Source organism: Pseudomonas putida, from assembly GCF_028682455.1.
Lineage (GTDB): Bacteria > Pseudomonadota > Gammaproteobacteria > Pseudomonadales > Pseudomonadaceae > Aquipseudomonas > Aquipseudomonas putida_AA.
The window spans coordinates 1-55,513 of sequence record NZ_JANHLD010000005.1; the positions used below are offsets into that span (position 1 = coordinate 1).

62 protein-coding genes and 1 tRNA gene (1 of these 63 cut by a window edge) are annotated in these 55,513 nt (G+C 60.2%); 33 read left to right on the top strand and 30 right to left on the bottom strand.

Annotated features, from left to right (window positions below):
• Positions 1-157 precede the first annotated feature (157 nt).
• From NPS58_RS26910 to NPS58_RS26965, 12 genes are read right to left on the bottom strand one after another with little or no spacing between them, the layout of a single operon-like run.
• The gene (locus NPS58_RS26910; protein ID WP_274118264.1) at positions 158-739 is read right to left on the bottom strand and encodes a phage baseplate assembly protein V; all 582 of its coding nucleotides are present in this window, start codon (positions 737-739) and stop codon (positions 158-160) included.
• On the bottom strand, positions 736-1,266 hold the full coding sequence (locus NPS58_RS26915; RefSeq protein WP_274118265.1) for a hypothetical protein: 531 nt from the start codon (positions 1,264-1,266) through the stop codon (positions 736-738). Before NPS58_RS26915 ends, NPS58_RS26910 begins: the two co-directional genes overlap by 4 nt.
• Positions 1,259-1,921 (bottom strand): hypothetical protein, encoded by a 663-nt coding sequence (locus NPS58_RS26920; protein ID WP_274118266.1) that lies wholly within the window; start codon positions 1,919-1,921, stop codon positions 1,259-1,261. Before NPS58_RS26920 ends, NPS58_RS26915 begins: the two co-directional genes overlap by 8 nt.
• On the bottom strand, positions 1,918-2,238 hold the full coding sequence (locus NPS58_RS26925; RefSeq protein WP_274118267.1) for a head-tail joining protein: 321 nt from the start codon (positions 2,236-2,238) through the stop codon (positions 1,918-1,920). The genes NPS58_RS26920 and NPS58_RS26925 overlap by 4 nt, the downstream gene beginning before the upstream one ends.
• Before the next feature lie 2 nt (positions 2,239-2,240).
• Positions 2,241-2,423 carry a hypothetical protein gene (locus NPS58_RS26930; protein WP_274113217.1) on the bottom strand — a complete coding sequence of 61 codons (183 nt, stop codon included), beginning with the start codon at positions 2,421-2,423 and terminating at the stop codon, positions 2,241-2,243.
• Position 2,424: 1 nt separating this feature from the next.
• On the bottom strand, positions 2,425-3,456 hold the full coding sequence (locus NPS58_RS26935) for a major capsid protein (RefSeq protein WP_274118268.1): 1,032 nt from the start codon (positions 3,454-3,456) through the stop codon (positions 2,425-2,427).
• A gap of 11 nt (positions 3,457-3,467) precedes the next feature.
• On the bottom strand, positions 3,468-3,818 hold the full coding sequence (locus tag NPS58_RS26940; RefSeq protein ID WP_274118269.1) for a head decoration protein: 351 nt from the start codon (positions 3,816-3,818) through the stop codon (positions 3,468-3,470).
• Positions 3,819-3,830: 12 nt separating this feature from the next.
• Entirely contained in the window at positions 3,831-5,048 is a 1,218-nt protein-coding gene (locus NPS58_RS26945; RefSeq protein ID WP_274118270.1) for a S49 family peptidase, read from the bottom strand.
• Between the two features lie 2 nt (positions 5,049-5,050).
• Positions 5,051-6,655, bottom strand: a complete 1,605-nt coding sequence (locus NPS58_RS26950) for a phage portal protein (RefSeq protein ID WP_274118271.1) — start codon at positions 6,653-6,655, stop codon at positions 5,051-5,053.
• A 2-nt stretch (positions 6,656-6,657) separates the two neighbouring features.
• Positions 6,658-6,873, bottom strand: coding sequence for a hypothetical protein (locus NPS58_RS26955; protein ID WP_274113206.1), 216 nt, complete (start codon positions 6,871-6,873; stop codon positions 6,658-6,660).
• A 12-nt stretch (positions 6,874-6,885) separates the two neighbouring features.
• Positions 6,886-8,772 carry a phage terminase large subunit family protein gene (locus tag NPS58_RS26960; protein ID WP_274118272.1) on the bottom strand — a complete coding sequence of 629 codons (1,887 nt, stop codon included), beginning with the start codon at positions 8,770-8,772 and terminating at the stop codon, positions 6,886-6,888.
• A gap of 43 nt (positions 8,773-8,815) precedes the next feature.
• The gene (locus tag NPS58_RS26965; RefSeq protein WP_274118273.1) at positions 8,816-9,340 is read right to left on the bottom strand and encodes a terminase small subunit; all 525 of its coding nucleotides are present in this window, start codon (positions 9,338-9,340) and stop codon (positions 8,816-8,818) included.
• 399 nt (positions 9,341-9,739) lie between these two features.
• Here NPS58_RS26965 and NPS58_RS26970 point away from each other — a divergent pair, with 399 nt between their 5' ends.
• Complete coding sequence (locus tag NPS58_RS26970) at positions 9,740-10,186, top strand: hypothetical protein (RefSeq protein WP_274113200.1); 447 nt, start codon at positions 9,740-9,742, stop codon at positions 10,184-10,186.
• Positions 10,187-10,228: 42 nt separating this feature from the next.
• Here the strand turns inward: NPS58_RS26970 and NPS58_RS26975 are convergent, their stop codons facing one another.
• The 6 genes from NPS58_RS26975 to NPS58_RS29745 form a co-directional block, all read right to left on the bottom strand.
• The gene (locus NPS58_RS26975; protein WP_274118274.1) at positions 10,229-10,576 is read right to left on the bottom strand and encodes a phage holin family protein; all 348 of its coding nucleotides are present in this window, start codon (positions 10,574-10,576) and stop codon (positions 10,229-10,231) included.
• A gap of 204 nt (positions 10,577-10,780) precedes the next feature.
• A complete protein-coding gene (locus tag NPS58_RS26980) occupies positions 10,781-11,278 on the bottom strand; it encodes a hypothetical protein (RefSeq protein ID WP_274113198.1) in 498 nt (165 codons plus the stop codon).
• 328 nt (positions 11,279-11,606) lie between these two features.
• Positions 11,607-14,381: a bifunctional DNA primase/polymerase gene (locus NPS58_RS26985; RefSeq protein WP_274118275.1), complete on the bottom strand. Its 2,775-nt coding sequence runs from the start codon at positions 14,379-14,381 to the stop codon at positions 11,607-11,609.
• Positions 14,378-14,581 carry a TraR/DksA C4-type zinc finger protein gene (locus tag NPS58_RS26990; RefSeq protein WP_274113196.1) on the bottom strand — a complete coding sequence of 68 codons (204 nt, stop codon included), beginning with the start codon at positions 14,579-14,581 and terminating at the stop codon, positions 14,378-14,380. The genes NPS58_RS26985 and NPS58_RS26990 overlap by 4 nt, the downstream gene beginning before the upstream one ends.
• Positions 14,574-15,062 carry a phage regulatory CII family protein gene (locus tag NPS58_RS26995; RefSeq protein ID WP_274113194.1) on the bottom strand — a complete coding sequence of 163 codons (489 nt, stop codon included), beginning with the start codon at positions 15,060-15,062 and terminating at the stop codon, positions 14,574-14,576. The genes NPS58_RS26990 and NPS58_RS26995 overlap by 8 nt, the downstream gene beginning before the upstream one ends.
• 218 nt (positions 15,063-15,280) lie before the next feature.
• Positions 15,281-15,499, bottom strand: a complete 219-nt coding sequence (locus NPS58_RS29745) for a Cro/CI family transcriptional regulator (RefSeq protein WP_425313149.1) — start codon at positions 15,497-15,499, stop codon at positions 15,281-15,283.
• 114 nt (positions 15,500-15,613) lie between these two features.
• On the opposite strand from NPS58_RS29745, the gene NPS58_RS27000 reads away from it, so the two are divergent.
• The 7 genes from NPS58_RS27000 (at position 15,614) to NPS58_RS27030 (ending at position 19,654) form a co-directional block, all read left to right on the top strand.
• Positions 15,614-16,453: a LexA family transcriptional regulator gene (locus tag NPS58_RS27000; RefSeq protein WP_274118276.1), complete on the top strand. Its 840-nt coding sequence runs from the start codon at positions 15,614-15,616 to the stop codon at positions 16,451-16,453.
• Between the two features lie 288 nt (positions 16,454-16,741).
• Complete coding sequence (locus NPS58_RS27005) at positions 16,742-17,251, top strand: hypothetical protein (RefSeq protein ID WP_274118277.1); 510 nt, start codon at positions 16,742-16,744, stop codon at positions 17,249-17,251.
• Entirely contained in the window at positions 17,248-17,487 is a 240-nt protein-coding gene (locus NPS58_RS27010) for a pyocin activator PrtN family protein (protein WP_274118278.1), read from the top strand. The genes NPS58_RS27005 and NPS58_RS27010 overlap by 4 nt, the downstream gene beginning before the upstream one ends.
• Positions 17,488-17,580: 93 nt before the next feature.
• Entirely contained in the window at positions 17,581-18,087 is a 507-nt protein-coding gene (locus NPS58_RS27015) for a hypothetical protein (protein WP_274118279.1), read from the top strand.
• Positions 18,084-18,341: a hypothetical protein gene (locus NPS58_RS27020; protein ID WP_274118280.1), complete on the top strand. Its 258-nt coding sequence runs from the start codon at positions 18,084-18,086 to the stop codon at positions 18,339-18,341. The genes NPS58_RS27015 and NPS58_RS27020 overlap by 4 nt, the downstream gene beginning before the upstream one ends.
• Complete coding sequence (locus tag NPS58_RS27025) at positions 18,341-18,583, top strand: DUF4224 domain-containing protein (RefSeq protein ID WP_274118281.1); 243 nt, start codon at positions 18,341-18,343, stop codon at positions 18,581-18,583. Before NPS58_RS27020 ends, NPS58_RS27025 begins: the two co-directional genes overlap by 1 nt.
• A 3-nt stretch (positions 18,584-18,586) precedes the next feature.
• Positions 18,587-19,654, top strand: coding sequence for a tyrosine-type recombinase/integrase (locus NPS58_RS27030; protein ID WP_274118282.1), 1,068 nt, complete (start codon positions 18,587-18,589; stop codon positions 19,652-19,654).
• Between the two features lie 41 nt (positions 19,655-19,695).
• Here NPS58_RS27030 and NPS58_RS27035 read toward each other — a convergent pair whose 3' ends face one another.
• The 3 genes from NPS58_RS27035 to NPS58_RS27045 all read right to left on the bottom strand — a co-directional run bounded on the left by NPS58_RS27035 (position 19,696) and on the right by NPS58_RS27045 (position 21,531).
• Positions 19,696-20,184, bottom strand: a complete 489-nt coding sequence (locus NPS58_RS27035) for a hypothetical protein (RefSeq protein WP_274118283.1) — start codon at positions 20,182-20,184, stop codon at positions 19,696-19,698.
• On the bottom strand, positions 20,185-21,261 hold the full coding sequence (locus NPS58_RS27040; protein WP_274118284.1) for a hypothetical protein: 1,077 nt from the start codon (positions 21,259-21,261) through the stop codon (positions 20,185-20,187).
• Between the two features lie 182 nt (positions 21,262-21,443).
• A tRNA-Ser gene (locus tag NPS58_RS27045) sits at positions 21,444-21,531 on the bottom strand.
• Positions 21,532-21,652: 121 nt separating this feature from the next.
• Between NPS58_RS27045 and NPS58_RS27050 the strand changes: the two genes are divergently transcribed.
• The 8 genes from NPS58_RS27050 (at position 21,653) to NPS58_RS27085 (ending at position 27,452) form a co-directional block, all read left to right on the top strand.
• Positions 21,653-22,324, top strand: coding sequence for a Bax inhibitor-1/YccA family protein (locus tag NPS58_RS27050; protein ID WP_028944268.1), 672 nt, complete (start codon positions 21,653-21,655; stop codon positions 22,322-22,324).
• A 188-nt stretch (positions 22,325-22,512) separates the two neighbouring features.
• Positions 22,513-23,892, top strand: coding sequence for a nucleobase:cation symporter-2 family protein (locus NPS58_RS27055; protein ID WP_274118285.1), 1,380 nt, complete (start codon positions 22,513-22,515; stop codon positions 23,890-23,892).
• Between the two features lie 114 nt (positions 23,893-24,006).
• Positions 24,007-24,399 carry a sulfurtransferase complex subunit TusD gene (tusD, locus tag NPS58_RS27060; protein WP_274118286.1) on the top strand — a complete coding sequence of 131 codons (393 nt, stop codon included), beginning with the start codon at positions 24,007-24,009 and terminating at the stop codon, positions 24,397-24,399.
• 1 nt (position 24,400) lies between these two features.
• Positions 24,401-24,760 (top strand): sulfurtransferase complex subunit TusC, encoded by a 360-nt coding sequence (tusC, locus tag NPS58_RS27065; protein ID WP_274118287.1) that lies wholly within the window; start codon positions 24,401-24,403, stop codon positions 24,758-24,760.
• A complete protein-coding gene (gene tusB, locus NPS58_RS27070) occupies positions 24,760-25,059 on the top strand; it encodes a sulfurtransferase complex subunit TusB (RefSeq protein ID WP_274118288.1) in 300 nt (99 codons plus the stop codon). The genes tusC and tusB overlap by 1 nt, the downstream gene beginning before the upstream one ends.
• Positions 25,056-25,391, top strand: a complete 336-nt coding sequence (locus tag NPS58_RS27075) for a TusE/DsrC/DsvC family sulfur relay protein (protein ID WP_274118289.1) — start codon at positions 25,056-25,058, stop codon at positions 25,389-25,391. Before tusB ends, NPS58_RS27075 begins: the two co-directional genes overlap by 4 nt.
• A complete protein-coding gene (locus tag NPS58_RS27080; protein WP_425313150.1) occupies positions 25,388-26,383 on the top strand; it encodes a glycosyl transferase family protein in 996 nt (331 codons plus the stop codon). The genes NPS58_RS27075 and NPS58_RS27080 overlap by 4 nt, the downstream gene beginning before the upstream one ends.
• 109 nt (positions 26,384-26,492) lie before the next feature.
• A complete protein-coding gene (locus NPS58_RS27085; protein WP_274118290.1) occupies positions 26,493-27,452 on the top strand; it encodes a glutathione S-transferase family protein in 960 nt (319 codons plus the stop codon).
• Between the two features lie 77 nt (positions 27,453-27,529).
• On the opposite strand, the gene cysG is transcribed toward NPS58_RS27085, so the two are convergent.
• From cysG to ftsK, 6 genes are all read right to left on the bottom strand, one after another.
• Positions 27,530-28,918, bottom strand: coding sequence for a siroheme synthase CysG (cysG, locus tag NPS58_RS27090; RefSeq protein WP_274118291.1), 1,389 nt, complete (start codon positions 28,916-28,918; stop codon positions 27,530-27,532).
• On the bottom strand, positions 28,919-30,199 hold the full coding sequence (gene serS / locus NPS58_RS27095; RefSeq protein WP_274118292.1) for a serine--tRNA ligase: 1,281 nt from the start codon (positions 30,197-30,199) through the stop codon (positions 28,919-28,921).
• Between the two features lie 17 nt (positions 30,200-30,216).
• The gene (gene crcB / locus NPS58_RS27100; protein WP_274118293.1) at positions 30,217-30,591 is read right to left on the bottom strand and encodes a fluoride efflux transporter CrcB; all 375 of its coding nucleotides are present in this window, start codon (positions 30,589-30,591) and stop codon (positions 30,217-30,219) included.
• Positions 30,588-31,913 (bottom strand): replication-associated recombination protein A, encoded by a 1,326-nt coding sequence (locus tag NPS58_RS27105; protein WP_274118294.1) that lies wholly within the window; start codon positions 31,911-31,913, stop codon positions 30,588-30,590. Before NPS58_RS27105 ends, crcB begins: the two co-directional genes overlap by 4 nt.
• A gap of 18 nt (positions 31,914-31,931) precedes the next feature.
• Positions 31,932-32,555 carry an outer membrane lipoprotein chaperone LolA gene (gene lolA, locus NPS58_RS27110; RefSeq protein WP_274118295.1) on the bottom strand — a complete coding sequence of 208 codons (624 nt, stop codon included), beginning with the start codon at positions 32,553-32,555 and terminating at the stop codon, positions 31,932-31,934.
• A 63-nt stretch (positions 32,556-32,618) separates the two neighbouring features.
• The gene (gene ftsK, locus NPS58_RS27115) at positions 32,619-35,054 is read right to left on the bottom strand and encodes a DNA translocase FtsK (RefSeq protein ID WP_274118566.1); all 2,436 of its coding nucleotides are present in this window, start codon (positions 35,052-35,054) and stop codon (positions 32,619-32,621) included.
• A 347-nt stretch (positions 35,055-35,401) separates the two neighbouring features.
• On the opposite strand from ftsK, the gene aat reads away from it, so the two are divergent.
• The 3 genes from aat (at position 35,402) to infA (ending at position 37,170) form a co-directional block, all read left to right on the top strand.
• A complete protein-coding gene (gene aat, locus NPS58_RS27120; protein ID WP_274118296.1) occupies positions 35,402-36,082 on the top strand; it encodes a leucyl/phenylalanyl-tRNA--protein transferase in 681 nt (226 codons plus the stop codon).
• Positions 36,083-36,139: 57 nt separating this feature from the next.
• Positions 36,140-36,847, top strand: a complete 708-nt coding sequence (locus NPS58_RS27125) for an arginyltransferase (protein WP_028944253.1) — start codon at positions 36,140-36,142, stop codon at positions 36,845-36,847.
• Between the two features lie 104 nt (positions 36,848-36,951).
• Positions 36,952-37,170 (top strand): translation initiation factor IF-1, encoded by a 219-nt coding sequence (gene infA, locus NPS58_RS27130; RefSeq protein WP_002553999.1) that lies wholly within the window; start codon positions 36,952-36,954, stop codon positions 37,168-37,170.
• Between the two features lie 114 nt (positions 37,171-37,284).
• Here infA and clpA read toward each other — a convergent pair whose 3' ends face one another.
• Positions 37,285-39,555: an ATP-dependent Clp protease ATP-binding subunit ClpA gene (gene clpA / locus NPS58_RS27135; protein WP_274118297.1), complete on the bottom strand. Its 2,271-nt coding sequence runs from the start codon at positions 39,553-39,555 to the stop codon at positions 37,285-37,287.
• 30 nt (positions 39,556-39,585) lie between these two features.
• On the bottom strand, positions 39,586-39,948 hold the full coding sequence (gene clpS, locus NPS58_RS27140) for an ATP-dependent Clp protease adapter ClpS (RefSeq protein ID WP_028944251.1): 363 nt from the start codon (positions 39,946-39,948) through the stop codon (positions 39,586-39,588).
• Between the two features lie 227 nt (positions 39,949-40,175).
• Here clpS and cspD point away from each other — a divergent pair, with 227 nt between their 5' ends.
• A complete protein-coding gene (cspD, locus tag NPS58_RS27145; protein ID WP_274118298.1) occupies positions 40,176-40,439 on the top strand; it encodes a cold shock domain-containing protein CspD in 264 nt (87 codons plus the stop codon).
• A gap of 67 nt (positions 40,440-40,506) precedes the next feature.
• Here the strand turns inward: cspD and icd are convergent, their stop codons facing one another.
• Positions 40,507-41,763: an NADP-dependent isocitrate dehydrogenase gene (icd, locus tag NPS58_RS27150; RefSeq protein ID WP_274118299.1), complete on the bottom strand. Its 1,257-nt coding sequence runs from the start codon at positions 41,761-41,763 to the stop codon at positions 40,507-40,509.
• A gap of 414 nt (positions 41,764-42,177) precedes the next feature.
• On the opposite strand from icd, the gene NPS58_RS27155 reads away from it, so the two are divergent.
• From NPS58_RS27155 to nuoC, 13 genes are all read left to right on the top strand, one after another.
• Positions 42,178-44,403 (top strand): NADP-dependent isocitrate dehydrogenase, encoded by a 2,226-nt coding sequence (locus tag NPS58_RS27155; protein WP_274118300.1) that lies wholly within the window; start codon positions 42,178-42,180, stop codon positions 44,401-44,403.
• Between the two features lie 150 nt (positions 44,404-44,553).
• Positions 44,554-44,988 (top strand): NUDIX hydrolase, encoded by a 435-nt coding sequence (locus tag NPS58_RS27160; RefSeq protein WP_274118301.1) that lies wholly within the window; start codon positions 44,554-44,556, stop codon positions 44,986-44,988.
• Between the two features lie 70 nt (positions 44,989-45,058).
• A complete protein-coding gene (gene mnmA, locus NPS58_RS27165; protein WP_274118302.1) occupies positions 45,059-46,180 on the top strand; it encodes a tRNA 2-thiouridine(34) synthase MnmA in 1,122 nt (373 codons plus the stop codon).
• On the top strand, positions 46,180-46,800 hold the full coding sequence (gene hflD / locus NPS58_RS27170) for a high frequency lysogenization protein HflD (RefSeq protein ID WP_274118303.1): 621 nt from the start codon (positions 46,180-46,182) through the stop codon (positions 46,798-46,800). The genes mnmA and hflD overlap by 1 nt, the downstream gene beginning before the upstream one ends.
• Positions 46,801-46,949: 149 nt before the next feature.
• On the top strand, positions 46,950-48,320 hold the full coding sequence (gene purB, locus NPS58_RS27175) for an adenylosuccinate lyase (protein ID WP_028944244.1): 1,371 nt from the start codon (positions 46,950-46,952) through the stop codon (positions 48,318-48,320).
• Between the two features lie 82 nt (positions 48,321-48,402).
• Positions 48,403-49,569 (top strand): cupin domain-containing protein, encoded by a 1,167-nt coding sequence (locus NPS58_RS27180; RefSeq protein ID WP_274118304.1) that lies wholly within the window; start codon positions 48,403-48,405, stop codon positions 49,567-49,569.
• Positions 49,562-49,996, top strand: a complete 435-nt coding sequence (locus NPS58_RS27185; RefSeq protein WP_028944242.1) for a GNAT family N-acetyltransferase — start codon at positions 49,562-49,564, stop codon at positions 49,994-49,996. Before NPS58_RS27180 ends, NPS58_RS27185 begins: the two co-directional genes overlap by 8 nt.
• 108 nt (positions 49,997-50,104) lie before the next feature.
• Complete coding sequence (locus NPS58_RS27190) at positions 50,105-50,839, top strand: secretin N-terminal domain-containing protein (RefSeq protein ID WP_274118305.1); 735 nt, start codon at positions 50,105-50,107, stop codon at positions 50,837-50,839.
• A 491-nt stretch (positions 50,840-51,330) separates the two neighbouring features.
• The gene (gene aceA / locus NPS58_RS27195) at positions 51,331-52,656 is read left to right on the top strand and encodes an isocitrate lyase (protein WP_274118306.1); all 1,326 of its coding nucleotides are present in this window, start codon (positions 51,331-51,333) and stop codon (positions 52,654-52,656) included.
• Positions 52,657-52,839: 183 nt separating this feature from the next.
• Complete coding sequence (locus NPS58_RS27200) at positions 52,840-53,502, top strand: lysoplasmalogenase (protein WP_274118307.1); 663 nt, start codon at positions 52,840-52,842, stop codon at positions 53,500-53,502.
• A gap of 359 nt (positions 53,503-53,861) precedes the next feature.
• The gene (locus NPS58_RS27205; RefSeq protein WP_028944238.1) at positions 53,862-54,275 is read left to right on the top strand and encodes an NADH-quinone oxidoreductase subunit A; all 414 of its coding nucleotides are present in this window, start codon (positions 53,862-53,864) and stop codon (positions 54,273-54,275) included.
• A gap of 10 nt (positions 54,276-54,285) precedes the next feature.
• Entirely contained in the window at positions 54,286-54,963 is a 678-nt protein-coding gene (locus NPS58_RS27210; protein WP_010220398.1) for an NADH-quinone oxidoreductase subunit B, read from the top strand.
• Between the two features lie 78 nt (positions 54,964-55,041).
• A protein-coding gene (nuoC, locus tag NPS58_RS27215) for an NADH-quinone oxidoreductase subunit C/D (protein ID WP_274118308.1) crosses the window boundary here: on the top strand, positions 55,042-55,513 show its 5' end (the start). The gene runs 1,310 nt beyond the window's last position; 472 of the gene's 1,782 nt are visible here — the first part of the coding sequence; its start codon is at positions 55,042-55,044; its stop codon lies beyond the right edge, outside the window.

Genomic DNA, 55,513 nt, shown 5'->3' on the forward strand with positions numbered 1-55,513 from the left:
CTCTGGCTCATTGTCACCCGCCATCAGCCGCTTCCAGAAAGAAAGCATACGGTGATAGTCGAACTCCCGACTGATCTGCCTATCGACCATCTTGGAAATTTGGAAGCGATCATACCCACTGATCGGGCCTAACGTTATGGTTTCGATCATTCTTTCCTCAGTGCTTGTGGTTTGCCGTGTTACCGGCGGTGTCGATGATTCTGGCGCCACCGAAAATATCGCCCGTTACGAGTAACGATCCGTTGATCTGCACCTGGCCTGTCAGGGTGATGCTGGCCGCCTCAACGGTGGCCGTCCCCGACTTGGCCGTGATCGCGTCATCCGTCAACACCGCCTCGGTGCTGCCGACCTTGATGCTGACGGTGCCGCCGGGCAGCTCGATGGTGTAGGTGTTGGCCTGCCAGTCGTAGACCAGCGAGCCGCCATCATCGAAACGCCATACCTCGACGTGATCGCGGTTATCCGGCTGGGCCCCGGCGTTGCCGTAGAGCCCCGGTACAAACGTGCCCTGCGCTGGCTCCCCGCTCGGACTGATCAACGCACCCTGCTCGTCCAGGCTTGGCGCTCGCCAGTGCCGGGCCTTACCGGCCGCCTGGCTGTGCCAACGCACCCAGGCGCTTGTCCAGCCAGCGCCGTCGGAAACGCGAACCTTGGCGGCAGCCAGGTCAACCGCCACCACCCGACAAGGAATAATCAGGCCTGCCAGCATGCGGTCATGGGCCGCGCTTGTTGCGCTCATGCCATTGCCTCCGGCGATTGATAGTGCTGTTCACTCCCGGGGCCGGTGTCAGGGCTGAAGCCCCACACCAGCTTGCCAGGCGGTTGATTGGGCCACGGCCACTCTTCCTCACCGAGGTAAATGTCCTGAGTCCACTCAACGACCCACACCGCGCAGCTATCCAGTTCAGGCCGAGTCCAATCCTGAGAGGAGCGCACGAACTGCGCCTGCCCGACTGCCAAACCCCAATGTTGCATCCGCAGCAGCACCGCCATTTGCGAGGCTGCGAATGCCACCTTCTGATGGCATTCAACATCCTCGCTGCCAACGATAAAGCGCACCTCAAACCGTGCGATAAGCGGTGTCTCCCCGGTGCCCTGGTCTTGGCCAGGTTCAAACTCGACAAGCTCGATTACGGCCGCCGGCAAATCCACTTGCTCGGCCATATGCGGCATGGTGCACACACAGGTCAGTCCGGGGATCGCCTGCGCAATGTGCTCCTCGATGGCGCGATACAACAACTCAAGACTGAATTCAGGTTCAGACACGGACGGATCCTCGAAGGTACTTCTGTAGTTCAAAGTTCAGCTCCTGGTGCAGCACCTTCAGCAAATGCTGATCAGCCTGGCGCACCCACTTTTCAAAGTGCGGGCGCACGTCATCCAAGGAGATCTTGGCCTTGGCTAACGGATACCGACTGTCATTTTCCGAGATCCAACCCGAGCTGGCCCCTCCCGCTCCAGACACCTCACTGGCGGGATAGTCGCTGCGCTTGAAGTGCTTGCTTGCAGTGCGAATCCAGACATCGGGTTGCCCGCCGTAAACCTTCTTGAAAAAAGCCCCTTGATAGCGGCGATTCCCCACCGACACACCAGCACGCGTCTGCCGAGGCCGGCCAGCGCGACTAGCTTCAATCGGGTTGATGCCGAACCACAGCTTGCCCTGGCCATTGCTGCCAACTGAGTAAGCACGCAAGCGCTGCCGCACTGCGCCAACCGCAACACGCTCTTGCTGGCTTACCTCACGCGCGATATACGTGCGCAACCAACGTAGGGTCTTGTTGATGGCTCGGCGCTGGGCCGCAATCGCGGCCTTGGGGACCAATGCAGCAAAATCAGCGAAAGCCTTCAGGTCCGACTGATCAACCTGAAGCGTGAGGAGCCCTGAGCTGGACGATAGCTTGTGATAGCTGCCAACGTTCATCGAATCTCCCGCAGGGTCAGGTTGATCCAGCCAGTACCGTCCGGCGCCCGCTTGGTGATGATGTAGCGTCCGCCACCATCCTCCGGAGCAAGCTGGACAACCAGGTGCTGGCCTTCCTTGATACCGTTAGCATGTGCGATCCGCACAGCGAAGGTTGGTTCGCGCAGGCCAGTGTTGATGCCACCGACCTTAGGTTGCAACCAGGGCGCCGAGAAGAATCCCGGCACCGGCTCGTCACTCCCCTCGATCATGGCCTCATCGCCGAGAACCTCCAGCAACTGCGCGTCCATCACAGCCGTCTGGTCACGGAAGGCCATGATCACTCACCGTCGTCTTGTTCGTCCTTGGCTGGAAGCTTCCCGCGAGGCGCGATTTTGCCTTCATCGACCAGCAGTTCAAGGATCTCCTTATTGGTCGACGGGTAGGTTTCGCCCTTTTTGTAGGTCTTGCTGCCGTCCTGAATGCAACCATCGGCCACGACGTACTCGATTTTTACCGCCATGTCACACCACCTTTGCGTACAAGAAAGCATTAGGTTCCAGCATGCCGGCCAAGGCGGCACTCTGCAGTTTCAACCAGCGAGCGCTTGGGTCTGGGGTGACCCAACTTTTCGGGAAGCGCACCGCTTCCACCAGGCCGCTTTCGATGGCATCGACGTCCTGAATAGCGCCGTACAACATCGCGTTACGCGTCGAAGTAGCGCCGAGGATCAAACCACCCTCAGGCACCATCTGCTGTTCATCACCCTCGTCGTCCAGGTACCACTCGTCATACACATACAGGTCGATGCCCGGATCGTTGAGGTAGCCCAGGTAAGTCACGCCGTCTGGCAGCAACTCAGGCTTGATCAGGCCCATATCGACGCGCCGGGTGTTGAGCTGTTTCAACACGGCGTCGTTGCTCTGAAACGCGTCCTGGGCCTCACCGCTAAGCACCGCGACGTTGCCGGTGCGCCCGGAGTCTTTGGCGATCTGGCGCTTCCACTGCCGCAGGTTGGCAATGGGGTCAGAATCCGAGGTGTTCCAACGGCCACTGGCCAAGGTGACCTTGTGGGTGTCTTCCATCAGAAAGTCGATGGTGTCATCCACGCCCTCACCAACGACGCGAACCCGGCCGGTGCTCAGCGCTTGGGCGCACATCCACTCTTCCCGGCGGGTGATCTCGTCATCCAGTTCGATCAGGTCACGACCCAGTTGCTCGCCCGCTCGCTCTAGCGGGGTGCGGGCAGAATAGGGATTGTCACCTGCGGCGCGCTTGAGGATCTGCTCGGCACGGGTTTTACGCTTCGGCTGGATGTAAGGCGGGGTGTAGGTTTCGCTGCTGAAGCCGGTACGCAGCGAGATGCTCCCCGGCAGCGAAGGGTGAACGAAGGGCGCCATTGTCCGCTGGCCTTTCACGATGTCGATGGTCACCGCTTCGGTACCGAAGGTCACTGGGTTGGCACCATTGAAAAAGGTACTCATCAGGAAGCGACGCGGGGTTGCCATCTGCTCGACGGCTTCCAGCATGGTCAGGGTGTCGAAAATATCGGTCATGGGTGCTCCGGTCAGCGAATGAAGAGGCAGAGAGGACGCAGTGCGGCCTTCGCGGCGGCCAGGGTCAGGCCCTCGCCGAGGGTGAGTTGACTGCCCAGCACTTGGCCGGTCAGACGGATCGGGGCGCTCTTCGCGCCACCCACTGTGTCGATGTCCTGGTCGAGGATGGCGGTTGGCATCTGCGACCCGTCGTCGGCAGCAGCCTTGCACAGCAGGTATTCCTTGGTGGCCGTGACCTGGCCCAGGACTGCGCCACGCGTCAGATCCTGACCAGCGGCAATGACACCGGTGTCCATAGCAATGGGAAAGTCGCCGGCCGACAGCTGTCGTGGCTGGTAGGTAGTGCGTTCGGGGTTGCTCATGGATGTCTCCAGTTAACGGCGCGAGGCGCCTGCAACGATTGCGTTGACAGCGGCTTTGCGCTCGCCCTGCTCGCCGCCAGTGGGGGTGGTACCGGTGACGCCCTGGGCATCGCTCTTGATGCTCGCCAGCGAAATACCGCGATCCTGTGCGGCCTTGAACATCACCAGCGCGGTCGCTTCGACTGAGCTGCCGTTATCGATAGCCGCTTCGATTTCTTTCTCAAAACCCTTGCTAGCCAGAGCGTTGATACCCTTGATGCGTTCGCGCTCAGCGGTGGTAGCCTCGGTGCGAATCGAGGTAGTGTCAGGCTGGTCGGCCTGGGCAATCTCGATGGTGTTGGCATCGGTACCGGCAGCCAGTGCCGCACGCAGTTCTGCCGTGGTCTTGACGGTGGTCATGGTGTGTATCCTTGGAGAGGTGATGGCCGGTTTGGCCAGTTCGGTGATCAGGGATTCCAGCGAGCCCACGCGATGGGCCAGGCCGTGCTTGACGGCGTCAGCGCCAACACGCAGTCCGCCGTGATCGCCCATCTCGGGGACTTGCTCGGCATCGACGCCAAGGTTGCGGGCAACCTTGCTCACGAAGACATCGCCCAGGGCGTCGATGGTCTCGCCCAGCTTGCTGCGCCCTTCCTCGGTGGAGAGATCCAGGCGCTTGTTCGGAGCATTGCGGCTGACGATCTGGTAGCGCTTGCGGCCGCTTGTGGACTCGTTCTCGACGACCGCTTCCACAACGACCCCAATGCTTCCCGCCAGACTGGCCTCATCGATGACAATCTCGCTGGCTGCCGAGGCGATCCAATAGCCCGCGCTCGCTCCCGTGCCGCCGATGTACGAGACGATGCGCTTGCGGGAGCGGCCGGCAAAGATCATCTCTGCCAGTTCGTTAATGCCCGACGCCACGCCACCAGGGCTGTCGATGTTGAGCACGATGGCCTTGACCTTGGGGTCGTCCAAGGCTCGCTGGATGTCAGTGGCCAGGACTTGGGTGCTGGTCGCACCGCTGATCTCGGTGAACAGGTTGGCGTAACGGAAGATCGGTCCAATGACCGGAACCACCGCCACGCCGTTGCGCAGGCTTACACTGCGGGTTTCTTCAAGCCGCTCGCCGCGCTTGGTCGCCAGCGCCATCGGATCGCCCATGCGATCAGAGATGGCCAGCAGGTTGTCCAGGGCGTCGGGCAGCATCAGCCAGGGCTGCGAGGCAGCCAGCTCAAGTGCTCGCGGCATGCTTATTCCTCTTCGGGTTTAGGGTCAGGCGGATTTTCCAGCCCGCTCTTTGGCAGGGCCTGCAGGTTGTGTTTGCGACGCTGATCGACTTCGCGCACGCGCTGACGGAACACTTGCTGCCAGGGCTCGCCGGTCATTGCTGCGGTTTCCAGCGTTTCGTTGCTGACGCCGATTTCAATGCGCTTACCGGCGGCGTTCGCTTCCTTGAGCTCGTCGATGGCACCACGCGCCGGGCCAATCCAGATGGCCTGGCAGTACGCTTTGCGCTTGGCCGGGTCGCCGTAGCCCGGCAGGTCGATCAAGCCCCTGGCCACCGCTTCGTCGATGACCAGCTCGCGGCTGGGCTGGCAGAAGTCGCAAGCCAGCCACCAGCGGCGCAGGCTGTAAAAACGCCAGGCCTGAAGCATCGCGGCTCGGGCAGCGCTGTAGCTGCTGCTGTAGTGCAGCAGCAGTTCCTCCAGCGGCAGCTCCAGGGCGGCGCCAATCTCTTTCACCACGGCGGTGAAGAACGGATCGAACTGAGCATTTGGCCGACCGGGGTTGGCCACCACCGGTTCCTCGCCGACACCGAGGTCAACCACGGCCCCCTCGCCCAAGGCCAACTCGCCGTCGGTGGTGTCATCCCCGCCCGGAGTCTCTTCAGCCAGGGCAGTCATCGGCAGGTTGCCTGTCTGGAAGTCGCTGCTCTTCTTGATGAATACCGTGAACATGGCCGAGATCACCGCCGCCATAAGCTCGGCACTGGCGTAGCGTTCAAGCTTCTGCAGGGGTTCGAGTACCGGTGCCAGGTAGGGCATGCCCCGCTTCTGGCCGGGCCGTTCCTTGTCCGCCAAGACATGCAGCACGCGGCGGCGGCCTGTCTCAGCGCCGAACACGCTCAACCGCTCCCACGCCAGGTTTTTTCCAGCCACGTGCTCGCCGACATACCCAGTGCACACGTGGTACGCCACGGGCGAACCCAGCTCGTCGAACTCGACGCCATCGACCAGGTCGACCCGATCCAAACCGGTATTCGGATTGCTGACCCGGTCGGACTCGATCAACTGCAGACGGGTGCTGAAGATGCACCCGGGACGCTCTTTGTCCGGGCTGGCCACGAACACATCGCCCGCCACCATTGACGACACCAGGACCAGCGCCTGGAGTTGGTAATGGTTGAGCGTGGCCTCTGCATCGCATTCCCGTGGGTCGTCGGCGTACAACGACCACAGGCGGTCAAGTTCGCCGTTCAGGTCGTCCGCCGCCTCTTCGCTGATGCCGAGTGCCGCATGGTCAACCTGGGCACGGCAGACCAAGCCGGTACCAACCACGTTGGTACGCAACCGCGTGATCGCCGCACGTGCGATAAGGTGGTTGCGCATGGCATCGCGGGAGCGGGCTACCAGCATCCGCCGTTCACTCTGGTTGAAGTCGCGTCGTGGACTGCCAAGGCCAGGAATCCAACTGGCCATGCTGCGCAACACTCGCGAGGCACCACGCCAACGGGTTTCGACCCCACCACCGCCCCCCTGGGCAACGATCTGCTGACCGCCAACCGTAGCCTTGGCCAGCTTCAGGGCTTCGCGCATTAGCTGATCCGCTGCGCTTTCACGCTTCCAGAAGGCCATGCTTAAACCCTCACGTAGGAAACGCGGCTGCGGCCACGGCGCTGGAGCGCTGCCGCCTCAGCGGCGACCTGATCGGCGTACTGCTTCTCCAGCAGACGCAGGCTGTTGAGCTCGGCCATCTGGACTTCACGATCCGCCCGGCGCAGGCGCTGGCCGTTCTTCAGGACGGCCGAGATCGCCGCCCGAACTTCCGCAAGGCGTTGTTGTGCTTCTGTCATGGTGAACCTCGATTAGCTGACGCGACTCCGAGTACCACGTCCGCGAGTCACTGCGCGGCGTGGCACCGGCGCTACCGCCTGCTCAGTATTGAAGAGGGTAGGCTGAAGCTGTTGCTGCTCCAGCTGGTCCCATTCGTGATCGCGTAGCAGGTGGGTCTTGAGGCTGCGCGCCGCGTGCAAGGCGTACACCTCGCAGTCCAAGGCTTCGTTGCGTCGCCCTGCTTTCTTTTGCCAGACCATCTTGCTCGGCTGGCGCGGGTGCGGTGCCAGTACCTCGTTGGTCACCTGCTCGTAGTAGTCAGCGCGGATCTCGCTGTACCAGTGCATCCGTCCCGGCCCGCTGCCCGAGAGTCGCATGCGACCATCGATCAGCGTCTTGGCCTTGTGGGTGCCGACGATGTACACCCGCAGACCGTACTTGGCAGCCTTGGTGTTGTCCTGGCTGGTGTCCGCCGACTGGGCCGGTTTGGTGAAAATCTCCCGGTCCCGGCTATCGATCGACGCGCCCTTGATCGCCATGATGTTGAAGCGCTGCCGGTCACGCACGTAGGTGTACACCGCATCGCTGGTGTTGCCGTCGGAGCTGTCGATGCTGACCGACGAAACGGCGAGCTGAGCGCCGCCCTCGGCGGTGATGGGGGTGGCAATGATCTTGTCGAGTTCAGTCCACACTGGATCGTGGGGGTCAATCGGATTGCCCTCCAACTCGCCCCAGTACAACCGCCAAGACTCTTCACCCCTGCCCCAGCCCACGATCACCAGGGCCAGGCGGTCGCCTTGAACGTCCACGCCGACAGTGACCAACAGCACGCCTTTCGGCGCGGTCAACTCGGCGTAAGGCTCGGCGCGTTTCTCCAACTCATCGGTCTTGGGCGCATTGCTCTTGTACTCGTAGCACTCGCCCATCTGACTATTGGTGAACGCGATCATCGGGCCGTGGTTGCCGTTCGACGCGGCGTGTTCGGCTTGGAGCTTCTTCTCCATCAGCACTTCAAAGCGAGAGCCGTGGAACGTGGCATACAGCTCATTGAGGATGTAACCCGCAATTCCCCGGAACTCGGCGGTAGCCTCCCAACGGCCGTGCTGGAGGTTGGCATTCTTCTGGTGGTCGTCCCAGATCTCGCCGCAATGCGGGCAGGCGTAGTACGCCGTTTCCGGGCGACGCTTACCGTACACCTCATGGTAGTAACTGGGATCCTCGTCGCAATGCAGATGCTCGAAGCTCAGGGCATGCGCCTGGCTGCAGCCATGGCATGGCACCAGGCCAATGCGCTTGTCCGACAGCTCCAGCTCAGCGTCAATCGCTGAGAGCCCCTTGATGGTGGGCGTACCGCCGATGATGATCTTGGACCGACGGAACGTTTTCAGTCGTTCCTTAGCCAGCTTGATACTGTCCCCCTGCCCCCGCAGGTTCAGGTTGCAGTCGTCCGGCTCTTCCACTGCGACCCGAGGCACCGGGGTGGACTTCACACTGGACGGGCTGTTCGAGCCGACCATCTTGAGGAAGCCGCCAGGAAACCGCTTGAAGTCTTGGCGCTGCTGCAGCTTACGGCTGCGAAGATCGACCTTTTTGCGCAAGCGCTTGGTCGCCGCGATCATCGGCTCCAGCTTTTCAGCGACGTACTGCTTGGCCGCTTCGGCCTTGGGAAACAGAATCAGGATCGGGGACGGATCAAGGTCGATCCACTTGCCGATGGCGTTACCCATCACCCCCGAGGTCCAGGCCACCTGGGCGGACTTGCGACCAACGATCTCGAACACATTCGGATCGTCCAAGGCTTCCAGCGGGCCACCCGGCCAGACCAGGTGAGGCGTGACATCGAAGCGGTATTTCCCAGGCTTACCTGCCTCTTCAGTTGAGAGGTAACGGTACTTGGTGGCCCATTCGATGATGCTCATACGTGGTGGCGGCGCCCATTTTCGGCACGCCCGGCTGATGCCCTTACTCGCCGTCTTGTTCAGAGCCCTCCTCATCGTCCGGCTCGTCAGGATCCCACTCGGGATCATCGTCACCCTCGTCATACGCGGACAACCTCCTGAGTATTAGTTCGATGGGCTCGCGAATCAGTTGGTCGTCGACTTCAACGCCGTACTGCGCGGACAAAGTCGCGGCCAACTCATCCGGCAGGGTATTTAGCAACTCGATCTTGGCGGCGGTGATAACGTCCTCGAAGCGAGAAACCATCTCTGCCTCGATCACGACTTCGCCCAGGTCCTTTGCCAGCGCCAGCTCTTCGCGGTCGCCGCGTATCCTGTCCAGCCGATCCCGTGTACTTTCCTTCTTGCCGTTCAACGCAGCCTGGCGCATGAGCCACTCGATCACCGCTTGGGTGTCGTACTGGTTTTCGTTGCCGCGACCCACGCCGAACTCGATGACGGGCATTCCGTCTTTCTGCCAGCGGCTGAGGGTGCGCTCATCTCGACCGACGATCTCACCGAGGTCGGCCTTGCTGACTGTCTTGCCCATTGCTAAGTCCTTGAAAAGACGGACATCCCTGCATACACCTCAGCTGCAGAGATTCCGCGAGTCCCCGTACCCGTGTAGGGGGCGAGCCAGGGGGAGGACCCAAAATTTCACCACGCCCGCCCGTGCCCGGTGGGGTCACCCGTGCCTGCAACGCTGAGGCATCAGCAAGTCCGGCAACACCGCCCACACCGGCAGCGAGGCTTCTCTTGGTAACGCCCCGTGGCCAGCGCCATGCTCAACGCCTGTACCAGGACCTCCTTGGGGGTTTCCTCCAGGGTTTTCTCCCAGTAATGTCGCGCACGCATAAAATCGAAATCTCGGCGCACTTGTCTGTCGATGAAGCCCAATACTTGCTCCCAGCTTTGGGGGTTTGCTTTCTCTTGTTCAGGAGTCAAGGACATGACCACCTCCAACATTCAGAAATTTGATGAGATCACCGGCCGGGTGTTTGGTGCTCTCTATGAAAACTTCCCGGTAGCCAGACATCTGCTGATCGAAGACTTCCTGGAAGACGGGTTTTCTTACGATGAGGGCGCGCAGGGAGACTTTCCCAATCAGAACGGTGAGTTTTTCTTCGCCTGTGTCGAGTGGCTGGCAGAGGCGGGATACCTGCGCTTTAAAGAGAAACTGCATGACTCAGGATTTGAAAGAGTGGTTCTAACCGCAAAAGGCCTTGAAGCCCTCAAGGCTGTTCCCGCTAGCCTTACCGTTGGTCCATCCCTAGGCGACCAACTCGTTGATGCCACCAAAAGCGGTACCAAGAGCATCGTGGGCAGCCTGGCGGGCGAAGTACTGTCGGTGGGCTCCCGCTTCGTAGCCACCCATTACTTTGGGTTACCGAGCTAAATCAGCACGACTCAAAGCGCTCCGTCATCCTGGTGGTCCATCTTATTCAGCACCAGGGTGACTGGACGGCGGCACTTCGCAGACGCCCAGGCGCTTGGCGGCCCAGCGTTCGTACAAGCCGATTGCTACATCGGCACCGGCCATGGCCGTGAGGCAACCCACCGCCGCTGACGCGATGACCGAAACACCCAGCGCATACAGAAGCATGTTGGCTGACAAGCCGCAGGTCACACAGGCCCCAGAGCGCAACGCCAAGCGACGTAGCAGTGACCAGCCTGTTATTCCGGCCTTGTCTGCGCGCCACATCTCGCCGGACACCCCCCCAACTAGGGAAAGTACGATCACCATCCAGATAGGAAGCCCAACTAAAGTTTGCTGCTCACTGTTCATCAGTGCCTCATAGGTCAACGCACGGCGCCAGAAACAGAAAACCCCGCCAATTGGCAGGGTTCTCGATGCAACGACAGGTCGGAGCGGTTGCACAGCACAGTGCTTGTGGGGGAAGCGCCTAAGCGCACTTTTCATATCGTGGCGACTTTTTACCTGCGTTCGGAAAAACCGAAAAGGGCCAGTTTTCGGTTCGTCGTCTCGACGCTACTTCGACGCACTGTCGGCGCACGCTCGGCGCATTGTGAACCGACGAACGGTATGCCGCCTGTTAACCCCTGAGCGTGCAATCAGCAGCGACAGCACTTGCAGGTGCAGCGCCTTGACCCAGTTTCGATAGGTTCGGTCTGCATCTTCGGCCAGGCCAACCTCGCGCATCTGTTCCCGAATCGGTGCGCCATGCAGGTAACGAAACTCGGCCAACGTAGACAACACCGCACCCCGCTTATCTCGACGCCCCAGCTCGGCAACAGCCGCGTCGACTTCCGCAGCAGAGCGATCCAGGCCAGCACCACCCAGCAGGATCCGATGCCCTGATGTTCCGCCTCTCGGTGCTGCGCCCTTCCATTCCATGATGCTACCCATCTGACTACCCAACCCCGCCTCCAGGCCGAGCCGGGCGCGCTGTTCGGCCCAATGCCGCATCAAACCTTCAACCATCGCCAAGCGCTCTGCCAGTTCCAAGCTTTCGATGTCCGCCATCATCAACGCATCCCCCCGAAACCCGCTACCCGACACACAATTAGGCAACTCAACACAAACCCAACACAGATAAAACCTAATAAATTCAAAGCATTAAAGGTATTCGAGTTGAGTGTGTTGGGTTTGTTGAGTTTATTTAGCCTCGTATGGGAATTATTTTGATCCTGATGAATGTCGCCAAAAGTTGCGCGCCTGCGCGTGCGCGACGACAAACCCAACACACCCACCACGACCCTCGGCAAACCCGCTGAATCTGCGGCCCATACGTGTGTTGCCCCTTGCACATCGACCCGACACAAACCCAACACACTCAACACGCTTATGGTCGCACTCATGTTGCCAGCCCCTTCACATGGTCCCAGCCATCGACATTCCAACCCGCAAGCTTTGCCCTGGCACGCCACTCGGCGACGCACGCGCCCAGCTCGGCCGACTTTGTGGATGGGGGCAGGGAAGGATCTCCATCGGGCGGAAAGAAGAACGCGGCGAAACGACGGTTGTTGCCATCAGTCCACGGAATCGCTCGGGTCTTCTCCACCGTTGCGCTGATCATCAAGGAGAACTTCGTCTGGCTCATCGAGTGCTCCCGGTTGCGCGAACACCACTCAAGAAACATGGCGTACACGTCCGTCGACAGACAGCAGCCCCACAGGCCACGCCCGAGCTCGCCCATGCGCCACAGGTACAGGAACGTCTGCCATGCGGTCCTACTGAGAGCCACCAAGCGTTGGCGCGCCTCGGTCTTCGGTGGTCGTGTGCGCTGATTGAACTCACCCAGCTCGATGCTCAAAAGCCAGCCATAAAGCGCCGCCACACCACCATTCTTTAACTCATTACCAATGGCCTTCTGGCGCTCGACAGGAAGCGTCTCCAGAGGCCACATAACCAACATGCGGCGGTCATCCTCGCTGATCGGCCAGGGCATGATCTCGTTGCTGAGAAACGCCGCATTCATGTGGTTGGCTTCCTCCCAACCATTGATGAACTTCGACTCCATGCGTACCGTCTTGCCGGTGATCATGTGCTTGATCTTGCCGACCTGGTTGTAACGCTGATCGCGGCTAACAACCTCCTCGAACACCGCCCAAAGCTTGCGGCTCTGCCAAGCGTTGAAACTTCCCTCCAACTGGGACTGCCCGACCGTGGCCGCGTATTGGCCGTAAAGCTCCCCCAGTACGTCGGAGAACAACAGGCTTTTGCCTGAGCCTTCCATTGTCGAGTGGAACAGGACAGCCGTGTCCATCTTGGCCCCCATGTGCTGCAACGGGAACGCGACCCACTTCAACAGCCAGTCCAATGCTTCGGCATCGTGATTGCACAAGAACGAGATCAGCCAGCGCAGGTTTTCGCACGCAGCGTCATCCCTCACCGGCTCCAGCGGCAGCCCTTCAAACGTGTTGATGTGGGTAGCGGGATCTTTGGTCATGGTGGGATCGAACACGATGTGGTCGACATCCACCACCCGCCGACTGGGGCTGTTCAGCCACAGCGAATAGGCATCACCAAGGGCCATTTTGACGGCACCCTCGGCAATCCGGCGCTTCTTCTCTCGGTCCCATACGTCCTTGGTCCCGTCGATGTAGACGTACCGTTCGATGGGCTCGAGTTTCAATGCGCCGCCCTTTTTGCTGGACATGCGCCGGGCCTGCTCTAACTCCTGGACTTGCTCAGCAGCAACCAACTTTTTGTTAGTCCGCTCCATCCATTCTTTCGCCAGCGGCTTACCGACCAGGGCCTCGAAACCAGAGCGCTTCATCTGCCGCCCCTTATCCATGTCCCACACCTGAGTGGTGCCCTCGACCAGCGCGAATCGCCGCATGGCAATTTCAATGTCGAGGGCGTCGTCCCCCGCGCCCCCGGTGCTGCAGGAGTCGGCCGGGCTGGGGCTTGCCCCTTCCAATGGGGCGCGGGGAAGATCGTCAGCAATTAACTGGGCGAGGTCATCAAGTGTGAACGGCTGATCGTCGGCCTCATTTCGAGTAGGGGCGCGGGGAAGTTCACCAAGAGGTGGCGGGGATGGTGGTCGCGACTTCGCGTCGATGCCCAGCATACGCGCTGCCGCCTTCGTCGCCTCGCGGGTGTTGCCACCATGCTGCAGGATGCAAAACACATCGAACGCATCATTCTTGTGCCCGTTGTTCAGCGGGTCAGAGCTATGGTGCGAATAAAGTTTGTCCTCGCTGATGGTGACACCAGGAAGGCCGCTGCCGCTCTGCGGGCACAACCATTTGTTGCCGATTCGCTTGTAGCCATGTGCCTCGATCAGCGTTACCAGGTCATGGCAACGGTTGAACTCAGGAATGACTTCAGGCAGCGACTTACCGGAATGCTCCGGTGTAGAACGCGACTTGGGTGTAGTGACCACTGGCGGCGCCAGAGGCTTGGGCAACCAAGGACAAGTCGCTTCAGCACCGGGCTTGAACTCATCCCACCCCAGCCAAATACTCAGCAACTCAGGCGGAAGGTCCGGCAACCCATCCGGCGATGGCGGGTTACGCCAGGTATAAGGTTGCTTTGTTCCAGGATGGATAGAGGGTGGCAGGACGTCCTGGACCAGGCCGCCCCGCAACTCGAAGACAGTGATCTTCTTGAAGGGCTCAGCGGCCAGGCGAAAAGCAGCTTCCCGAGCAGTATCGCCCGCATCTACCGCCGCCTTTACCTGGGCCATGATGCCCTTGAAAATCGACCCATCGGGGTCGGTCTTGTTGGGCCATACCAGCGAGTGTCGGGTCAGCTCGACACCATCCGGCACACGGAACATAACGCGAAAGCGCGTCGGGTTACCAACTGTGGTCGGATAGGCATCTGCCAGGGAATCCAGATCCATGCCCAGCTGCTGTTGCAACACAAGCCGACTCAGTTCTACATCATCGACATCAAGCGAACAAACTCGGCTCGGCCCCAGGACCACACCGAGGTTGTGCGCAGGCCGCTTCTGCCAAAGTGCTTCGGCAGCATTGGCGTCAGTGTAGTAACCACCAGGCTTGTTCCACCCACTGCCCTTCGGGCCCTTCTCACCTGGTTCAATCGGTACCAGTGCAAGCCCGTAGGCTTCAATGTAGTGCCGCGCCCATGCAGCAGTCGGCTGTCCTTGGAGGTCAATCATGCATGCCGCTCCCGCAGCTCTTGGCAACTGACACAGGTTTCGCAACCTGCGACCAACTGCTGACGCAACGCCGGGATAGGTTCGTCGCAGTCTTCGCAGAATTGCGCGCTGGGCTTTGCACTTGCACGCAACTGGCGCTGCAACGACATCTGCAGGAAGTAGTCGGCCTGGTCATTGGCCAGATCGGCGATGTCAGCCATTTGCACGGTCCTCCATCGCCTGGCGGGCACCAGCCATGATGGCCAGCACCTGCCGAATGACGTCCATGCCTCGCTTCTCAAGGTCGAGAACTTCGTGCAGCTCCCACACGTTGTCTGCCGCGCCATCGTGCATGCTGCCAACGAACGCCCCTGCCTCGTCCAGCAACTTGCCAACGGCCTTCAGGGCTTCATTGGTGGCCGGTACCGGTTCTGGGCGATACCAGACAACGCCTGCGGCCCGGCAGAGTGCATCGAGCACGCGGGTATCCGCGGTCCACTGCAGAACTTCCTCCAGTTCGTCCGGCGAGAGCCAGCGGCGCTCTTCATCATGTTTGAGCTTCTTCTGCAGGGCATCAATATCGATGCCCATATCGAAGGCCAGGCGAGTGATCCCGCCGTGGTAGTCACGACCAGCGCGATAGAGCGCTTGCCGCAGGGAAAGGACCAGGCCTGTGCCCGGCAATGTATCTATGCGACTCATAACCGTTAAACCTCGATTAACGGTGTAGCCATGAGATTGGGCAAGCCCTATCCTACGACCACGACCGATATGCCTGTTCAAATGTGTTGTGCGACAAGGCATGTCTTTCTAGTCATCCGGTGAATCTTGTGGTGAGAAGGAACCGGATGGCGGGTTTGGTGGCGCGACTGCGCCGTCATCGCTGAGCTGGGGAAATTCTTGTGGTGAGAGGCCCCAGCTCAGCAGTCTCCTTCAGGTTTCGGCTTACGCCGGCTACCTACCGGGCGAATTTCAATTGCGGTGTACCCGCCGCATCCATCGCTACGCACGCGAATGTCACGCTCTGAATTAAGCATCTGGGATACCGCGCTCTGCGAGACGCCCAACACCCGCGCCAACTCGGGCTGCGTCTTACCTTGCGCAAACTCACGTAGAGGCATTCCTAAGTCATTCATCATCCACCTGTCTGGTTGTGATTCGACCGAAATATTAGTGTTACTTTTTTATCATGGCAAGCGATAATAATCGTAACACTATTTTTAAAAAATCAGTTTTGCTTATAGTCTGGAATGATGAACAGAACTGATACCAGCACCAAGTCCGAAGCCGCAGACGACCCAACGAAGGAGGTCGAGCAGGCTGTTCGTGAAGAGGAAGCCAGAAAACTCAAGGCGATTTACCAGGAGAGGAAACGCGCTCGCCCCTCTCTGACGCAGGATCAGGTTGCTGATCTGTGCGGTTGGTCAGGCCAGAGCGTTGTCAGCCAGTACCTCAATGGAAAAATCCCGCTAAACCTTACGGCGCTGCTGAAGCTATCCAGCGCCCTGGACTTTGCTCCATCAGAGGTGAGCCCTCGACTGGCATCAACACTTACAAGCCAGGTCGGCTTCACCGCAACACCAATAGAAAATCACCGGATCGCGTCTCTAGACCCATCTACCACCCTGCAGCTCATTGAGGTGTGGGACGATGAAACATCGCTTGGGGAGGATGAAGTAGAGCTGCCGTTTTTTAAGGAAGTTGAACTCTCCGCAGGCAAGGGATCCGAAGTGATGCTGGAAACGCATGGACGTAAACTACGTTTCGGCAAACGCACCCTGCAAAGGAAGAATATCGACCCAAGCGCTGCAGGATGCGTCCCCGTAACTGGAAACAGCATGGAGCCGGTACTGCCAGACGGAAGCACCGTTGGTGTCGACACCACCGCTGTTGCGGTCCAGGACGGAAAAATGTACGCCATTGACCATAACGGTCAGCTCCGTGTGAAGCTCCTTTACCGAGTCCCCGGCGGCGGCCTCAGACTCAGGAGTTACAACGACTCCGAACACCCCGATGAACGCTACGACGGCGATTACGTAAATCAACACATCAGGATCATCGGAAAAGTCTTCTGGTATTCAGTCCTACTATGAGTAATCAAGGCCGCGCAATGCGGCCTTTCTTTTGGCTTCAGTCGAAATATTCGTAACACTGTTGACTGAATTCATCAGTAACACTAATCTCTGCTCGAACCCTCTTCTCACCACAGAGATTCGAGCTATGCCAAACGCACTATCCCGCAGCGCCTGCAAGGTCTATCTGCACCCCACCGCCAGTAGCAACCGGTCGACCGTAGATACTATTCAACGTCGCACCGGCCTCTTGGTCATCGCCACCCCGAATGGCCATGCCCGCGCTATTCCGGTATGCGGAGGGACCGCATGAGCGAATACATCGTTCCTCTCCGCAACGTGATGCTGCTTCAGCACGCCTTGGACCAAGGCGGCGAAACCATCTGCCCAGTTCAGCGCCCCGAAGCCACCATCAATGCCGAAGTCATGATCGAGACTGATGCCGAAACTCATCGGGTAACGGTGACGTTTGGCCCGCAGAAAGGCTCGCTCACCCTTCAGCGCGACGACACAGCCAAATACCAACATCTGCGAGACTTCATCCAGGATCTTGCCAACGGTCGCACTGAGTCTGGGCGCCAGTCCGAGCAGGCCATAGCCATGCTGGAGGCGCTGGAGCACCTGAACGGGCTCATTGATGCCAACCAGATCGCATACATCACACCTACAACGGACCCAGTCCACCCTTTCGGCGCCGTCGTGACCAACGACCAGGGGGACGTCTGTGCCGCCGCAAAGGGTACCTGCAAGGACCACCTTGCCGAGGTCATCCGCTCTCAGCTCCGGCCAAAACAAGAGGGGGGCGGGGGGCGTCCATGACCGACACATTGGCACAGCTACGCAAGCAGTTCCCCACTCCCTGTCCGACGCTGAGCGTTGTGCGAGAACACTACTTCCCGCACATCAAAACAGATCGCCGTCTGCGCGAACTGATTAAAGCCAAACGGATCGGGCTCAAGCTCAGCAAGCCGCATAACTCCGCACGAGCCAAGCCAGTGGTGTACCTACACGACCTCGCTGATTTCCTCGATACGCAAGCGAAGCAAGCGACTTAACGGCGGTCCCGGCCTGCAGGGACATTTTGCTCGGCATCATGCCCTCACCACGGCTTCATGGCTTGGTGCCAAGTGACATCTGGAGCACAACACATGCAACAGCAACACTACATCCTTGCCCTAGGCGCTTTATGGATTTTCACCCTGGCGTTCCTCCCCTTCCTGTTCACCACAGCACGTCAACGTGCTTTTGCGCATGGACTTGAGACAGGGAAGAACACGCGTAATACCGAGCTCAAACGATATGTGAAAGCGCTTGAGACGGACTTGGCCTACAAGGCGGCCGAGCTGGACGCCGCAAAGAAGAGTTTCACCCAGGCCATGAATGCTCGCCGCGACACCATCGCCGAGCTTGAAGCCCGCGTCATGTCCTACACCGGCCTGGCGGTCACCCATACCGACCACCAACTGCTGCGCAACGCCGCTGAAAGCCTCGCACTGGCATTCAAGACCTGGAGTTCGATGCCCGGTACTGAGCCTTGGCGGGGCCGAGCTACCGCGCAGGCGCATGGGCTGAATGCGCTGGCCGTTCGTATCGGCGCCGAACTGCGCATGGCACCCACTGCCGCAAAAATTGAAAGCGCAGGTGACACGGCATGACCTACCAACCAAGCATCCGTTGCCCCAAGGGCATGCAGACCCTGGCCAGACCGGCCATGTCGGCCCTCTGCGATGTGTGCAGCAAGCCACGCGTGCGCAAGGGCGGCCACGACAAGTGCTCAAAGATCCGCCAGGCAGCGGGCTTCATCATCAAACACGAGCGCAAGGCAGCACCTGCTGACACCACGCCTTTCTCTTCAGATCGCCCGCATACGCAGCCTGCCAACGGGTATAAGCACCGGAGGAACATCTAATGCCGACCAACCTCACGAGCGAAATACTGGCCGATGAAGAGATTGCAGCGATCACTGGCTACCTGCTTCCATCCCGTCAGATCGATTGGCTGAATCGGAATGGCTGGCAGCACGTACTGACTGCTGCCAGACGCCCTGTGGTTGGTCGCGTCTACGCACGCCTGAAGCTTGCCGGGGTCAAGCCATCAGCTTCCAGTGCCGTAGCTGAAACTTGGACCTTAGACTTGGCACGAGTGAGCTGATCGATGCGCTTAAAAAAAAACGCCAACCGCGACCTGCCGCCGCGAATGCTGCGGCGCGTCCGCACCCTCAAAAGCGGGAAGCAATGGATAGGTTATTACTACGATGGTCGCGACGAGAACGGGAAACGGATCGAGATCCCGCTCGGCACCGATTTGGACGTGGCAAAAATGGAATGGGCCAAGCTTGATCGTAAGGCCGTACCCAAGATTGTTCGCTTGCTTGGAGATGTCTTCAATCGATATGAACGTGACGTCGTACCCAGCAAGATGCCCCGCACGCAAAAGGACAATCTGCTTTCACTGAAGCAGCTTCGTGCCGCATTTGCCGATGCACCGATTGATGCCATCACCCCTCAGATAATCGCTCAGTACCGAGATAAACGAACAGGAAAGGTGCGGGCCAACCGCGAGATCTCCCTTCTCTCGCACATCTACAACATGGCGCGGGAATGGGGCATCACGGAAAGAGAAAATCCTGCAGCTGGTGTGCGGAAAAACAAAGAACGACCACGCGATTTCTATGCCGGACCGGAAATCTGGAATTCTGTGTACGAATGCGCTCCAGGTGAGCTGCGCGATGCAATGGACCTCGCCTATCTGACAGGTCAACGCCCCGCAGATGTGCTTTCGATGCGAGCTGCGGATTGCGTTGATGGCTACCTTCAGGTGGCTCAACGCAAAACTTCAAAAAAACTGCGGATCGCCTTTGAATCAGCGGGCCGGAAGAATGCCCTTGGAGTGCTGGTTGAAAAGCTATTACAACAACGACATGAACGTGGAATACGAAACCCTTACCTGATCACCACGCAAGATGGCAGAAACGTCACGTCTTCCATGCTACGGCTGCGCTTCGACGACGCCCGGAAAGCAGCCATCAGAACCGCAATCGATAATGCGGACTCGTTACTTGCTGCAAAAGTGCGAGAGTTTCAGTTCCGGGATATTCGACCTAAAGCAGCAAGTGAAATTGGCGATCTGGATCATGCGAGCCGCCTGTTAGGGCATACCGACAAACGAATCACCGATTTCGTCTATCGCCGACTCGGCGAGATTGTGGAACCGACTCGGTAAATCGGAGGCGAGATCCTTCTCACCTCCATCCGAGATACCATTCAGTCAGGCTTTTTCTGATCGCGAATCACTTCATCATACCGGTCGACCTGAAGCTGCATTAATCGATTGGGAAGCGTCAACGAGATGATGAACGCCAGAGTCGCCAGCGTTAGATAAATGCGCTCTACCCAAATCAGCGCGCCGTTCAGGCTATCATCTTTGCTATCACCCAAAAGGTTCCCTGCGAAAACAAACCCAAGAACAATTAGATACAGCATGAAAAGCCATTTATAGCGAGTGATCCGGCTGACAAAATTAGTTCGCTTCGCCGCAGTTTCACGCCAGACACGTGCATCAGCTTTCGGCTCCATAACCAACGTAAGTACCGTCATGAGAAAACCGGCAAGAATTGCAAACACATCTGTGATCATCGATCTCGCATCACCGCTCATATGAACCAGCGGTTGCCCCTTCCATCCGCACCAAAGACTTACAACCACGGCACCAATGAAAAAAACTATCCTGCGATAGTCGATGTCGATTTTCATTTATTGCTCCAGAAGCTTCTGCTTCTTCAGCTGCGCGTAATAAACTTCCATACCGTCCCAAATATTAACATAATTGAGAGAGCTACCGACCTTATCCGGACGTACCGTAGTGTGAAGCTTTACATCGCCTCCGGTAATAGGCGTATTTTCCCGGGTCATAATAGTGAAGCTATCCAAGTCATAGCCGTCATCATTTTCGATGATTTCCGAAGCAAGATCGACCACTGTCTCCTTCGACTCATCCGTAGCACGCGAGTTTCCTTCGAGGCCGATTTCAATCGACACCACGAGATCCTCAAGAGCCTTCTCCTCCGAACGTGTCGCATCCTTGGAGACGAGCGCAAGCAGCTCCTTGCCAACGGGTGCAAATGTCTGACCAAGCCAGCCTTCTTTTTTCTTGGGCAAACTTAGCTTATACGCACTGACATTTAAGCGAACGGACTTTACGCCTTGCTCGGTCAGCAATTTAAGCTTATCAACATTCGCAATTGGCGATAATTTAAAGCTGTCTAACTCATAGCCATATTTTTTCAGCAGCATGAAGACATACTGCCCCGCCCTAGAGGGGGTCAGCCCATGAGCGCAAAAAAGCACATTAGATCCGGAAACGAACAGGTAACACTCACCCGATTTAAACTCTCGTCCAGCGGGAGGATTTGCACCTACTTCCTCATCTTTCTTTGAAGCAGCTTTGGGTGTCAGAGTCGCGGTTTTTAGCCCTGGGGAGTACATGGCGAAATGATAGAGCCGCCCCTCGGGCAAGTCTTTGAAACGCTGGATACGGACAATTTCATCCAGTATTGAAACCTCACTCTCACCGATTGTTTTTAAATCGGAAATTTCAGCCAGTGCCTCACTGAAATCTAGCAGTTCTCTGGACTCGGTCAAAGATCGGAAATAGTAAATCCGTTTGTTAAGCTTCGCCATGACACCCTTGCTTGCGGCATGAACCTGACCGCTATTCTTTATGAAATTGACAGTATGAGCCAACAGCATGGACCAAGCATTGCTGAGGACACCAGCGGCGAAGGGTAGCCCAACGCCACCATGCAAGCAAAGGGCGTTCGAGGCCGGCATGCCGATGCGTGGAATGGATCAAGAGTGGAATACAAACGCCAGCCCGAGGCGGAAACATAGCTCATGGCAGAACGACGGTTGCGGAAACGATCGAAAAAATGCGGAAATTATCGAGCGTGAGACGAGGCGGAATCTGGAGCCCCAGAAACGCAAAAAGCCCTGAATAATCAGGGCTTTGAAGATGGCGGAAGCGTAGAGATTCGAACTCTAGGATAGTTGCCCATCGACGGTTTTCAAGACCGTTGCCTTAAACCACTCGGCCACGCTTCCTCGTATTGCGGGCGCCATAATACCGAAATGAAACAAGCTGTCAAACTCTCGATGGGGCTGTTTTGCGAGGCTCTGTTATGATCTTTGCATCTGAACGTTTCAAACCCACAGGAGTGTCGCCATGCGCGAACAGGATTATGCCGTCAACCACGGCCAGCAGGTCGAGCAGCAGGAGGTCAGCAAGGTCCTGCGCAACACATACGGACTGCTGGCTATCACCCTCGCCTTCAGTGGCGTCATGGCCTTCATCGCGCAGCAGATGCGCGTTGGCTATCCGAACATTTTCGTTGTGCTGATCGGCTTCTATGGCCTGTTCTTCCTCACCAACAAGCTGCGTGATTCTGCCTGGGGCCTGGTGTCCACCTTCGCCCTTACCGGCTTCATGGGCTTCATCCTCGGTCCTATCCTCAACCGTTACCTGGGTATGGCCGGTGGCGCTGAAGTGGTCAGCTCGGCCTTCGCCATGACCGCGCTGGTGTTCGGTGGTCTGTCGGCCTATGTGCTGATCACCCGTAAGGACATGAGCTTCCTCGGTGGTTTCATCACCGCCGGTTTCTTCGTGCTCATGGGTGCGGTGCTGGCCAGCCTGTTCTTCCAGATCAGCGGCCTGCAGTTGGCGATCAGCGCCGGTTTCGTGCTGTTCTCGTCGGTCTGCATCCTGTTTCAGACCAGCGCGATCATTCACGGTGGCGAGCGTAACTACATCATGGCGACTGTCAGCCTGTACGTTTCGATCTACAACCTGTTCGTCAGCCTGCTGCAGCTGTTCGGTTTGATGGGTCGTGATGACTGATCAGGTGAATGTGTGAGAAAGCCCGCTTCGGCGGGCTTTTTTGTGGGTGGTGTTAGAGCGGGCTCGCCCGCGATGCGATGCGACTGAACTATCGCCATGGCGGGCAAGCCCGCTCCTACAGTGGGCGTGGCGATGACAGGGATTAACCCGTAGAATGCGCTCCTTTTTTCTTCCGGGGCAGCACTCCCATGAGTTCAATCGAGCAAGGGCCCAGCGCACCTGCGCAGGTCAATGAACTGGTTCTTGGCCTTGAGGATAGGCCGCGGCCGCTGATCGCGATGCTGGCTGCGCTGCAGCATTTGCTGGCGATCATCGTGCCGATCGTGACGCCCGGGCTGTTGATCTGCCAGGCACTGGGGGTGTCCGCGCGCGATACCAACCTGATCGTGTCGATGTCGCTGGTGATCTCGGGGATTGCGACCTTTGTGCAGTGCCGTCGCTTTGGGCCGTTCGGTGCCGGGCTGCTGATTGTGCAAGGCACCAGTTTCAACTTTGTCGGGCCGTTGATCGCCGGCGGCGCGCTGATGGTCAAGCAAGGCATGCCGGTTGAAGCGGTGATGGCGGCGATTTTCGGCGTGGTGATTGCCGGTTCGTTCGTGGAGATGGGTATTTCGCGCATTTTGCCGTTCGTTAAGCGCCTGATCACCCCCTTGGTAACCGGTATCGTGGTGCTGATGATTGGCCTGACCCTGATCAAGGTAGGCCTGATCAGCATGGGCGGTGGATTTACCGCCATGGGCAACGGCACCTTCGCCAATGGCGAGAACTTGCTGCTGTCGGGCGTGGTGTTGGCCATTATCGTGGTGCTCAACCGTATTCCGGTGGTGTGGATGCGCAGCTGCGCCATCGTCATTGCCCTGGCCGTGGGCTATGCCCTGGCCGGCTACCTGGGCCGCCTGGATTTCACTGGTATGCATGAAGCCGAGCTGTTCCAGGTGCCGATGCCGCTGCATTTCGGCCTGGGCTTCTCTTGGGCGCTGTTCATTCCGATGCTGGTGATTTACCTGGTGACCTCGCTGGAAGCCATCGGTGATGTGACGGCCACCAGCAAGGTATCGCGCCAGCCAGTGGAAGGCCCGCTGTGGATGCAGCGGATCAAGGGCGGTGTGCTGGTCAACGGCGCCAACTCGTTGCTGGCCGGGGTGTTCAACACCTTCCCGAGTTCGATCTTCGCCCAGAACAATGGGGTTATTCAGCTGACCGGCATCGCTAGCCGCCACATTGGCGTGTGGATTGCCGCGATGCTGGTGATTCTCGGTCTGTTCCCGAGTGTTGCCGGGGTGATCCAGGCAGTGCCGGAGCCGGTGCTCGGCGGCGCTGCAATGGTGATGTTCGGTGCGGTGGCTGCGTCGGGGATCAATATCCTGGCCAGCATCAACCTCGACCGTCGTGCCCTGCTGATAATCGCTGTGTCACTGGCGTTGGGCCTGGGTGTGGCACAGGTACCGGAGTTCCTCGCGCACATGCCGTCGGCGCTGCGCAATGTGCTGGAATCGGGTGTTGCAACCGGCGGGATTTGTGCGTTGGTGTTGAACTGGTTCTTGCCAGAGCATAAAGAGAAGGTTTGAGCCCTCGCGGGCCGCCCAACGGCCCTTCGCGGTGCAAGCCGCCCCCATAGAAGCCCGCAGCCGTTGCGGGCTTTTTGCTTTATGATTGGCGCAGTTTTGCTGAATGAGCCTTCCATGAAGTTCGCCATCGCGGTTTTTTCTCCGGCCCATGCGCCCTCTTCCCGTCGCGCCTTGTTGTTCGCCCAGGCGGCGCTGGCTGGCGGGCACGATATTGTCCGGCTGTTTTTCTATCAGGACGGTGTGCACAGCGCCTCGAGTAATGTGGTCACCCCGCAGGATGAGCTGGATGTGGCCGCCCAGTGGCGCGCCTTTATCAGTGAACACGGCCTCGATGCAGTGGTATGCATCGCTGCCGCCCTGCGCCGCGGCGTCCTCAACGCCGAAGAGGCGCAGCGTTATCAGCGTCCGGCGGTGAATCTGCCAGCGCCCTGGGAGCTGTCCGGCCTCGGCCAGTTGCATGAGGGCGCACAAGACGCCGACCGGCTGATCTGCTTTGGAGGCGATTGAGATGGCCAAGTCCTTGCTGATTATCAGCCGCCAGGCGCCTTGGGCTGGCCCCTCTGCCCGCGAAGCCCTGGATATTGCCCTGGCCGGCGGCGCCTTCGACCTGCCCTTGGGCATGTTGTTTCTCGATGATGGCGTATTCCAGCTCGCACCCGGCCAACAGCCTGCGCAATTGCAGCAAAAGAACCTTGCCGCCAACCTGCAGGCCCTGCCGATGTTTGGCGTCGAAGAGCTGTTCGCAGCCAGCAGCAGCCTGAAGGCGCGCGGCCTGGATGCCGACAGCTTGACCCTGCCGGTAGAGGTGCTGGATGACGCCGCGCTGGCCGCGTTGATCGACCGTTTCGACCAGGTGGTAACCCTCTGATGAGCACCTTGCATGTAATTTCCCACTCGCCGTTTGGCGACAATCGTCTGGCTAGCTGCCTGCGCTTGCTCGGCGCCCAGGACGGCCTGTTGCTGTGCGGCGATGCGGTGTATGCCCTGCAACCCGGCAGCGAGTCACTGGCCACGCTGCAGGCGAGCAACCTGCAAGGTCGCCTGTTCGCCCTCGAAGAAGACCTGCAAGCGCGCGCCATTCATGCAGATGAAGATACCCGCGCAGTCGACTACCCGGCATTCGTGGCGCTGTCGCTGGACTTTGACAAGGTCAACAGCTGGCTATGAATACCCTGACTGTTGGCACGCGCACCATCGCCCTGGACAAGGACGGTTATCTAGTCGAACTTGGCGACTGGTCGGATGAAGTCGCCCAGGCCCTGGCCGAACACGAGCAACTGGAACTGACCCCTGAACACTGGGAGGTGCTGACGCTGCTGCGTGCCTTCTACCAGGAGTTCGAGCTGTCGCCGGCCACTCGTCCGTTGATCAAGTACACCGCACTCAAGCTGGGCCCGGAAAAAGGCAACAGCCTGCACCTCAATCGCCTCTTCAAAGGCACCCCTGCCAAACTCGCCGCAAAGCTTGCGGGCCTGCCGAAGCCGACCAACTGCATATGACCGACCCTCGCCCGCTGATCACCGAAACCCCAGCCGAACACCCCTTTGCCCAGTTCGTACGCATCCTTGGCAAGGGTAAGCGTGGTGCGCGCGGACTGAACCGCGAAGAAGCCCGCGAGGCGATGGGCATGCTGCTCGATGGCAAGGTCGAGGAAACCCAGCTGGGCGCCTTCCTGATGCTGCTACGGCACAAGGAAGAAAGCCCCGAGGAGCTGGCGGGGTTCACCGAGGCCTTGCGCCAGCGTTTGCATGCCCCGCCGACTGCGGTCGATCTCGATTGGCCAAGCTATGCAGGCAAAAAGCGCCACCTGCCCTGGTACCTGCTGGCCGCCAAGTGCCTGGCTGGCAATGGTGTACGCATCCTGCTGCATGGCGGTGGTGCGCACACGGCCGGGCGTCTTTACACCGAACAGGTCCTGGAACTGCTGCACATTCCCCTGTGCCGTGACTGGAATGCCGTCTCCCTGGCCCTGGACAGCCAGCAACTGGCGTTCATCCCCCTGCAAGACTGGGCGCCGCGCCTGCAGCGCATGATCGACCTGCGCAATACCCTGGGCTTGCGCTCGCCGATCCATTCCCTGGCCCGGGTGCTCAACCCCCTGGGCGCCCGCTGCGGCCTGCAAAGTATCTTCCACCCCGGCTACCAGGCCGTGCACCGCGAGGCCAGCCGCCTGCTCGGCGACACGGCCATTGTGATCAAGGGCGATGGCGGCGAGATCGAGATCAATCCCGACACCAGCAGCCACCTCTACGGTACCGCCAACGGTGAAGACTGGGACGAGGAATGGCCGGCACTGGCGGCCCGGCGCCATGTCAAACCGGCCAGCCTCGAGCCTGGGCAACTACTGGCGGTTTGGCGTGGCGAAGCCCGCGACAGTTACGGCGAACTGGCCGTGGTAGCGACCATGGCACTGGCCTTGCGAGGCCTCGGCCAGACACGCGAAGAAGCCTTTGCTCAGGCCCAGCGCTACTGGGATCAACGCCTGGCCTGAGCGATTCATCAACGCAGTCGATCAAACAGGCGAAGACTTTGCGCTATTTGTTCGAACCCAGGCCCGTACACTGGGTTCTATATTCGAACGAATCACCAAGGAGCTACCCATGGGCCTGTTGATCGATGGACGCTGGCATGACCAGTGGTACGAAAGCAGCAAGGATGGCGCATTCCAGCGCGAAAGCACGCAGCGCCACAACTCGCTGCCCGTCGCCGAGGCCGGGCGCTATCACCTTTATGTGTCGCTGGCCTGCCCCTGGGCCCACCGCACGCTGATTTTTCGCAAGCTCAAGGGCCTGGAGGACCTGATCGATGTGTCGGTGGTCAGTTGGCTGATGGGTGAACACGGCTGGACCTTCGACCAGGGCCGGGGCTCCACCGGCGACAAACTCGAACACCTGGATTTTCTCCACCAGCGCTATACCCGTGACGACCCGCACTACAGCGGCCGGGTCACGGTGCCGGTACTGTGGGACAAACAGGAACAGCGCATCGTCAACAATGAGTCGGCGCAGATCATTCGTATCTTCAACCGTGCGTTCAACGAACTGACCGGCAATACCCTGGACCTCTACCCGGAACCGCTTCAAGCCGAGATCGACATGCTCAATGATCGAATCTACCCGGCAGTGAACAACGGCGTGTACCGCGCAGGCTTCGCCACCTCGCAGCAGGCGTACGAGCAGGCGTTCGATGAGCTGTTTGCCGAGCTGGATTGCCTGGATAAACGCCTGAGCGAGCAACGCTACCTGACGGGTGCCTACCTGACCGAGGCCGACTGGCGGTTGTTCACCACCTTGATTCGTTTCGATGCGGTGTACCACGGGCATTTCAAGTGCAACCTGCGGCGCCTGGCCGACTACCCGAATCTGACGAACTGGCTACGGGAGCTTTACCAATGGCCGGGGGTGGCCGAGACGGTCAATTTCGAGCATATCCAGAAGCACTATTACATGAGCCACAAGACCATAAACCCGAACGGAATTGTGCCCAAGGGGCCTTTGCAGGGTTTCGGGGTGGGGCATGACCGGGAGCGCTTGCCCGGTAAAGGGATCTGGGGGAAATAAAGGCGGGAATGATCGCGGGGCAAGCCCGCTCCCACAGAATTACATCGCTGTGGAAGCGGGCTTGCCCCGCGATGACATCAGGACTGCGCGCCCTCGAACCAGGCCAGCTTCTCACGCAACTGGACTACTTCGCCAACGATCACGAGCGTTGGCGCATGCACTTCGTGCTCCGCCACCAACGCAGGCAAGTCTGCCAGGGTACCCGTGAACACCCGCTGGTTCGGGGTGGTACCTTGCTGCACCAACGCCGCCGGGGTATCGGCGGCACGGCCATGACGAATCAGCTCGGCGCAGATAGTCGGCAGCCCCACCAGCCCCATGTAGAACACCAGGGTCTGGGCGGGCGCCACCAGGTCATTCCATGGCAAATTGCTGGTGCCGTCCTTCAGGTGGCCGGTGACGAAGCGTACCGACTGGGCGTAGTCACGATGCGTCAGTGGAATCCCGGCATAGGCCGAGCAACCACTGGCTGCCGTGATACCCGGCACCACCTGGAACGGAATGCCCTGCTCCGCCAGCTCCTCGATCTCTTCGCCACCACGGCCGAAGATGAAGGGATCACCGCCCTTGAGGCGCAACACCCGCTTGCCCTGGCGCGCCAGGGTGACCAGCAACTGGTTGATCTGCTCCTGCGGTACGGCGTGATCGGCGCGGCGCTTGCCGACGTAGATGCGCTCGGCATCACGACGGCACAACTCGATGATCGCCGGGGCCACCAGACGGTCGTAGAGCACCACGTCGGCCTGTTGCATCAGGCGCAGGGCCCGGAAGGTGAGCAGGTCCGGATCACCCGGGCCGGCACCCACCAGGTAAACCTCACCCGACGCCTGGTGACTGGCACCGTCGATCTTGGCCTGCAGCAAGCGCTCGGCTTCAGCGCCCTGCCCAGCCAGCTGTCGCTCGGCGATCGGGCCCTGGAATACATCTTCCCAGAAGCCGCGGCGCTGATTGACGTCCGGGTAAAGTGCCTTGACCTTGTCGCGAAAGCGCGCGCCCAGCCCGGCCAACTCGCCGTAGGCCGCCGGAATCCAGGTTTCCAGCTTGGCCCGGATCAGCCGCGCCAGCACCGGCGCATCGCCGCCGCTGGACACCGCCACCACCAGGGGTGAGCGGTCGACAATCGCTGGGAAGATCACCGAACACAGCGCTGGCGCATCGACCACATTGACCGGCACGCAGCGCTGGTGGGCATCGGCCGAGACCTGCGCATTGAGCGCCGGGTCGTCGGTGGCGGCGATGATCAGCTGGCAGCCATCCAGGTCGGTTGTCTGGTAGCCACGCCCGAGGATTTCACCACCGCTGTGCCGGGCAAGCTCGGCCAGTTGCGCTTCGATTTCAGGCGCGACCACGCGCAGCACTGCACCGGCATCGGCCAGCAGGCGGGATTTGCGCAAGGCAATCTCGCCCCCACCGACAACCAGTACACGGCTACCGCGCAGCTTGTGGAACAGCGGCAGAAACTCCATTTAACCGATGACCTCGACGCCGCCCATGTAAGGCTTGAGCACCTCTGGCACACGGATAGAGCCGTCGGCCTGCTGGTAGTTTTCCAGCACCGCAACCAGGGTCCGACCGACCGCCAGGCCCGAGCCATTCAGGGTGTGCACCAGCTCGGGCTTGCCGGTTTCCGGGTTGCGCCAGCGTGCCTGCATGCGGCGCGCCTGGAAGTCACCGCAGTTGGAGCACGAGGAAATCTCGCGGTACTTGTCCTGGCTCGGCACCCAGACTTCCAGGTCGTAGGTCTTGACCGCACTGAAGCCCATGTCTCCGGTGCACAGCGCCAGTACGCGGTAAGGCAGCTCCAGCGCCTGCAGTACGCGCTCGGCGTTGGCTGTCAGGCCTTCCAGGGCTTCCATGGATTTGCTCGGCTCGACGATCTGGACCATCTCGACCTTGTCGAACTGGTGCTGGCGGATCATGCCGCGGGTGTCACGGCCCGAAGCACCGGCTTCGCTACGGAAGCACGGGGTGTGGGCGACGAACTTGACCGGCAGTTGCTTGGCGTCGAGGATCTCGCCCGCCACGATGTTGGTCAGCGACACTTCGGCGGTCGGAATCAGGTAGAAGTCGGCCTCGCCGTCGCGGCTGATCTTGAACAGGTCTTCCTCGAACTTGGGCAGCTGGCCGGTGCCTTGCAGTGCCGGTGCCTGTACCAGGTACGGGGTGTAGGCTTCTTCGTAGCCGTGCTCGCTGGTGTGCAAGTTGATCATGAACTGCGCCAGGGCGCGGTGCAGACGGGCAATCGGGCCACGCAGCAAGGCGAAACGGGCACCCGACAGCTTGGCTGCAGTTTCGAAGTCCAGGCCGCCGCTCAGCTCGCCCAGGGCAACGTGGTCCTTGATCTCGAAGTCGAAGTTGCGCGGGGTGCCCCAGCGGCGTACTTCAACGTTGTGATCTTCGTCGGCGCCGACCGGCACGCTTTCGTCCGGCAGGTTGGGAATGCCCAGCACGATGGTATCCAGTTCCGCCTGGATGCCATCAAGTTCGACCTTGCCACTGGCGAGTTCGCCAGCCATGCGCTCGACGTCGGCCATCAGCGGCGCGATGTCTTCACCACGGGCCTTGGCCTGGCCGATGGACTTGGAACGGGCGTTACGCTCGGCCTGCAGTTGTTCGGTGCGGGTCTGCACCACCTTGCGGCGTTCTTCCAGTGCTTCGATGCGCGCGACATCCAGGCTGAAGCCACGGGAGGCCAGGCGGTCCGCCACTTCCTGAAGTTGGCCGCGTAACAGTTTGGAATCGAGCATATCGTTCTCTCGTTGGTTCAGAATTTGGTCAAAGACAGGCCGGCCCAGGTTGCGAGCAGCCCGCCCATTACGCTGAGCCCAGCATAGCCGAAGGCCAGCGGCGCCTGCCCGCTTTCGAGCAGGCGCACGGTATCCAGTGAAAAGGATGAAAAGGTTGTCAGGCCGCCGAGGAAGCCGACGATCAAGCCGGCACGCAGCTCGACCGGCACCAGCGGGCGGTGCAGAAACAGCCCGTACAGCACGCCGATCAACAGGCAGCCAATCAGATTGACCGCCAGCGTACCGAGATAGAAGTGACGTGGCCAGTGGGCGTTGACCCAATTGGAGGTGGCAAACCGCAGCAAGGTGCCAGCAATGCCTCCAGCGCTGACGGCGGCGATCACGGCAATCATGGCTTTCTCCGCTGCCGCGGGCTCTTGCGGTCGAGCTCGGCCAGGTGCTTGAGCTTTTCACCGATCTTCAGTTCCAGGCCCCGCGGGACCGGCTGGTAGTAATGGCGCGGCTCAAGGTTATCCGGGAAGTAGTCTTCACCGGCGGCATAGGCATCGGGCTCGTCGTGGGCGTAGCGATACTCGTCGCCGTAACCCAGTTGCTTCATCAGCTTGGTCGGGGCGTTGCGCAGGTGCAGCGGGACTTCCAGCGAGCCGTGCTCGCCAGCCTCGCGCAGGGCCGTCTTGAAGCCCATGTACACCGCGTTGCTCTTCGGCGCGCAGGCCAGGTAGGTAATGGCCTGGGCCACCGCCAGCTCGCCTTCGGGGCTGCCCAGGCGCTCCTGCACGTCCCATGCGGCCAGGCACAGGCTCAGGGCACGGGGGTCGGCGTTGCCGATGTCTTCGCTGGCCATGCGCACTACGCGGCGGGCGATGTACAGCGGGTCGCAGCCACCATCGAGCATGCGCGCGAACCAGTACAACGCGCCGTCGGGGTTGGAGCCGCGCACCGACTTGTGTAGTGCGGAGATCTGGTCATAGAAGGCCTCGCCGCCCTTGTCGAAACGTCGACGGCTGTCGCCCAGAAGGCTCTGCAGCAATTCCACGCCGATTTCGCTGCCGTCTTCGGCCAGGTCCGAGGCGTTTTCCAACAGGTTGAGCATGCGCCGGCCATCGCCATCGGCAGCGGCCATGAGCATCTTGAAGGCTTCGTCGCCCAGGCGCAGCTGGCGCTTGCCCAGGCCACGCTCCTCGCTCAGCGCCCGCCCCACCAATTTGTGCAGTGCGGCCTCGTCGAGGCTCTTGAGCACGTACACGCGCGCACGCGAGAGCAAGGCGTTGTTCAGCTCGAAGGAGGGGTTTTCGGTGGTGGCACCAATGAAGATCAGCGTGCCGTCTTCGACGTAGGGCAGGAAGGCATCTTGCTGGGACTTGTTGAAGCGGTGCACTTCATCGACGAACAGGATGGTGCGACGCCCGTACTGACCGGCTTGCTGCTTGGCAATCTCCACTGCGTGGCGGATTTCCTTGACCCCGGCCAGCACGGCCGACACCGTTTCGAAGTGTGCATCGCAAAATTGCGCAAGCAGCCGCGCCAGGGTGGTCTTGCCCACGCCCGGCGGGCCCCAGAAGATCATCGAGTGCAGCGCACCCTGCTCCAGCGCCTCGCGCAGCGGCTTGCCGCGGGCCAGCAGGTGCTCCTGGCCGACGTACTCGTCCAGGTTGGCCGGGCGCAGGCGCGCGGCCAGGGGCTGGGCTACGGGATCGCTACGAAACAGGTCCATGGGCGCTGCTACTACCTCTTATTCCGAAATGACATCGGCGCCTTTCGGGATCTCGAACTTGAATGTGCTCGCAGGAATCGCCCCGTTGGCTTTGACCCCGGTAAACAGGATATTAGTGCGTTGGCCGACGCTGTCGATCAACTGCATATCGTTGACCAGCCCTTTGCGAAACGACAGGCGCAGGGAGTCGAACAGGGTGTCCTTGGTTTTCGGCTTGAGCGTGAAATCCATCACGTCGCCCTGCTCCTTGGAGGTGATATCGAAGCTCTGGCTGATCTTCGATACATCACCGGACAACAGCAGTGCCGGCGTCTCGGTCAGGCGCTGGTCGAGCTTCTTGATGGTCGCCTGCTCCAGGTCCGGGTCCCACAGGGTGACCGTCTTGCCGTCCGAGACCACTACCTGCTCCTGCGGAGCATCGGTGTGCCAGTAGAACAGCCCAGGGCGCTGCACCGACATCTGCCCTGCGGTTTCCTGCAGGCTGGTACCACTGGCGTCCAGGGTCAGCTGGGAGAAGCGCGCCTCGATCGTCCTGGACTTTTCCAGCAACTGGGTCAAGCGCGCCACGTCCTGCTCACCGGCAAACACAGAGGCGCTGGACAGGGCGATAGCGGAAACCAACATCATGCGAATCAGGCGCATGGAAATCCTCGTTGCAGTATGAATGGGCCTGCGGCCGCTTCAGGCCGCAGGCTGGGTGGTTCATCAGTCGCGGGATGGCCCCGGGGCAATCACTTCGCGCGAGCCGTTGGTGTTCATGGCCGTTACCACACCGGCCATTTCCATGGCTTCGATCATACGTGCGGCGCGGTTGTAGCCAATCTTCAGCTTACGCTGCACGGCGGAGATGGACGCACGACGGCTTTCGAGCACGAACTGCACGGCTTCGTCGTACAAGGCATCGGTTTCGGCATCGTCACCGTCGCCGCCACCACCGCCGCCTTCAAAGCCGCTACCGGCCTCTTCGACGCCATTGAGGATGTCGTCGTTGTAGTCCGGCGCACCCCGTTGCTTCCAGGCCTCGACCACACGGTGGACTTCATCGTCGGAAACGAAAGCACCATGCACACGAATCGGCAGGCTGGTGCCAGGTGGCATGTAGAGCATGTCACCGTGACCGAGCAACTGCTCCGCACCGCCCTGGTCGATGATGGTCCGCGAGTCGATCTTGCTCGAAACCTGGAACGCCATGCGGGTCGGGATGTTGGCCTTGATCAGGCCGGTGATCACGTCCACCGACGGACGCTGGGTGGCGAGGATCAGGTGGATACCGGCAGCACGGGCCTTCTGGGCGATACGGGCGATGAGCTCTTCGACCTTCTTGCCGACGATCATCATCATGTCGGCGAACTCGTCCACCACCACCACGATGGTCGGCAGGGTTTTGAGCAGCGGCGGCGTGTCGTCCATGCTTTCGCGCTTGAACATCGGGTCGTAGATCGGCTCGCCGGCTTCTTCGGCGTCCTTGACCTTGCGGTTGAAGCCGGCCAGGTTACGCACACCCATGGCCGCCATCAGCTTGTAGCGCCGCTCCATCTCGGCCACGCTCCAGCGCAGGGCATTGGCGGCGTCCTTCATGTCGGTGACCACCGGGCATAGCAGGTGCGGAATGCCTTCGTAGATCGACAGCTCGAGCATTTTCGGGTCGATCATGATCAGCTTGGCGTCTTCAGGGCCCGACTTGAACAGGATCGAAAGGATCATGGCGTTAACGCCCACCGACTTACCGGAACCGGTGGTACCCGCCACCAGCAGGTGCGGCATCTTGGCCAGGTCGGTAATCACCGGCTTGCCGCCGATGTCATGGCCCAGGGCCATGGTGACCGGCGACTTGGCTTCGTCGTACTGCGGCGACGACAGCACTTCGGAGAAGCGCACGATCTGACGGTCTTCGTTGGGAATCTCGATACCCACGGTGGTCTTGCCAGGAATGACCTCGACCACCCGTACGCTGGTCACGGCCAGGGACCGCGCCAGGTCTTTTGCCAGGTTGGCAATACGGCTGACCTTGACGCCTGCGGCCGGCTGGATTTCGTAACGAGTAATCACCGGGCCCGGGTGAATCGAGTCGACCGAGACCTCGACACCGAACTCCTTGAGCTTGATTTCCAGCAGGTGGCCAACGCCTGCCAGGGATTCCGGCGAATAATTGACCTGTTTTTTCTCGGCAGGATCGAGGATGGAGATCGGCGGCAAGGTGCCTTCGACGGCGCTGTCGACGAACAGCGGGGCCTGCTTTTCCTTTTGCACGCGCTTGCTGGGCTCCGGCGCCTTGGCCGGGGCCGGCATGATTACCGGGGCCGGCTGTTGTTCACGCTGGGCAACGTGTTTGCTCAGGGCCTGGTCGCGCTCGATGATGCGTTCCTTGGCCTTGGCCTGCTCGCGGCGATCAGCCACCACTGGCGCCACCACCTCGTGAACCTGGTCGTCGACCTCGCGCAGCTGCGCCACCAGGCGCTTGCGTTCGTTGCGTGCGGCCCACCAGCGATTGGCGGCGCCCTGGAACAGCTCGAACAGATCGAGGGTGATCTTGCCGGTGATATCCATGACCTTGAACCACGACAGGTCGGTGAACACCGTCAGGCCAAACAGGAACAAGGCGATGAACATCAGGGTGCTGCCCTGCACGTTCAGGGCATTCTTGGCCAGGTCGCCCAGGCTTTCACCCAGCGCGCCACCGGCCGAGGCCGGCAGGCTTGCAGCGGAATGGAAATGGATATGCGCCAGCGCCGCGCCCGACAGCACCAGGAACACCAGCCCGATCAGGCGCCAGGAGAACAGCCAGCCGCTCCACTGCCAGGGCTGGTGACGCTCACGGAAGATCTGCCAGGTCTTGATCGCCAGCAGCAACGGAAAGATATAGGCGAAATAGCCCAGCACCATGAACAGGATGTCGGCGAAATAGGCGCCGGCACGCCCGGCGGCGTTCTGCACCTGCTCGACATTGCTGGTGTGGCTGAAACCTGGGTCGGCCTGGTCGTAGGTCAGCAGCGCCATCCACAGGTACAGGCACAGCGCCCCCATGGCGATCAGCGCACCTTCCTTGAGGCGATAATGCAGCTGCTGGCGCCAAAGCGGCACAGGCAAGGGATTCGATGTCGCGGTGGATTTCTTCAAAACGCTTCTATTCCTGCGCTCAATGCGCGTCCAACAGTGATTGACCCAATTGAACAGTCAACAAACCACTACTTTTAACATTACTGCCCGCCTACCGCCATGACGGCACGCCAGAAGGAAGCGTAAACGGGGGCCAATTTCCTATATCGCAATTTGAGCACGCATTTTCTTTTGTGACAAAGGCTTATGCGGTGTTTTTACGCAGGTGTGACAACAAAGGGCGGTGCAAGTTGCTTTGTGCGTCGCGCAGGCTGCACTGGTCTTCACGGGGCAAGCCCGCGGCTACACCCCGGCGCGGTGGGGCGGGCTTGTCCCGCGATAGGTTTTCAGGCGATCCTGAGCGCCCTCCCCTCCTCCATCACAGAACGACGATGCTGACCTGGTTGAGCCGCGATACCCTGACCTTCCCCCCGCTGGACAAAGCCCTGCGCGACCCCAACGGCCTGCTCGCCGCAGGCGGCGACCTGAGCGCGGAGCGCCTGGTGCAAGCCTATCGCCATGGCTGCTTTCCCTGGTACCAGGATGGCCAGCCGATCCTCTGGTGGTCGCCCGACCCGCGCACCGTGCTGATTCCGGATGAGCTGCATGTATCGCGCTCCTTGCGTAAACTCATGCGCCAGGGGCGCTACCAGGTCAGTTTCGACCAGGATTTTGCCGCCGTCATTGCCGCCTGCGCCGCGCCCCGCGACTATGCCGACGGCACCTGGATCACCGACAGCATGCAGGCGGCCTACCTCGAGCTGCACCAGCAGGGCTTCGCCCATTGCGTTGAAGTGCGCCAGGACGGCGAGCTGGTGGGCGGCTTGTACGGCCTGGCCATGGGACGGCTGTTTTTCGGCGAGTCGATGTTCAGCCGCGCCGACAACGCCTCGAAAGTCGGCTTCGTCACCCTGGTAGAACACCTGCAGCAGGCCGGATTCGTGCTGATCGACTGTCAGATGCCCACCGACCACCTGCACAGCCTGGGCGCGCGGGCCATCGCCCGCGCCACCTTTGCCGACTATTTGCAGCGCTACCTGGATCAACCCAACAGTGCCAGCTGGGTTTGCTAGGCGAGTTTTTCCAGCTGGCTTACACTTAATTCAAACGCACCTCCCGAGGGGTTGATCATGACAGAGCTGGCGCGGTTGAAGTTTTATGCCACTCAACCCCATTCCTGCAGCTACCTGCCAGACGAACAAGCCACCACGCTGTTTCTCGACCCGAGCCAGCCGATGGACGTAAATGTCTATGCAGACCTGTCGGAAATGGGTTTCCGGCGCAGCGGCGACCACCTGTATCGCCCGCACTGCCAGAACTGCAATGCCTGCGTACCGGCGCGGATCCCGTCTGCGCGCTTTTTGCCAAACCGCCAGCAAAAACGCATTCTCAAGCGCAACGCCGACCTCACCGTCACACCCGCCCGCCCAGCCTTCAAAGAAGAGTACTTCGAGCTGTACCGGCGCTACATCGAGCAACGCCACGCCGACGGCGACATGTACCCACCCAGCCGCGACCAGTTTTCCACCTTCCTGGTCCGGGACCTGCCGTTCTCACGCTTCTACGAGTTCCGCCTGCAGGGCCGCCTGGTAGCCGTGGCGGTCACCGACCTGCTGCCCAACGGCCTCTCGGCGGTCTACACCTTCTACGAGCCCGACGAGGAGCGCAGGAGCCTGGGCCGCTACGCCATCCTCTGGCAGATCACCGAAGCCCTGCGCCTGGGGCTGGACGCCGTCTACCTCGGCTACTGGATCAAGAACTGCAAAAAAATGAACTACAAGACCCAGTACCGCCCCATCGAGCTGTTGATCAATCAGCGCTGGGTGACCCTGAACTGAAATCATTGGCTTGAAGGCCATTTTTCGGGCACAATGCACGCCACTTTTTTTGCCTGGCGCAGTCGTGCACCGGGCCATTAACTGGACACCGAGGGCTTTACTGCATGTCGAAAGAAGACAGCTTCGAAATGGAAGGCACTGTCGTCGACACCCTGCCCAACACCATGTTCCGTGTGGAGTTGGAAAATGGGCACGTCGTTACCGCGCATATCTCAGGAAAAATGCGCAAGAACTACATTCGTATTCTGACCGGTGACAAGGTCCGCGTCGAACTGACGCCTTATGACCTGAGCAAAGGGCGCATCACCTACCGCGCTCGATAAGCAACACCAACAAAAATGCCCGGCGATTTGCCGGGCATTTTTGTTTGCATTGAAAACATCGCGGGGCAAACCCGCTCCCACATAACCTGCAGGAGCGGGCTTGCCCCGCGAGCGTTACGCCATCTCGGCCGTGGTCTCGAAGTCGAACACCAACTCGCCATCGCGAATGTCGACATGCACCACACCGCCATGCTCGGCCAGCTCGCCGAACAGGATCTCTTCGGCCAGCGGCCGCTTGATCTTGTCCTGGATCAGCCGCGCCATCGGCCGCGCACCCATCTGCGCATCGTAACCGCCAGCAGCCAGCCAGCTGCGCGCCGCATCGCTTACCTCCAGCAGGACGCGCTTGTCTTCCAGTTGCGCCTGCAACTCGATGAGGAACTTGTCCACCACGCTCTTGATCGTCTCGTGACTGAGGCGACCAAACTGGATGATGGTGTCCAGACGGTTGCGAAACTCAGGAGTGAAGCTCTTCTTGATCACTTCCATGGCATCGGAGGAGTGATCCTGCTGGGTGAAGCCAATGGAGGCTCGCGCAGCGGTTTCAGCACCGGCGTTGGTGGTCATGATCACGATCACGTTGCGAAAGTCCGCCTTGCGCCCGTTGTTGTCGGTCAGGGTGCCGTGGTCCATCACCTGCAACAGCAGGTTGAAGACTTCAGGGTGCGCCTTCTCGATTTCATCGAGCAGCAACACGCAGTGCGGCTGCTTGGTGATGGCTTCGGTCAGCAGGCCACCCTGGTCGAACCCGACATAGCCCGGAGGGGCACCAATCAGGCGCGACACGGTATGGCGCTCCATGTACTCGGACATATCGAAGCGCACCAACTCCACCCCAAGGGCCTTGGCCAACTGACGCGCCGCCTCGGTCTTGCCCACGCCGGTAGGGCCGGCGAACAGGAAGGAACCGACGGGTTTGTCTGGCGACTTGAGGCCTGCCCGCGACAACTTGATCGCAGTTGCCAGCGAATCGATCGCCGCATCCTGGCCAAACACGGTCAGCTTCAGGTCGCGTTCCAGGTTGCGCAGCAGTTCCTTGTCGGAGCTGGTGACATGCTTTGGCGGAATCCGTGCGATTTTCGCGACGATGTCTTCAACTTGCGGCACATCGATACGCTTGACGCGCATCTCGACCGGTTGCAGGCGCTGGTAGGCACCCGCCTCGTCGATCACATCGATGGCCTTGTCCGGCATGTGCCGGTCATTGATGTAGCGCGCCGCAAGCTCGGCTGCAGCCCGCAAGGCCTCATCGCTGTACTCGATGTTGTGGTGGGTCTCGAAGCGCCCCTTGAGGCCACGCAGGATGCCGACGGTGTCTTCCACCGATGGCTCGCTGACATCGACCTTCTGGAAACGCCGGGCCAGGGCACGGTCCTTCTCGAAGATGCCGCGAAATTCCTGGAAGGTGGTGGAGCCGATGCAACGAATATCACCCGACGACAACAGCGGCTTGAGCAGGTTGGAGGCATCCATCACCCCGCCCGATGCCGCACCGGCACCGATGATGGTGTGGATTTCATCGATGAACAGGATCGCCTGAGGCCGCTTGCGCAGTTCGCCAAGCAGCGCCTTGAAGCGTTTCTCGAAGTCGCCGCGGTATTTGGTACCGGCGAGCAGCGCACCCAGGTCAAGGGAATAGACCACGCTCTGCGCCAGCAGATCCGGCACCTGGCCGTCGACGATACGCTTGGCCAGGCCTTCGGCGATGGCGGTCTTGCCGACACCAGCCTCACCCACCAGCAGTGGGTTGTTCTTGCGCCGACGCGCAAGAATTTGCGCTACGCGCTCGACTTCCAGCTCGCGCCCGACCAGAGGGTCGATGCGGCCTTGGCGGGCTTGTTCATTGAGGTTGCTGGCATAGGCATCCAGGGGATTGCCCGACGACGAGGTTTCGCCACCGTCTTCATCCTGCATGTCCTGTTCGCCATCGGAGTGCTCACCATGCCCCGGCACCTTGGAGATGCCATGGGCGATGTAGTTGACCACATCGATACGGGCGACGCTCTGCTGCTTGAGCAGGAACACCGCCTGACTTTCCTGTTCGCTGAAAATCGCCACCAGTACATTGGCGCCGGTGACTTCTCGCTTGCCCGAGCTCTGGACGTGGAAGACTGCGCGCTGCAATACACGCTGGAAGCCCAGGGTTGGCTGGGTCTCGCGGTCCTCGTCATGCACGGGGATCAACGGCGTGGTGGAGTCGATGAACTCCTGCAGGTCGTGTTTGAGTTTGTCGAGGTTCGCGCCGCAGGCACGCAAAACAGTGGCTGCGGCCTCATTATCCAGCAATGCCAGCAGCAGGTGTTCGACGGTCATGAACTCATGACGCTTCGAACGTGCCTCCTTGAAGGCCAGATTGAGGGTGACTTCGAGCTCGCGGTTTAACATAGCTTCACCTCATACCCAAGTGGTCGGCGATTAACCGTCCTTCTCGATTTCACAGAGTAGCGGATGCTGGCTTTCCCTGGCGTATTGGTTGACCTGCATGGCCTTTGTCTCGGCGATGTCGCGGGTAAACAATCCGCACACTGCCCGTCCTTCTGTGTGGACGGCCAGCATGACCTTGGTCGCCAGCTCGCGATTCAGGTTAAAAAACACCTCGAGCACTTCGACGACGAAATCCATCGGTGTGTAGTCATCGTTGAACAAAACCACCTTGTACATGGGTGGCGCCTGCAGCGCTGGCTTGGCTTCCTGAACCGCCAGGCCGGAACCATCGTCCTCATGCGATTGCGGGCGATCCTGATTGAATGTTAGTCGAATCTGGCTATGTACATGCATGGAAAGAAATTCATCATTTCGACAGGTTAAGGTTGTGGGTTGACCGCAAAGCCGACGCTTGAACGACTGTCGCCCGACCTTGACTATCGGCAAAACGGTGTTACAACCAATAAGAACCCACCGTGGTCGATAAAGATCCGCGCAGTCAACCAGAATTTTCGCAGGTTCATATGCGGATGGAGTGGATGATACTCCAGTGATGGAGTCCTTTGCAGAGGGATATGAGGATGGCAAGCGGTAAAGTCAAGTGGTTCAACAATGCCAAGGGCTACGGATTCATCAACGAAGAAGGGAAAAGCGAAGATCTTTTCGCCCACTACTCCGCCATCAAGATGGACGGTTACAAAACGCTGAAAGCCGGCCAGGCTGTCACGTTCGAAATCATCCAGGGCCCCAAGGGACTGCATGCCATCGAAATCCAGGATGCCAACCGAAAACTCGACACCGCGCCAGCCGCCACCTCTACAGCAGACAGCACCATCGGCGCCTGACCGCTGGACGCAATAAAAAGCCGACCCGTTCCTGCGAACGGGTCGGCTTTTGTTTGCCTGCTTTTTATTACATGTGCTTGATCAGTGCCTCGCCGAAACCGGAACTGCTGACCAGGGTTGCACCCTCCATCAGGCGTTCGAAGTCATAGGTCACGGTCTTGGCCTTGATAGCCCCGTTGGTACCCTTGATGATCAGGTCGGCCGCCTCGGTCCAGCCCAGGTGACGCAGCATCATCTCGGCCGAGAGGATCACCGAGCCCGGGTTGACCTGGTCTTTGCCGGCGTACTTGGGCGCGGTGCCGTGGGTGGCCTCGAACATGGCCACGGTATCGGACAGGTTGGCACCCGGGGCGATACCGATGCCCCCCACTTCTGCCGCCAGGGCATCGGAGAGGTAGTCGCCGTTGAGGTTGAGGGTCGCGATCACATCGTACTCGGCCGGGCGCAGCAGGATCTGCTGGAGCATGGCGTCGGCAATGGCGTCCTTGACGATGACTTCACGACCGGTCTTGGGGTTCTTGAACTTCATCCACGGGCCACCGTCGAGCAGCTCGGCACCGAATTCGTTCTTGGCCACCTCGTAGCCCCAATCCTTGAAGGCACCTTCGGTGAACTTCATGATGTTGCCCTTGTGCACGATGGTCAGCGACTTGCGGTCGTTGTCCACTACATACTGCAGGGCCTTGCGCACCAGGCGCTGGGTGCCTTCCTTGGACACCGGCTTGATGCCGATACCGCAGTCCTGGTCGAAACGGATCTTGGTGACGCCCATTTCTTCCTTGAGGAACTTGATGACCTTGTTGGCTTCGGGCGAGCCGGCCTTCCACTCGATGCCGGCATAGATGTCCTCGGAGTTCTCGCGGAAGATCACCATGTCGACATCGCCAGGCTTTTTCACCGGGCTCGGCACGCCATCGAACCACACCACCGGACGCAGGCATACATACAGGTCCAGCTGCTGGCGCAGGGCAACGTTCAGGGAGCGGATACCGCCACCGACCGGGGTGGTCAGCGGCCCCTTGATGGAGACGACGTAATCTTTCACGGCATCCAGGGTTTCCTGGGGCAACCAGGTGTCCTGGTCGTATACCTGGGTGGCTTTTTCGCCGGCATAGACTTCCATCCAGGAAATCTTGCGCTTGCCCCCATAGGCTTTCTCTACAGCAGCATCAACCACTTTGATCATGACGGGACTGACGTCGACGCCAATGCCGTCGCCTTCGATGAACGGGATGATCGGATTATCAGGAACATTTAGAGAATGGTCTGCGTTGACGGTGATTTTGTCGCCGACTGCCGGAACCTTGATTTTCTGGTATCCCATGCTGCACTCCGTTTTTTTTGGTGTGGTACGTCATCTGGATCCCCAGAGCGTAACCCAGTTGCACGGCAACGGGAACCATGTGCGCGAATGCCCCGCAATGGGGCGGTTTGGCCTACATCTTTGGTCTAAAAAAGCCCCCGATACATGTTGATCTTGATGATTAAGACCTAGGGTTTGGTATACTCCGCCGGTGACCAAAGGGTCACTTGGGGCGAACCGTCTGGAATAGACCTGCAGGCCCCGACAAGACTGGGCTGTTACCGCAGTTCAGCCGTTTGACACTCGACTGATGCAATCCACCATCACCGCACAGAACCCTCGACCTTCTGCTCATAGATGTGTCTGAGTGAAGCGCCTACCCTGCGCACCTCGAGATTCTGCGCACGCTCAGCAAAACAGAGAGTTAACCCGAATATGCCCACCCGATCCAAGATCATCTACACCTTCACCGACGAAGCCCCCGCCCTCGCCACCTATTCACTGCTCCCCATCGTCGAAGCCTTCACCGCTTGCGCCGACATCGCCGTAGAAACCCGGGACATCTCTCTGGCCGGCCGCATCCTTTCTGCCTTCCCTGAACAGCTCGGCGCCGACAAGCAAGTGGCCGACCACCTGGCAGAACTGGGCCAACTGGCAACCACGCCAGAAGCCAACATCATCAAGCTGCCGAACATCAGCGCCTCGGTACCGCAGCTCAAGGCCGCGATCAAGGAACTGCAAGCCAAGGGCTTCAACGTTCCCGACTACCCGGAAGCCGCCAGCACCGATGCCGAGAAAGAAGCCAAGGCTCGCTACGACCGCATCAAGGGCAGCGCCGTGAACCCGGTCCTGCGCGAAGGCAACTCCGACCGCCGCGCCCCGCTGTCGGTCAAGAACTACGCTCGCAAGCACCCGCACAAGATGGGCGCCTGGGCTGCCGACTCCAAGTCCCACGTGGCACACATGAGCCAGGGCGACTTCTACGGCAGCGAAAAAGCCGCACTGATCGAAGCCGATGACAGCCTGCGCATCGAATTGCTGGACAAGAACGGCAACACCACCGTTCTGAAAGAAAAGACCGCCGTCAAGGCCGGTGAGATCATCGACTGCGCCGTCATGAGCACCAAGGCGCTGCGCACCTTCATCGCCGCCGAAATCGAAGATGCCAAGGCCAAGGGCGTACTGCTGTCGGTACACCTGAAAGCCACCATGATGAAGGTCTCCGACCCGATCATGTTCGGCCAGATCGTTGCCGAGTACTATCAGGACGCGCTGAACAAGCACGCCGACGTACTGGCCCAGATCGGTTTCAACCTGAACAACGGTATCGGCGACCTGTACGCCCGTATCAAGGCCCTGCCAGCTGAACAGCAAGCGCAGATCGAAGCCGACATCAAGGCCGTCTACGACGTGCGCCCGGCACTGGCCATGGTCAACTCCGACAAGGGCATCACCAACCTGCACGTACCGAGCGACGTCATTGTCGACGCCTCGATGCCGGCGATGATCCGTGACTCGGGCAAGATGTGGAACACCGAAGGCCAGCTGCAAGACACCAAGGCCGTGATCCCGGATCGTTGCTATGCAACCATCTACCAGGCCGTCATCGAGGACTGCAAGCAACACGGTGCATTCGATCCGACCACCATGGGTAGCGTACCGAACGTTGGCCTGATGGCGCAGAAAGCCGAAGAATACGGCTCCCACGACAAGACCTTCCAGGCCAAGGCCGATGGCGTGATCCGCGTGGTTGACGGCAAGGGCAACCTGCTGCTGGCCCAGGACGTCGAAGCTGGCGACATCTTCCGCATGTGCCAGACCAAGGACGCGCCGATCCAGGACTGGGTCAAGCTGGCCGTCAACCGTGCCCGCGCCAGCAACACCCCGGCGGTGTTCTGGCTCGACCCGCAGCGTGCCCACGACGGCGTGCTGATCGAGAAGGTCCAGCAATACCTCAAGGACCACGACACCACCGGCCTGGACATCCGCGTCCTGTCGCCAGTGGAGGCCATGAAGGTTTCCCTGCAGCGCATCCGCGCGGGCCAGGACACCATCTCCGTGACCGGCAACGTACTGCGCGACTACCTGACCGACCTGTTCCCGATCATGGAGCTGGGCACCAGCGCCAAGATGCTGTCGATCGTTCCGCTGATGAACAACGGCGGCCTGTTCGAAACCGGCGCTGGCGGCTCTGCACCCAAGCACGTACAGCAACTGGTCGAAGAAAACTTCCTGCGCTGGGATTCGCTGGGCGAGTTCCTGGCCCTGGCCGCCTCCCTCGAGCACCTGGGCAACGCCTACGCCAACCCGAAAGCCAAGGTACTGGCGGCGACCCTGGACCAGGCCACCGGCCAGTTCCTGGACACCAACAAGTCCCCTGCGCGCAAGGTGGGTGGTATCGACAACCGCGGCAGCCACTTCTACCTGACCCTGTACTGGGCCCAGGCGCTGGCTGCACAGAGCGACGACACCGCCCTGCAAGCGCGCTTCGCCCCACTGGCAAAAGCCCTGGCCGAAAACGAAGCGACCATCGTCGCCGAGCTCAACGCCGTTCAGGGCAAGCCGGCTGAAATCGGTGGCTACTACTACCCGGATGCCGAGCTGACCAGCAAAGTGATGCGCCCAAGCCAGACCCTCAACAGCGCGATTGCCGCCCTGTAAGAGCAACAGCTTGAAGCAGTAAAAAGAAACCCCGGCCACGCACCGGGGTTTTCTTTAGCTGCAAGCTGCAAGCCACAAGAACGAGCTCCATGCTCGCCCTCTACTTGTGGCTTGCAGCTTGCAGCTTACAACCAAGAGAGAGAATCGACCGTGCGCCCCCATATCACCGTCGCCACCATCGTCGAAGACCAGGGCCGCTTCCTCATGGTCGAGGAATTCAAGGCCGGCAAACATGTTTTCAACCAGCCCGCCGGCCACCTGGAGGCCAACGAGAGCCTGCTGGAGGCCGCCCTGCGCGAAACCCTCGAGGAAACCGCCTGGGACGTCGAACTGACCGGCATCGTCGGCATCTACCTGTACACCGCCCCCAGCAATGGCGTGACCTACCAGCGCGTGTGCTTCGCCGCCCGCCCCATCAAGCATCATCTCCAGCGCGCCCTGGACAGCGACATCGTCCGTGCCGTCTGGCTGACCCGCGAGGAACTCCTGGCAGATCCCGAACGCTGGCGCAGCGAGCTGGTCCCGCGCTGCATCGATGACTACCTGACAGGGCCGCTGTACAGCCTGGCGCTGATTCGCGACTGACGGTGACGATGCCTTGTAGGCCGCAGTTTGATAGAATCGTCGTCTTTTTCCAGATACACAGCCGGTACCTATGACCAGTCCAGCACTTTACGAACCCGAAAAGACACGCGTTATCGTCGGCATGTCCGGCGGCGTGGACTCTTCCGTCTCCGCCCTCCTGCTGATGGAGCAGGGCTACCAGGTGGAAGGCCTGTTCATGAAGAACTGGGAAGAGGACGACGGCACCGAATATTGCACCGCCCGCGAAGACCTGGCCGACGCCCAGGCCGTGTGCGACCGCATCGGCATCAAGCTGCACACCGCCAACTTTGCCGCCGAGTACTGGGACAATGTGTTCGAGCACTTCCTGGCCGAATACAAGGCCGGCCGCACGCCGAACCCGGACATCCTGTGCAACCGTGAAATCAAGTTCAAGGCCTTCCTCGACTACGCCCTGATGCTGGGCGCCGACCTGATCGCCACTGGCCACTACGTGCGCCGCCGCGATACTGACGGGCGCACCGAACTGCTCAAGGGCCTGGACCCTAACAAAGACCAGAGCTACTTCCTCCACGCCGTAGGCGGCGAGCAGATCGCCCGCACCCTGTTTCCGGTAGGCGAACTGGAAAAGCCCGAAGTTCGAGCCATCGCCGAAAAACACGGCCTGGCCACGGCCAAGAAGAAAGACTCCACCGGCATCTGCTTTATCGGTGAGCGCCGCTTCAGCGACTTCCTCAAGCAGTACCTGCCGGCGCAGCCTGGCGAGATCCAGACCACCGACGGTGAAGTGATCGGCCGCCACCACGGCCTGATGTACCACACCATCGGCCAGCGCCAGGGCCTTGGCATCGGCGGCCTGAAGGACGCCGGCGACGAGCCATGGTACGTGCTGGAGAAAGACCTCGGCCGCAACGTGCTGGTGGTCGGCCAGGGCAACGAACACCCATGGCTGTTCTCCCGCTCCCTGCTCGCCTCGGAGATTTTCTGGGTCAACCCGATCGACCTGTCGAGCCCGCGCCGCCTGACCGCCAAGGTCCGCTACCGCCAGAGCGACCAGGACTGCACCCTGACGCTTACCGAGAACGGCTACCGCGCCGTCTTCGACGAGCCTCAGCGCGCTGTTACCCCTGGCCAGTCGGTGGTCTTCTATGACGGTGAAATCTGCCTGGGTGGCGGCGTGATCGAAACGGCCGAGCCGTGGAGCGCCCACTGATGAGCTCGATTCAAGAGCAACTGATCGCCCTGGGCGGGGTGTTCCAGGCCGCCGTGCTGGTCGATCGCATCGCCCGCACCGGGCAGGCCAGCGAGGCCAACCTCGGCTGCATGCTCGGCAGCCTGCTGGTGCGCGACCCAAAGAATACCCTCGAAGTGTTCGGTGGCGACGACCTCAACCTGCGCGACGGCTACCGCGCCCTGGCCAGTGCCCTTGAGCGCGACCCCGGCAGCCTGCAGCGCGAGCCGCTGCGCTACGCGCTGTCGATGCTGGGCCTTGAGCGCCAACTGGCCAAGCGTGGCGACATGCTCGACGTGATCGGCAACCGCCTGCCACAGATCCAGTCCCAGGCCGAGCATTTCGGCCTGGTGCACGAGAACGTCATCGCCTCCAGCGGCGCCCTGTACCAGGACACCCTGAGCACCCTGCGCCAGCGCATCCAGGTGCATGGCGACATGCGCCACCTGCAACAACCGAGCAATGCCTCGAAGATCCGCGCCCTGCTGCTGGCCGGCATTCGCGCTGCACGCCTGTGGCGCCAGCTGGGCGGGCACCGCTGGCAGTTGGTGATCAGCCGGCGCAAACTGCTCAAAGAGCTGTATCCGATGTTGCGCGGTTAATCGCATCGCGGGGCAGGGCCGCTCCTCCATGCAGGAGCGGCCCTGCCCCGCGATTGGCTGACAATACCTTTTGTCAGCCCCCCGACCCGGGCGCGTTTTTCATGTATGATATGCGCCCTTTTCAAAGCCTGACTGTCCGAGAACACCCCATGCAGCTTTCCTCGCTCACTGCGGTTTCCCCTGTTGACGGCCGCTACGCCGGCAAAACCCAGGCCCTGCGCCCTATTTTCAGCGAATACGGCCTGATCCGTTTCCGCGCCCTGGTCGAGGTGCGCTGGTTGCAGCGCCTGGCCGCTCACCCGCAAATCGCTGAAGTTCCAGCGTTTTCTGCCGAAGCCAATGCCCTGCTCAACGGCCTGGCCGATGAGTTCGCCCTCGAGCACGCCGAGCGCGTCAAAGAAATCGAGCGCACCACCAACCATGACGTCAAGGCCATCGAGTACCTGCTCAAGGAGCAGGCTGCCAAGCTGCCAGAGCTGGCCAAGGTAAGTGAATTCATCCACTTCGCCTGCACCAGTGAAGACATCAACAACCTGTCCCACGCCCTGATGCTGCGCGCCGGCCGTGACGATGTGCTGCTGCCGCTGATGCGCCAGATCGCCCAGTCGATCCGTGAGCTGGCCCACCGCTTCGCCGATGTGCCGATGCTGTCGCGCACCCATGGCCAGCCGGCTTCGCCGACCACCTTGGGCAAAGAGCTGGCCAACGTCGTCTACCGCCTCGAGCGCCAGATCGCACAAGTTGCCGCCGTACCGCTGCTGGGCAAGATCAACGGCGCCGTGGGCAACTACAACGCCCACCTGTCGGCCTACCCGCAGATCGACTGGGAAGCTAACGCCCGCGCCTTCATCGAAGACGAGCTGGGCCTGGTGTTCAACCCCTACACCACCCAGATCGAACCGCATGACTACATTGCCGAGCTGTTCGACGCGATCGCCCGCTTCAACACCATCCTGATCGACTTCGACCGCGATATCTGGGGCTATATCTCCCTGGGCTACTTCAAGCAGCGCACCATCGCCGGCGAAATCGGTTCCTCGACCATGCCGCACAAGGTCAACCCGATCGACTTCGAAAACTCCGAAGGCAACCTGGGTATCGCCAACGCGCTGTTCCAGCACCTGGCCAGCAAGCTGCCGATCTCGCGCTGGCAGCGTGACCTGACCGACTCCACCGTGCTGCGCAATCTGGGCGTCGGTTTCGCCCACAGCGTGATCGCCTACGAGGCCAGCCTCAAGGGTATCAGCAAGCTGGAAATCAACACCCAGCGCATCGCCGAAGACCTGGACGCCTGCTGGGAAGTCCTGGCCGAGCCGATCCAGACCGTCATGCGTCGCTACGACATCGAGAACCCCTACGAGAAGCTCAAGGAGCTGACCCGTGGCAAAGGCATCAGCCCTGAAGCGCTGCTGACCTTCATCGACGGGCTGGACATGCCCGTCGAAGCGCGCGAAGAACTCAAGAAGCTGACCCCAGCCTCCTACATCGGTAACGCTGCGGCTCAAGCCAAACGCATCTGATCTACGCCCTGCGCGTAAACGCCCGGCTCAGCCGGGCGTTTTTATTACCGAAAGAAAATTACTTTTTTTCAATAGGTTACACATGAATCCTGATACTCCACTGCAGCTGCTGGGCGGCCTTACAGCCCGTGAATTCATGCGCGACTACTGGCAGAAGAAACCTCTGTTGGTGCGCCAGGCCTTCCCGGACTTCGAAAGCCCGATCGACGCCGACGAACTGGCCGGCCTAGCCCTGGAAGAAGACGTCGAATCGCGCCTGGTCATCGAACACGGCGAGCGCCCCTGGGAGCTGCGTCGCGGCCCGTTCGAGGAAGACACCTTCAGCACCCTGCCCGAGCGTGACTGGACCCTGCTGGTGCAAGCCGTCGACCAGTTCGTGCCCGAGGTCCACGAGCTGCTGGAGCATTTCCGCTTCCTGCCGAGCTGGCGCATCGACGACGTGATGATCAGCTTCGCCGCCCCGGGTGGCAGCGTGGGCCCGCACTTCGACAACTACGACGTGTTCCTGCTGCAAGGCCAGGGCAAGCGCAACTGGAAGATCGGCCAGATGTGCGACAGCGACAGCCCGCTGCTCGAGCACGCCGACCTGCGCATCCTGGCTGAATTCGAGCAGAGCGACGAGTGGACACTGGAACCGGGCGACATGCTCTACCTGCCACCGCGCCTGGCCCACTTCGGCGTCGCCGAAGACGACTGCCTGACCTACTCGGTGGGCTTCCGCGCCCCAGGCGCCGCTGAAGTGCTGACCCACTTCACCGACTTCCTCAGCCAGTTCCTGCCGGACGAAGAGCGCTACACCGACGCCGATGCCCAACCGGTCAGCGACCCGCACCAGATCCAGCACGACGCGCTGGATCGCCTGAAGAAGCTACTGACCGAGCACATGGGTGACGAGCGCCTGCTGCTGACCTGGTTCGGCCAGTTCATGACCGAGCCGCGCTACCCGGAACTGGTCAGTGGCGAACCACTGGATGAAGTCGACCTGATCGAAAGCCTGGCCGAAGGCGCGATCCTGATCCGCAACCCAAGCGCACGCCTGGCCTGGTCGGAAGTTGATGACAACCTGCTACTGTTCGCAAGCGGCCAGAGCCGCCTGCTGCCGGGCGACCTGCGTGAACTGCTCAAGCTGATCTGCGCCGCCGACGCGTTGCACATCGAAAACCTTGAACAGTGGCTTGAAAACGATCAAGGCATTACCTTGATCTGCGAACTGGTCAAACAAGGAAGCCTGGGATTTGCCAATGAATAAGATTCGGGTTCGCCTCGCCGATTGGCACAAAGACAACGCTGATATCCGCCGCATTCGTGAAGCCGTGTTCATTGCCGAACAATGCGTACCGCCTGAGCTGGAGTGGGATGCCGACGACAACACCGCCGTGCACTTCCTGGCCCTTGAAGGCGACTACCCGATCGGTACTGCCCGCCTGCTGGCCGACGGCCAGATCGGCCGGGTGTCGGTACTCAAGGACTGGCGCGGCCTGAAGGTTGGCGACGCCCTGATGCAAGCGGTGATCGTCGAGGCCCAGAACCGCGACCTCAAGCAGCAGATGCTCAGCGCCCAGGTACATGCCACGCCGTTCTACGAGCGCCTTGGGTTCAAGGTGGTCAGCGAGGAGTTCCTCGAGGCCGGCATTCCGCATGTCGACATGGTTCGTGAGTCGCGAGAACTGGTTTAAGTAAGTCATCGCGAGGCAAGCCCGCTCCTACAGGCGCTGCAGGAGCGGGCTTGCCCCGCGATCAAACCAACTGCCATCATGCCCACTCCACCTGCGGAGACAATGGACATGCCGCTACGCCCCCTTCTCGCCTCCCTGCTTCTGTCGTTCAGCCTCAGTGCGCTGGCCGCCACCGAAGTCCTCCCGCTGAACCATCGCACCAGCGCCGAACTGCTCCCCACCGCGCAATCCTTCATCGGCAAGAACGGCACGGTCAGCGCGTTCGAAAACAAACTGATCGTCAACGCCAGCCCCGAACAGATAGACGACTTGCGCACCCTGCTCGCGCAACTGGATGTGGCTCCGCGCCGCCTGTTGATCAGCGTCGACAACAACGACAGCAACTTCCAGGACAACCGCGGCAATGCCCGCATCATCCACTACGGCACCAGCAACCGCGAAGGTGGCATGCAGCAGGTACAAGCCAGCGAAGGCAGCCCCGCCTTGATCCAGGTCGGCCAGAGCATCCCCGTCACCAGCACTCGCACCGATGGCTACGGGCGCATACAAAGCGATACCCAGTACCGCAACGTCACCCAGGGTTTCTATTTCACCGCCAACGTCACTGGGGAAACCGTTCATTTGAGCATCAGTACCAACAATGACCGAATGAGCCAGGAACGGCCCGATGTAGTGAAGGTACAAAGTACCGACACAACCGTCACCGGCAAGCTGGGTGAGTGGATCACTTTGGCCGGCGTCAATCAGCAGAGCCAGTCCGAACACGGTGCTTCATCCCTCAGCTACAGCACCCAGCGTGGTGAAAACATGACTTTGCGGGTAAAAGTCGACGCAATGGACTGAACCCAGGTAAATCAAGGCCTCGACCAAAGACCTCGAAACTGACTGATGGGTCGCATTAGACCAAAGATGTAGTGGTGATAAAAAAGCACTACAAAACATTTGACGACCACATTCCGTAGAGGCATGATGGCCCCGCTCCCGCTAATCAGAGGCCCTGGCAAGGGCCTTCGAGCCGCGCTCTAACCTACCCACCTGAGCCGACCCGTGTCTGTACAGCCCACAAGGCAGTTTGACGAGATTGCGACTGGAACGAAGTTGTCCCGAGGGACGGAAGCGCATCAAAAGGCACTCGGCAGCACTGTTCACTGCAGCTCGGCAACCACGAGCCACCCTGCAGCGAAAACCTCGCCAACGCCTGCTCACTTCCCCTCTTCGAGCCCCATCGTTCGACCGTCGCATATTTCGCTGAACATGACTTACGCCAGGCTTCTGATCTGCGCTGTGTGAGCGAGAATTTTTTACCCAAGACCGATGCGACGAGGTTTATTTCCATGGCACTGACACGCGAACAGCAAATTGCAGCCCTCGAAAAAGACTGGGCCGAAAACCCGCGCTGGAAAGGCGTGACCCGTACCTACACCGCCGCTGATGTCGTACGTCTGCGTGGCTCGGTCCAGCCTGAGCACACCCTGGCCCGCATGGGTGCCGAGAAGCTGTGGAAGCTGGTCACCCAGGGTGCACACCCGTCCTTCCGCCCAGAAAAAGATTTCGTCAACTGCATGGGCGCCCTGACCGGCGGCCAGGCAGTACAACAGGTCAAGGCCGGTATCCAGGCGATCTACCTGTCCGGCTGGCAAGTGGCTGCCGATAACAACTCGGCCGAGTCCATGTACCCCGACCAGTCGCTGTACCCGGTGGATTCGGTTCCAACCGTGGTCAAGCGCATCAACAACTCGTTCCGTCGTGCCGACCAGATCCAGTGGAAAGCCGGCAAGAATCCGGGTGACGAAGGCTACGTCGACTACTTCGCACCTATCGTGGCAGATGCCGAAGCCGGTTTCGGCGGCGTACTGAACGCCTACGAACTGATGAAGAACATGATCGAAGCAGGCGCCGCCGGCGTTCACTTCGAAGACCAACTGGCCTCGGTGAAAAAATGCGGCCACATGGGCGGCAAGGTACTGGTTCCAACCCAGGAAGCCGTACAGAAGCTGACCGCTGCCCGACTGGCTGCCGACGTTGCCGGCGTACCGACCATCATCCTGGCCCGTACCGACGCCAACGCCGCTGACCTGCTGACCAGCGACTGCGATCCGTACGACCAGCCATTCGTGGTTGGCGACCGTACCCAGGAAGGCTTCTACAAAGTACGTGCCGGCCTGGACCAGGCGATTGCCCGCGGCCTTGCCTACGCGCCATATGCCGACCTGATCTGGTGCGAAACCGCCAAGCCGGACCTGGACGAAGCCCGTCGCTTCGCCGAAGCGATCAAGAAGGAATACCCGGACCAGATCCTGTCCTACAACTGCTCGCCTTCCTTCAACTGGAAGAAGAACCTGGACGACGCGACCATCGCCAAGTTCCAGCGCGAACTGTCGGCCATGGGTTACAAGCACCAGTTCATCACTCTCGCCGGTATCCACAACATGTGGCACGGCATGTTCAACCTGGCGCACGACTACGCCCGCAACGACATGACCGCCTACGTGAAGCTGCAAGAGCAAGAGTTCGCTGACGCCTCGAAAGGCTACACCTTCGTGGCGCACCAGCAGGAAGTGGGCACCGGCTACTTCGACGACATGACCACCGTGATCCAGGGTGGCAAGTCCTCGGTAACCGCACTGACCGGCTCGACCGAAGAAGAGCAGTTCCACTGATCATTGATCAGCGCTGACTGATTCGGGTGGCACACAAGACCCGGGGCCTGTGATGGGGCCCCGGGTCTTGTCTTTTGTGTAGCGGGGCTGCCGTGCGAGCTGCCCCGTGATGTGGCCGATTCGGCACTTTCTTATAAATCCCCATTGGCTATCCTAAGCGCACACGATTTCCAAGGATCGGCCATGCCCCGCCCCCTCACCCTGCTCGGCCTGGCGCTGCTCGGCGCTGCTCTCTATCTATATGCACTGGCCAGCCAGTCGCCGCTGCTGGGCCTGGCCGTCAAACCTGCTGTGGTGATTGCGCTGCTCATGTGGCTGGGCGCTGCCGAGCCTGACCGCTATCGACGCTGGATCATGATCGGCCTGGGCTTCTCCCTGCTGGGCGACATTCTGCTCGCCGTGCCTGCAGACCTCTTCGTGTTTGGCCTTGCTGCATTCTTGTGCGCCCACCTGGCCTACCTGCGCGCCTACCTGGGTGAAACCCGCCGTCTGGCACCGCTGGCCTTGCTGGGCTCGGCAATCATCGGCGCAACGCTCCTGGGCGTGCTGATCAGCCACGGCCTGGGCGAGCTTTTGATACCGGTGACGGTCTACGCCCTGGCCATCAGTACCATGCTCTGGCGTGCCCTGGCGTGTGGCGGGCTGGTAGCCATCGGAGCCTGCGCCTTTGTGTTTTCCGACAGCCTTATAGGCATTGACCGGTTTGTCGGCCAATTCCCTGCCGCGCCCTACCTGATCATCATTGCCTACTGGCTGGGACAGTGGGCCATCGCCGCCTCGGCCTTCACCAGGGCATCGTCAAAAGCCTTGATCCAGAGCGCAGTGGGGCAGGGAAAAATCAGTTAGAACAGCAGGTCCGAAAACTTGCAGGTAATGGCAATGTTGCACAACTTTGTAGTTGACCTCGATAGTAGGAGTAATCCTATAGCCACAAATGATATCAATTATCATTTCGAAGTTGCAGGTTCATTACGCTGTGCAAGAAACATAATTAACAAAACCCGGGGCAATGCCCGCCCCACGCGGCCTGCAGGCTGTTACGAAAGATTTTTGTTCTTAATGCTACGAATAAATTTGCTGCAGAAATTTTACTTGCACCGGGTTTACCCATAAAATCAGCGCGATAGATTCCGCTGCGACATATCGTCACTGCTCTACTTCTTTTCAAACCGCAGAGACTGGTCTCTGTATAAGGATTTTTCAGCATGCCCGATTCGACAGGACTCATCGCCCACAACTGGGGCTTTGCCATTTTCCTTTTGGGTGTCGTTGGCCTCTGTGCCTTCATGCTCGGCCTGTCCGCCCTGCTCGGTAGCAAGGCGTGGGGTCGTAGCAAGAACGAACCCTTCGAGTCCGGCATGCTGCCCACTGGCGGCGCCCGCTTGCGCCTGTCAGCCAAATTCTATCTGGTCGCGATGTTGTTCGTGATCTTCGATATCGAAGCCCTCTTTCTCTTTGCATGGTCTGTGTCCGTCCGCGAAAGCGGCTGGACCGGATTCGTCGAAGCTCTCGTTTTCATAGCAATTCTGTTGGCAGGCCTTGTCTACCTATTCCGAGTGGGCGCCCTTGACTGGGCTCCGGAAGCTCGTCGTAAGCGGCAAGCGAAGCTGAAACAATGAGGCTTTGGCAATGCAATACAATCTCACCAGAATCGACCCGGATGCGCCTAACGAGCAGTATCCAATCGGTGAACGGGAAACCGTCTCCGACTCGCTGCTAGAGGACCAGGTCCACAAGAACATCTTCATGGGCAAACTTGAAGATGTGCTCAGTGGCGCGGTCAACTGGGGGCGTAAGAACTCCCTGTGGCCGTACAACTTCGGCCTCTCCTGCTGCTACGTGGAAATGACCACGGCCTTCACGGCGCCCCACGACATCGCCCGCTTCGGCGCCGAAGTCATCCGGGCATCGCCGCGCCAGGCCGACTTCATGGTCATCGCCGGCACCTGCTTCATCAAGATGGCGCCGATCATCCAGCGCCTGTACGAGCAGATGCTCGAGCCCAAGTGGGTCATCTCCATGGGTTCGTGCGCCAACTCCGGCGGCATGTACGACATTTACTCGGTCGTTCAGGGGGTCGACAAGTTCCTCCCCGTGGATGTCTATGTGCCTGGCTGCCCGCCTCGCCCTGAAGCCTTCCTGCAAGGCCTGATGCTGTTGCAGGAGTCGATTGGCCAGGAGCGTCGTCCTCTTTCCTGGGTTGTCGGTGATCAAGGCATTTACCGTGCCGAGATGCCGTCGCAGAAAGAGCAACGCCGTGAACAGCGCATCCAGGTCACCAACCTGCGCAGCCCCGACGAAGTCTGATCCAGCTATCTGTTGCCTGCGCATGCGCGACAGGCAGCCTGGCTTCATTCTCTACGTTGACCGAAAGCGACCGAGACCATGACAGCGGACACCGCTATTTATATCCCGCCTTACAAGGCTGACGACCAGGATGTGGTCGTCGAACTGAACAACAAATTCGGCCCCGAGGCGTTCGTCGCCCAGGAAACCCGCACCGGCATGCCGGTGCTTTGGGTTACCCGCGCCAAACTCAAGGAAGTCCTGGGCTTCCTGCGCAATGTCGCCAAGCCGTACAGCATGCTCTACGACCTGCACGGTGTGGACGAGCGCCTGCGCACCCAGCGCCGTGGCCTGCCAGGTGCCGACTTCAGCGTGTTCTACCACCTGCTCTCGGTGGAACGGAACAGCGACGTGATGATCAAGGTGGCCTTGAGCGAAGGCGACCTGAACCTGCCCACCGTGACCGGTATCTGGCCCAACGCCAACTGGTACGAGCGTGAAGTCTGGGACATGTTCGGCATCGACTTTGCCGGCCACCCTCACCTGACCCGCATCATGATGCCGCCGACCT

Coding starts and splice junctions, on each gene's coding strand:
- NPS58_RS27015 (WP_274118279.1), top strand. CDS start 17,581: ATGCAACAGCAACACTACATCCTTGCCCTAGGCGCTTTATGGATTTTC.
- purB (WP_028944244.1), top strand. CDS start 46,950: ATGCAGCTTTCCTCGCTCACTGCGGTTTCCCCTGTTGACGGCCGCTAC.
- NPS58_RS27155 (WP_274118300.1), top strand. CDS start 42,178: ATGCCCACCCGATCCAAGATCATCTACACCTTCACCGACGAAGCCCCC.
- NPS58_RS26995 (WP_274113194.1), bottom strand. CDS start 15,062: ATGAGTCGCATAGATACATTGCCGGGCACAGGCCTGGTCCTTTCCCTG.
- tusD (WP_274118286.1), top strand. CDS start 24,007: ATGAAGTTCGCCATCGCGGTTTTTTCTCCGGCCCATGCGCCCTCTTCC.
- NPS58_RS27035 (WP_274118283.1), bottom strand. CDS start 20,184: ATGAAAATCGACATCGACTATCGCAGGATAGTTTTTTTCATTGGTGCC.
- NPS58_RS26945 (WP_274118270.1), bottom strand. CDS start 5,048: ATGCCGCGAGCACTTGAGCTGGCTGCCTCGCAGCCCTGGCTGATGCTG.
- NPS58_RS27050 (WP_028944268.1), top strand. CDS start 21,653: ATGCGCGAACAGGATTATGCCGTCAACCACGGCCAGCAGGTCGAGCAG.
- NPS58_RS26910 (WP_274118264.1), bottom strand. CDS start 739: ATGAGCGCAACAAGCGCGGCCCATGACCGCATGCTGGCAGGCCTGATT.
- NPS58_RS27055 (WP_274118285.1), top strand. CDS start 22,513: ATGAGTTCAATCGAGCAAGGGCCCAGCGCACCTGCGCAGGTCAATGAA.
- NPS58_RS26970 (WP_274113200.1), top strand. CDS start 9,740: ATGACCACCTCCAACATTCAGAAATTTGATGAGATCACCGGCCGGGTG.
- NPS58_RS27005 (WP_274118277.1), top strand. CDS start 16,742: ATGAGCGAATACATCGTTCCTCTCCGCAACGTGATGCTGCTTCAGCAC.
- NPS58_RS27080 (WP_425313150.1), top strand. CDS start 25,388: ATGACCGACCCTCGCCCGCTGATCACCGAAACCCCAGCCGAACACCCC.
- NPS58_RS26990 (WP_274113196.1), bottom strand. CDS start 14,581: ATGGCTGACATCGCCGATCTGGCCAATGACCAGGCCGACTACTTCCTG.
- tusC (WP_274118287.1), top strand. CDS start 24,401: ATGGCCAAGTCCTTGCTGATTATCAGCCGCCAGGCGCCTTGGGCTGGC.
- cspD (WP_274118298.1), top strand. CDS start 40,176: ATGGCAAGCGGTAAAGTCAAGTGGTTCAACAATGCCAAGGGCTACGGA.
- NPS58_RS26965 (WP_274118273.1), bottom strand. CDS start 9,340: ATGGGCAAGACAGTCAGCAAGGCCGACCTCGGTGAGATCGTCGGTCGA.
- lolA (WP_274118295.1), bottom strand. CDS start 32,555: ATGCGCCTGATTCGCATGATGTTGGTTTCCGCTATCGCCCTGTCCAGC.
- icd (WP_274118299.1), bottom strand. CDS start 41,763: ATGGGATACCAGAAAATCAAGGTTCCGGCAGTCGGCGACAAAATCACC.
- NPS58_RS27185 (WP_028944242.1), top strand. CDS start 49,562: ATGAATAAGATTCGGGTTCGCCTCGCCGATTGGCACAAAGACAACGCT.
- NPS58_RS27190 (WP_274118305.1), top strand. CDS start 50,105: ATGCCGCTACGCCCCCTTCTCGCCTCCCTGCTTCTGTCGTTCAGCCTC.
- NPS58_RS27025 (WP_274118281.1), top strand. CDS start 18,341: ATGCCGACCAACCTCACGAGCGAAATACTGGCCGATGAAGAGATTGCA.
- NPS58_RS26920 (WP_274118266.1), bottom strand. CDS start 1,921: ATGAACGTTGGCAGCTATCACAAGCTATCGTCCAGCTCAGGGCTCCTC.
- aat (WP_274118296.1), top strand. CDS start 35,402: ATGCTGACCTGGTTGAGCCGCGATACCCTGACCTTCCCCCCGCTGGAC.
- cysG (WP_274118291.1), bottom strand. CDS start 28,918: ATGGAGTTTCTGCCGCTGTTCCACAAGCTGCGCGGTAGCCGTGTACTG.
- NPS58_RS27020 (WP_274118280.1), top strand. CDS start 18,084: ATGACCTACCAACCAAGCATCCGTTGCCCCAAGGGCATGCAGACCCTG.
- aceA (WP_274118306.1), top strand. CDS start 51,331: ATGGCACTGACACGCGAACAGCAAATTGCAGCCCTCGAAAAAGACTGG.
- NPS58_RS27205 (WP_028944238.1), top strand. CDS start 53,862: ATGCCCGATTCGACAGGACTCATCGCCCACAACTGGGGCTTTGCCATT.
- NPS58_RS26925 (WP_274118267.1), bottom strand. CDS start 2,238: ATGGCCTTCCGTGACCAGACGGCTGTGATGGACGCGCAGTTGCTGGAG.
- mnmA (WP_274118302.1), top strand. CDS start 45,059: ATGACCAGTCCAGCACTTTACGAACCCGAAAAGACACGCGTTATCGTC.
- NPS58_RS27210 (WP_010220398.1), top strand. CDS start 54,286: ATGCAATACAATCTCACCAGAATCGACCCGGATGCGCCTAACGAGCAG.
- NPS58_RS27075 (WP_274118289.1), top strand. CDS start 25,056: ATGAATACCCTGACTGTTGGCACGCGCACCATCGCCCTGGACAAGGAC.
- NPS58_RS26955 (WP_274113206.1), bottom strand. CDS start 6,873: ATGACAGAAGCACAACAACGCCTTGCGGAAGTTCGGGCGGCGATCTCG.
- NPS58_RS26930 (WP_274113217.1), bottom strand. CDS start 2,423: ATGGCGGTAAAAATCGAGTACGTCGTGGCCGATGGTTGCATTCAGGAC.
- tusB (WP_274118288.1), top strand. CDS start 24,760: ATGAGCACCTTGCATGTAATTTCCCACTCGCCGTTTGGCGACAATCGT.
- NPS58_RS27010 (WP_274118278.1), top strand. CDS start 17,248: ATGACCGACACATTGGCACAGCTACGCAAGCAGTTCCCCACTCCCTGT.
- crcB (WP_274118293.1), bottom strand. CDS start 30,591: ATGATTGCCGTGATCGCCGCCGTCAGCGCTGGAGGCATTGCTGGCACC.
- clpS (WP_028944251.1), bottom strand. CDS start 39,948: ATGCATGTACATAGCCAGATTCGACTAACATTCAATCAGGATCGCCCG.
- NPS58_RS26950 (WP_274118271.1), bottom strand. CDS start 6,655: ATGGCCTTCTGGAAGCGTGAAAGCGCAGCGGATCAGCTAATGCGCGAA.
- infA (WP_002553999.1), top strand. CDS start 36,952: ATGTCGAAAGAAGACAGCTTCGAAATGGAAGGCACTGTCGTCGACACC.
- NPS58_RS26940 (WP_274118269.1), bottom strand. CDS start 3,818: ATGAGCAACCCCGAACGCACTACCTACCAGCCACGACAGCTGTCGGCC.
- serS (WP_274118292.1), bottom strand. CDS start 30,199: ATGCTCGATTCCAAACTGTTACGCGGCCAACTTCAGGAAGTGGCGGAC.
- NPS58_RS27030 (WP_274118282.1), top strand. CDS start 18,587: ATGCGCTTAAAAAAAAACGCCAACCGCGACCTGCCGCCGCGAATGCTG.
- hflD (WP_274118303.1), top strand. CDS start 46,180: ATGAGCTCGATTCAAGAGCAACTGATCGCCCTGGGCGGGGTGTTCCAG.
- NPS58_RS27200 (WP_274118307.1), top strand. CDS start 52,840: ATGCCCCGCCCCCTCACCCTGCTCGGCCTGGCGCTGCTCGGCGCTGCT.
- NPS58_RS26985 (WP_274118275.1), bottom strand. CDS start 14,381: ATGATTGACCTCCAAGGACAGCCGACTGCTGCATGGGCGCGGCACTAC.
- NPS58_RS27180 (WP_274118304.1), top strand. CDS start 48,403: ATGAATCCTGATACTCCACTGCAGCTGCTGGGCGGCCTTACAGCCCGT.
- NPS58_RS27000 (WP_274118276.1), top strand. CDS start 15,614: ATGAACAGAACTGATACCAGCACCAAGTCCGAAGCCGCAGACGACCCA.
- NPS58_RS26980 (WP_274113198.1), bottom strand. CDS start 11,278: ATGATGGCGGACATCGAAAGCTTGGAACTGGCAGAGCGCTTGGCGATG.
- NPS58_RS27105 (WP_274118294.1), bottom strand. CDS start 31,913: ATGGACCTGTTTCGTAGCGATCCCGTAGCCCAGCCCCTGGCCGCGCGC.
- NPS58_RS26935 (WP_274118268.1), bottom strand. CDS start 3,456: ATGACCGATATTTTCGACACCCTGACCATGCTGGAAGCCGTCGAGCAG.
- NPS58_RS26975 (WP_274118274.1), bottom strand. CDS start 10,576: ATGAACAGTGAGCAGCAAACTTTAGTTGGGCTTCCTATCTGGATGGTG.
- NPS58_RS27040 (WP_274118284.1), bottom strand. CDS start 21,261: ATGCCGGCCTCGAACGCCCTTTGCTTGCATGGTGGCGTTGGGCTACCC.
- NPS58_RS27125 (WP_028944253.1), top strand. CDS start 36,140: ATGACAGAGCTGGCGCGGTTGAAGTTTTATGCCACTCAACCCCATTCC.
- NPS58_RS26960 (WP_274118272.1), bottom strand. CDS start 8,772: ATGAGCATCATCGAATGGGCCACCAAGTACCGTTACCTCTCAACTGAA.
- clpA (WP_274118297.1), bottom strand. CDS start 39,555: ATGTTAAACCGCGAGCTCGAAGTCACCCTCAATCTGGCCTTCAAGGAG.
- NPS58_RS27085 (WP_274118290.1), top strand. CDS start 26,493: ATGGGCCTGTTGATCGATGGACGCTGGCATGACCAGTGGTACGAAAGC.
- NPS58_RS29745 (WP_425313149.1), bottom strand. CDS start 15,499: ATGATGAATGACTTAGGAATGCCTCTACGTGAGTTTGCGCAAGGTAAG.